The following is a 53195-nucleotide window of genomic DNA, read 5'->3' on the forward strand; positions in this document are numbered from 1 at the left end:
GGATCGTGGTCGTACGAATGTCATCCAGCGTGGCCGGCGGCGCAGTCCCGGCGATGCTGCCGTAGATCAGTTGGTGCCAGCGTTCCTGAGTGCGGGCCCGTGCCTCGGTGGTCGGCTCGGTCACACGTGGGCTCCCGGATCGTGAGCTTCTCGCTGGGCGGCCAGGTGTTCCGCCAGTGCATCGGGCCCGATCTTGCCCAGGGCCCACAGGCTGCTGGATCGGCGAGCCCACCGCCAGAGTGGGTCATCCACAGGAGTGTGGAAGGGCAGCACGGGAATGCCGTGGGCGTCGAAGGGGCTGGCGTCGAGGTAACGCAGACCACCAGTGCCGCACAGATAGTGGGTACTGCCGGTGGCGGCCGCAAGGTCGACGAGGCGTTCGGAGCGGCCTTGCCGGGTCGGGATCTCACTGCTGTCCCGCACCTTCCCCGCCCAACCGACAACCCTGAGCAGGGCGACCGTCGATGCCCTCGCAAGGTCGGCCACACGGTCCGAGTCGTCGAGCGCGTCCACGACCTCGGACACAGCACCCCAGTAAGGGCTGCGGCCGTAGTACTGGCGGACAAGCAGCCGGATCGTCCGGCGTGAGCGACGCGGATCAACGAGCCGCGCCTGGCTTATCAGCGTCGGGCGCCCGTGGGGAAGGTGCGTCGGGAGCGTGAGCCACTGCTGCCGGGCGGGATCGTCCAAGGCGGCGAGACGGGCACGGTGCTGGTAGTCGCGCCGCGCGAACTGCACGTCGTCCAGGACGATCCACTGGTCGGCGGAGAACAGCTTGGCCAGGGTGGACAGCCGGGGGAACAGGTTCGGTTGGTGGATCGCGCACAGCCCACCCGACGCATCGGCGCTGGGCGGATCAACTACTGATGAGGCGGCTGTCGAAGCCTGCGCCCAAGAGGCGCTCGTAAGCGTCATGCACATCCCCCGGTACGTCCTGCTCGACGGCGAAGCCGAGCTTCGGGTACTCGATCACCCGCTGCAGATCCCCGACGAGCATGTCGACGACGAGCTTCTCGTCGCCGATCGACTTGATGTAGTCGTCCAACTCCAGCGGCTCCGATGCACAGACGACGTCCGCCTCGGGCCACAGCTTGCGGCAGGTGGCATAGGAGCGACGCTCCATGTACGGCTTGGAGATCAGCAGCAGCGACTCGACCGCGATGCCGGCCTCGGACAGCAACTCCCTTGAGAACGTGATGTTCTGGCCGGTGTTCGCGGCCTTCGGTTCCACGAGGATCGCCTTGTCCGGGACACCCAGGCTCAGCGCATGCTCGCGGTAGTGAACGGCCTCGCCTCGTGGGAAGCGGGCGCGGGTGGTGGGGCTGTTGCCGCCGCTGAACACCACGACCGGGAAAAGGCCGGCACTGTAGAGGTCAGCCGCTGCTGTAGCGACGCCCAGATCGTGGCTGCCCAGACCGATCGCCGCGGAGCAGGGCCGCCGCTCGTGGCCCATCTGGTGGTAGTTCCAGATCAACGTCGCGTCGTGGAACTGCTCGTCGGTGATCTGGCGCTGCTGGTGCTGCGGCACTGGCACTCCCTGGTTCATCCTTGCTGGCCCTTTCGGATGCCCTCGATGCTGCGCAGCTGGTGGCTCAGCCCGTACTGGCGGGCCACCTGTGCCGCCTGGTCGAGGACGGACAGCCCATCATTCCGGGTCGCCGCATCCGACAGAAGGATGTGCCCGTACGCGGTGTCCAACCGCACTCGCTGCATGGGGGAGTCGACCGTGCCGGTGGTGCGTGCGATGTCGATGTAGTGCAGAGCCTGGTCCAGGTGGCCGGCACCCCGGTGAGCCAGGGCCAGCTTCTGGTGCGCGACCGACCAGTCCTCCGGCTCGCCCAGCGTCTCGAACTCGCGGGTGGCGGCGGCCATGACTTCGGTGGCGTACGTGTTGTTGCCCTCCTTGCTGAGCGCCGTGCCCACCCAAAGGCGGGCACGGGCGCGATCCCGAGGGCTCAACCGCTCGTCGGTAGCGAGTAGTTCGTAGCTGTGAGCGGAGGCTTCGAGCTGGCCGGACATCTCTTGGACGACGGCGAGGGACAGCTCGATCTGCGCCACCCGGCGCGGGATGTCCAGTTCGGAGAACATGCCGCGCGCGGTCAGGTACGACTGGCGGGCGGAGAGCGGGCCGAGGATCGCCCCCTGATCCCGTTGGACATCGCCGAGTAGGACAAGCGAACGCCCGTACAGATACAGGCCCTTGTCGTCCAGGCGGTGCGGGTCGTGGCCGACCAGCCGACGGTTCAACAGCGTCGAGGCGAAGGAGAAATCCTGGCGACTGACGCAGACCACGGCGCGCTCGATGTCCTCGGTCCAGGTCTCGTAGTCCGCCGGTCGCCCGCTCTTACGGTCAGGGAACAACACCGCCTCGAACCGAGCATGCGCGGCGGAGTCGGCACGGGCGAGCGCGGTGTCCAGGATGGCCTGGGTGTCGGGACGGGGCTGGGTCTCGGCACCGAGGCTTTCCCACTTGGCCACCGTGCGCAGGGCGACCCCCAGGTGCTCGGCGAAGGCGCGGGTGCTCATGCGCAGCGCGGCGCGCAGGGCGCTCGCCTCCCGGCCCGTCCACTGCTGCACGCTGACCATTGCTGACCTCCCTCCGTCATGTATGGAAGCACCCTCCGTGACCACGAGGGGCGGGAAGTGCAACGGAAGTACAACAGCAGGTCATTTCGAGGCCGTTGGCGCAGCCCGACGCTGTGGACATGGACGACGAACTCATCACGGAACGACGCCCGGTGACCGGCCCGCATGTCTTCGGCTACCTGCGCCACGTCACCGGGGGGCTGGCCCGCCACGCGGCGCTCGTCGACTGCCTGACCGAGTACTGCCGACAGCACGAACTGACGCTGTGTGGCGTCTTCACCGACCGCGAGCCGACCGTGGCCATCCGCTCCCCCGCCTTCGTCGGGCTGGTCGACGCTCTCGGACTTCCCGACACCTATGGCGCCCTGATCCCCACCCTCAGTCACCTCGGTCCCAAAGGCATCGGCACCGAACGCAGGCGGCAGATAACAACGACGGGCGCCCGCCTGATCGTGGTCCGATCCTTCAGGCCGACGGCGGCTTCCGCACCTCCTCTCGGCACGAGCCTCGGCCTCCAGCCGCAAGGAGACACGTGATGTCCGTCCGTGACGCGCTGCGCAGCGCACCCATGGTCAACGACGTGTCCGGCCTGCGCATGCTGAAGGTCGGCGACGGCTGGGACCTCGTGCGAACCCCGGCCGAGACCGGCCTCCTGGCTCTGGCCTATCTGCGGGCAATCGGCGCGATGGTCGGGCCGGTGCTCTACGACGGCCCCAACGGGCGCCTCTATTACGCCGTCCGCCCCGGCACCGCCGGATGCTGGGACGACCTGCCGGTTCGCCTCCGGCACCTGGCTCATCGCGCCCGGTCTGGAGCAGATCGACAGCTGGTTCGGCGGCTGGTGCGAGCTGCCCGACGACGACACACTCACCGACGCCGACACGCTCCGCGCCGCGCTCCAGCACCCGTACGTCACCGCCGCCAAGGAGACAGCGGGCTCCGACGCCTGCAGTTAGCCCCGAGACAACCGGCAGCGCCTCCCATCCTTCCGACCCCACGCAAGGGGACATCCGTGGCGACCCATCTCGTCTCACCGAACACCGTCCTGGCCAACGCCCTCCACCGCGCCGAAGACGTCCTGACCCCACGCATCCTGTCCACCCCACCCGAGCGGATCGTGCTGGTCGTCGGCACCCAGATCAACGGCGCCCCGCACATCGGCACCTCCCTCGTGCAGTCCCTCGCCTTCGCCATGGCCGCCCGCCTGCGCGACCGCTTCGGCATCCCCACCGAGGTCCTCTTCAGCGCCCTCGACAACGCCCCGTACGAACTCGCCACCGACCCCGCAAGTGGTCACCGCTACCAACGCGCCTACGCCCAGGCCCTCGGCGACCAGTCCCTGACTGACCTCGTCTCTGCCCTGTACCAACCCCTGTTCACGGCCCTGTCCCGACGCCTGGGCATCCCGTACCGCGTCGAGACCTACACCCAGCAGCAGGCCGGCGAACGCTTCCGCCGCACCTGGTTGCGGCTCCTGCCCCGCATCGACGCCGCCCGCTGGTGGCTCGCCCCCTCGACCGGCACCCCACACCTCCGCACCCCCTGCCCACGCCCAGGCTGCGGCTGGGCCGAGAAACACGCCGAACGCACCCGCGTCCACCTCACCAACCGGGAAACCGCTGAGGTCGCCGCCGTCTGCCTCCACCATGGCCCCTACCGCACCACCGTCACACCCGCCACCGGCGCCTACCTCGACCTGGCCACCCTCTACCGCAACCTCGTCAAGGAACTCGCCCTCACCAGAACGCCGACCGACGGAACCCTGCACGTCATGGTCAAGGGCGGCGACTGGGTCTTCGGCTCCCTGCTCGTCGACGAGGCCCTTCAAGCCGTCGGCCTCACCCGGACCCAGCTGCCCGCCCGCCTGTTCTGTCCGCAGGTCGTCACCGAAACCGGCGCGAAGCTCTCCAAGTCCCTCATCCGCGAAGGCCACACCCCCTTGCCCGAGGGGGCCGCCGACTGGATGCTCGACGTCCGACAATGGCCCGGCAGCGTCACCGACTACGCCGACCAACTGCTGGCCGCAGCCAAGACCCTGCTGTCGGATCCCCGGCACTTCTTCCGCTCGTACTCCGCGGCCGAGATCGGCCGCCTGATCACCGCACCGGCACCCAGGAGCGTCCCCGCCCCATGAACGACAACTCCACCCGCGTCCGCGAACTCAACCTGTACCGCCGGTACTTCGACCTCGTCACCGCGGGCACCAAGACCATCGAGGTGCGGGTCAAGTACCCGCACCTCGCCGACCTCGCCGCCGGCGACACCATCCGCTTCCGGGTCAAAGGCACGGACGAGACCTGCGAGGTCAGGGTCAAGCGGGTCACCGAGTACACCGACTTCGAGGCCCTGCTCGACGGCGAGGGACCGTCCAACGTCAACCCCACCGCGACCCTCGACGAGCAGCTCGCCAACATCCGGGCCATCTACCCACCCGAGAAGGAAGCCCTCGGCGCCCTGGCCATCCATATGGAGCTCTGCTCCTGACCCCACACACGGGGAGCGTGTGGCAAACCCCAGTGGGCAGAGAGGTCACAACACCCGTCGGAAACCCAGTAGACGGCGCAGTCCGGCCGCCAGCAGGAAGGCTGCCGGCACCACGAGCACGCTGACCACCGCCCACGCGCCGACCGCGGACAAGCCTCGGTCGGCCAGGTAGTACTGCGCGATCACCACCAGGGGCAGGTGGACGATGTACACGCCGTACGAATCCGCCGCCAGCTCGGTGGACAGGCGGCTCGTTCGGGTCACCGCCTCCCGGAAGAGCGTGAGCAGCCCGACGCACAGGGACACGCACAGCGCGCTGTCGTACGCCGCCCACAGTGCGGCGGGGCCGTTGAAGCCGCCCGAGCCGAAGCAGTCGGCATCCGCGCCGATCGCGAACAGCAGTGCCACACCGGCGAGACCGCCGCTGAGCCAGGTCCATCCGGTGCGGGCGTCGAAGCGCTGCAACCAGTCGTGACGGTGGGCGAGTATGCCGAGGGTGAAGAAGGCGGCGTACTGCGGGAGTCGGGCGGGCTCGATCTGGAGGAAGTCGAGGAAGGGGACCCACTTGTCCAGGGGGTAACGCAGCCGTACGAGGAAGGTGGCGGCTGCGATTCCCACGGTCAGCCACAGCAGCGCGCGGTGCCCGGGCGCCGGCCGCACGCGGCGGATTCGGGCACCGTTGCGGCGCCGCAGGAGACGGCCTGCCTGGCGGCAGGCGACGTACAGGACGCTGTAGGCGAGCAGGTTCTGGATGAACCACAGGTGGGCGAACTGCAGGTCCGGCCAGGACGGGCCGGTCCAGTCCGCGGGCTTGTCCCCCAGCCCGAGGTAGACGTCGGTGAAGTAGCGGGGAAAGGAGATCGGCGGGTAGCCGCGGTAGTGGACGTAATACGCGTACAGCAGGCCCGGAACGATGGTCAGCGCCCCGGCCACGACCGGGATGCCCAGCCGGATCAACCGGCCCTTCACGAACGGCCAGGCGCCGCGCCTGTCGTAGGAACCTGGCACGAAGACCGCGGAGGCGAAGAAGAACAGGCTCATGAAGAACGTCCCGTCGACCGCCGACAGCGTGGCCAGGGCACCGGTCCGCGGCTGGCCCTGGACGTACCACCAGTCGGCGGGTCCGTACGGCTGCGCGGCGTGGTGCAGCACGACCAGGACGGTCAGGGCGATGCGGAGGTTGTCCAACCAGGCGAGACGGTGCGCGGTGCGGCCGGGTGCCCGCGGCGGGGAGGACAGCGAGGAAGTATCCATGTGTTCATTCTTGTAAACACATGCACACCCCGCACTGGGGCTAGCCTCCGTCCGCGCCCTCCAGGTGACCGTAGTACCCCCGCAGCAGGAGCTGCTGGTTGGCTGTGCTGCGGCGGGCCAGCACAGCGGGCGCGAACATCGGCTGGTCGAGTTGAGGTTGCATCACACGCTCCAGCAGCAGCGGGCCGAGAATCAGGCACAGCATCTGGAAGGGAGCCCACTGCTCGTCCGGGCCCTCGTTCCCGTACGACGCAGACAGCCGTTCCACTTCCGCGCGGGCACCGGACAGCAGGCGTCCGAACAGTTCGGCGCTCGCCTCGCTGTCCTCAAGGAGCACGTGCCGCAGGTAGCCGCGCAGCACCGGGTCCGAACCGAACACCCGGGCGGAGATCTCGCCCAGCGAGGCCATCAGCCCCTTGTCCGCATCGAGTTCGCGCAGCTGTTCCGTGATGCGATCCAGAACGTGTTCGTCCACCGCCGCGCGCAGCCCCTCCTTGGAACCGAAGTGCCGGGTGACCAGCGCCGGCGAGAGTCCCGCCGCGGCCGCCACCGCCCGGGTGGAGGTCGCCTCGAAACCGCGCTCGGCGAACAACTCCAGCGCCGCCTCACGCAACCTGGCCCGCCCCGTCAGATCGCTCTTCGCCACTGCCCTCATGCCCGCAGCGTAACTGCGGCGTCGTCGGTCACTCGGCCGCGCACAGCGTGGCCGGCCGCTCGCCGCGCCCCATTGCCCCGATTAACGGAACAGGACTGCCAGGCCCGCGATCAAGCCCATGATCAGCAGGCTCAGGATCGCGGTCGAGTATGTCACCGTGAGCCAGCCGCCCATGATGGAACCGCTCGCGTAGACCACGTTGGCGACAGCTGCGCACGCACTGACGAAGGCGGGCTTGTTACGGGTCTCGTCGGCCGTGCCAGGTGAAGCACTCATGATCGGAACGATATCGGCGCCTCGGGATTGTCCGCGGGGCCGGCGGGCGGCTGCGTTGTGCGGACGAGGTCGCGTTCGAGTTCGTCCAGGGCCTGGCGGGCTGCTCCGATGCGGGCGAGCAGCAGGCGGCGGCCCTCCGGTTCGAGAGCCGGGTCCGGGTCCTGCGCTTCCTCCTCCTTTTCCATCTCCCGGGCCTCGTCGAGGGACGTGATGACCACTCCGATGAGGACGTTGACGAGGACGAAGGAGGCCAGCAGGACGTAGGAGGCGTAGTAGACGAGGCTCCAGCGGGAGATCTCCAGGCCCGCGTGGACAGCGTCGCCTATGCCGTCGAGGGTCATCAGGAGGAAGAGCGTCAGGACGGCTCGGCCGATGGAACCGTAGTGCCCGGGATCTCGCTGGCCGAAGAAGACCCAGCCCACCATCGCGTACACGTACAGCAGCAGGGCGCCCACGAGCAGGAAGCTCAGCGTGCCGGGCAGGCTGCGGGCAACAGCGGCCAGCACGATCCTCAGCTGCGGCAGGAAGCGGGCCGTGCGCAGCACACGGGCGAGGCGCAACAGCCGTAGCACCGTGGTGTTCTCGCGGACCACCGGCAGGAAAGCGCACAGGACCACGGCCAGATCAAAGAGGTTCCAAGGATCCTTGAAGAAGCCCGAAGGGCGGTCGGCGTGTGCGCCCAGGCGCAGAAGGATCTCGACGGTGAACACCGCCAGGCAGCCGTGTTCGGCGAGCCGTAACCAGACGTGCCATTCCTCGACCAGCCCGGAGTACGTCTCTACGCCCAGCAATGCCGCGTTGAGCAGAATCACGGCGAAGACCGTGAGGGCGAACCATCGGGCGTCCGTGATGTCACTGCACCGGTGGGCCAGTTGCATACGGGCGGACCGCGCATCGCCGGCATCCGCCTGGTCGTACTGCTCCAGCATGCTGCTGTCTCGGCTCCTTGTCGCTGTGACACCTTCCGGCCAACCCGGCTGGAAGAACGGCTTGTTGGGCGATCAATCTCCAGGAGAGACTTCTACAGCACTGTAGATTGCAAACGAAGGGCGGACCTGATGTTCGGCTTGAGTGAGCTGGCCTTGATCCTGTTGGTGGTCGTGGTCGTCCTGGGGGTCAAGAAGCTGCCCGAGCTGACGCGGTCGGCGGGCAAGGCCACCCGGATCTTCAAGAGCGAGGCCAAGGCGCTCAAGGCGCAGGACTCGTCGGGCGGGGCGCCCCGCTCCTGAAAGAACTGGGGTGCGCATTCCATGCTCGTGGATGCGCACTGCCGACCGCACCGAAGCTCGTGATCGGACCGGCACGCACCCGACGAGCGCCCCGAACAGGCCAGGGCGCTCGACTGCGTTGTTGCCGCTACGCCGCCTGGGGTTGCATGAAGCGGGACAGCAGGTCGTCCAAGGTCACCATGCCGGTCAGCCGACCGGTGGCGTCGCGTACGACGGCGAGCGAGGCGCGACGCCCACGGAGGACGTCGATCGCGTCGGCGACCGTGGTGTCCTCGTTCAACTCCGGTACCGGGCGTGCCAGTTCGCGGGCACCTATGGCGCGGCCGCGGGCACGGGCGACCATGGCGTCGCGGGCGTGCACCGAGCCGAGCACTGTCTCACCGTCGCGGACCAGCAGGCGGGTACGGTCGTTGTCGGCCGCCACGCGCAGGACCTCGTCGAGGCCGGCGGCGCCGTCGACCGAGGTGATCTGCTCCGCGGGGACCTGCAGGTCACGCACCGGCGTCTCGGGCTCGGTCAGCGAGCGGGTGAGCAGCTCCGAGTCGGTCTCGCTGATCAGGCCCAGCCGCTCCGACTCCTCGACGAGGTGGGTGAGCTGCTCGCGGTTGTGAACCGAGGCCAGCTCGTCGCGTGGAGTGACCCGGCACAGCCGTACGAGTGCGTTGCTGATGGCGTTGAGCAGCGAGAGCAGCGGGCGTACGGCCTTCACCACCGCCCGGAAGGGCGGCGAGAGCAGCATCGCCGAGCGCTCCGGGTGGGCGATGGCCCAGGACTTGGGGGCCATCTCGCCGACCACCATGTGCAGGAACACCACGACGATCATCGCGACGGCGAACGCGATGCCGTAGCTGAGCGCGCTGGGCAGGCCCAAGTCGTGCAGCAACGGGTCGAGTTCGTGGGAGATCGCAGGCTTGGACACCGAGCCCAGGCCCAGGGTGCAGATGGTGATGCCCAGTTGGGCGCCGGCCAGCATCAGGGACAGCTCGCGCATGCCGGCCAGGGCCGCCCTCGCGCCGCGCTGCCCGTCGGCCGCCGCCTTCTCCATACGGTGCCGCTTGGCGGCGACCAGGGCGAACTCGGCGGCCACGAAGAAGCCACTGCCGACCAGCAGCAGCACGGTGACGAAGAGCGCCATCGGGAAACTCATGCCTGCTCCTCCTCACGTGCGGCTTCAGAGGCGGCTTCCAGCTCGGGTGATTTCTCCAGACGGACCCGTTCGGGCACGTGGCGGTCGAGGGCAAGTACGTCCATGGTGGCTCGTCCGCCGTCGGACAGTTCGACGGTGAGACGGTCGCCGATGGCGGGGAAGCGGCCGAGCCGGTCCACGATCAGGCCGGCCACCGTGTCGTAGTCGTCCTCCTCGGGCAGCTCGATTCCCGTGGCCTCGGCGACCTCGTCGAGGCGGCGCCCGGCGTCGACCAGCCAGCCGCCGTCCTCGTCCGCGACGGCCAGTTCGGTGACCGTGTCCGACTCGTCGGCGATGTCGCCCACCAGCTCCTCGGCGATGTCCTCGTAGGTGACGATGCCGGCGACCCCACCGTGCTCGTCCAGAACGACCGCGAACTCGTCGTCCCGCTCCCGCATCTGCTCGACCGCCTCCGGCAGCGGCAGGGTGTCGGGCAGCAGCAGCGGGCGCCGGGCGAGCGCGCACGCGGTAGCAGCGGTGAGCTGGGCGGCGGGCAAACGCATCAGCTCGCGCACGCCCAGCACGCCGGTGACGTCGTCCGGGTGGTCGCCGAGCACGGGGTAGTTGGAGTGACCGTGCTTGCCGATCAGGTCGACCGCTTCGGCGGCGGAAGCGTCCTTGCGGACGAAGACGGCGTCCGCGCGCGGCACCATCACCTCGTCCAGGGTGCGCTCGGAGAACTCCAGCGCATGGTCCAGCAGCGCGGCCGTGTCCTTGGGCAGCTCACCCTGCTCATGGGACTCGCCGATGAGCGTGCTCAGTTCTTCCAGGGTGGCGCCGTGGTGCAGTTCCTCGACGGGTTCGATGCCGACCTTGCGCAGCAGCGTGTTCGCCGCGCCGTCGAAGATGTGCACCACCGGGCCGACGACCTTCAGATACGCCAGCGTGGAGCCGGCCAGCGCCTTGGCCAGCCGCTCCGGCACGGCGATCGCGAGGTTCTTCGGGGCGAGCTCGCCCAGCACCATCTGCACCACCGTGGCGCCCACGAACGCGAGCACCACGGAGATGCCGGTGACCGCCGCATCCGGAATGCCGACGCCCGACAGCGCGGGCTTCAGCAGCGCCGACACGGACGGCTCGGCGATGAAACCGACGACCAGACCGGTCACCGTGATGCCCAGCTGGGCACCGGACAGCATGAACGACAACCGCTCCAGCACCTTCAGCGCACGCGCGGCCCTGCGGTCACCGCCCTCCGCCTCACGGGCCAGCGCAAGGCGGTCGGCGGAGACGTAGGCGAACTCCTGGGCGACGAAATAGCCGGTGCCCGCGGTCAGCACGAACACGGCCAGCAGGCCCAGGACTGCGCTCGCGGCACTCATCGAACACCACCCCGCCGTGTGCCGCGATCATGTCTGCTGTGGCGGGATGGTCGGGGACTGTGCCCCGAGGGGTCCGTCGATCTGGCGGACAAAGCTGGTACTCCTCTGGTAGCTCTGGGATCAGAGAAACGATTCTGGACACTTACGCGTTCCCGACGCCTCCGGGCCCATCTTCCATTCATGAATAGCCCGGGGCTACTCGAGCCCGTGGCGGTGTCGGCGTCGGGACGGGGGACGGGTGGATCGGACGGGGCTGGCATTCCTCACTGTTTTCGGCCTGGTGTGGTGGCTGGCGGGTGCGAGCGCGCTCGGCGGAGGGCTGTGGCCGGTGGCTGCTGTGGCCGGATGCGCGGTCGCGGCAGGCGTATGGCGTAGCGGACGCGACGTACGTACGGCGGCTCGAACACCGCTTCCCGGCGACATGCGCCGCCGCTTCGGCCGGATCAACGCACTGCAGTGGCTGGGCATCGGCCTGGTCGTCGCAGCCGCGCTGGCGGGCCGTGTGCCCGAGCTGATTCCCGGTCTGGTGGCCGTCGTCGTCGGCCTCCACTTCCTGCCGCTGGCCGCACTCTTCCAACAGCCACGGTTTCATCTGACCGGGGCCTTGATGATCAGCGTCGGCGCGGCGGGCTGCGCCGTCAGCGCCGCCGGAGGTCCGGCGAACGCCGCCCGGATGGCCGTGGGTTTGGGCGCGGCTGCCGTCCTTTGGGGTACGGCGTGCCTGGCCAGGCACGCGCCGACCGGCCCAGGAACCGAGGGGCACACCCAGACGACGTGACCTTCCACGCACCTTCGCCCGCCCCTCACGTGCGTGCAGCGACGGGGTCGCGCGCCGCCTCGGCCACTTCCCGTCTGAAGGCCCACGCCACCTTCGGCTCCATGGCGCACCTGAAGGCCCGGCGGACTGGTGGGGTGCACAGCACGGTCACGATCACGGCGGCGACGAGCGTGACCGTGATCTCGCCGAGCGGTCCGTGGATCCACGCGAGGTCGTACCAGCCCCAGAACTTGGAGCCCTGCGCGACGAAGCCGTGCAGCAGGTAGCCGTAGAGCGTGCCCGCGCCCAGCGCGGTGAACCACATCCGGCGCCCGGGCACCCAGGCCAGGAAGCAGACGGCCAGGACCGTCGAGCAGCCGAAGAGGGCCAGGGTCATGACGGGCCCGGACCAGTCGGGTGCGCCGAGGGCCTCGGCGCTGTCGTCGTGGAAGAGCCAGGCGTAGTTCATCCGCGGGACCGCCCAGTACGCCATGGCGAGTGCGCAGACGAACACCGGCACGGCCAGGATCCTCACCTTCCAGCGGCGTATCAGCCGGAAGTGCTCCGGCCGCAGGCACAGACCGAGCACGAAGTAGGGCAGGAACTGCAGGACGCGCTGCAGGTCGAGGTCGGTGCCTATGGACGGGGAGAGGGTCGCCAGCATCGCGACGGCGATTGCGAGCGGCAGCGGCCAACGCACGCCCTTCCAGATGGGGGTGGTCAGCCGCCAGATGAACAGCGCCGCCAGGAACCACGTCAGGTACAGCGGGTCCAGCAGGCTGATCGGGCGGTCCGGGACCTGGTCCGTCCACCGGGTGTAGAAGGTGTACGCCGTCTCGAAGACGACGTACGGGACGGCCACGCCGGTGACCAGTCGCTTGATCCGCTGCGGGCTCGCGTCGAAACTGCGGGACATGTAGCCGGAGATGACGATGAATGCCGGCATGTGTAAGGCGTAGACGAACATGTAGAGCGCGGTGACGGTGCGGCTGCCCTCGCGCAGCGGCTCCCATGCGTGGCCCATCGCCACCAGCACGATCGCCAGATACTTGGCGTTGTCGAAAAAGGCGTCGCGTTGCTTGGCGGGTCTCGCCCGACGAGCAGCCGGTGGGGCGGCGGTCTCGTCGGCGCTGGCGGAGCCGGTGGCCGGCTGTGGCGGATGTGCTGGGCGGTTTTAGTGCAGCGTTTCGTGCACGGTTCCTTCCTCAGGAAACCCGGGCAGAGCAAGCAGGGTCTTGCCGGGCTTCCGCGTGTGGGGGGATGCGAAGGACCCCAGGCACCGTAGTCATCGCCCGCCAGTCGCGTAAGCCCGCATCGTCGGCGGGGTTGCAGGCGTCACGGAAGGCAGACCTCGGCTCTGCCTCGACGTGCTGTGGAAGCCCGCCGCCCGCACGCGGGGCGACAGGTCTCCCAGGCGGGCGACGGGTGTTGGGGGCGTGCCGTCAGACGTTGACGCCGAAGTCGGAGGCGATACCGGCCAGCCCGGAGGCATAACCCTGGCCAACCGCGCGGAACTTCCACTCGCCGCCGTGCCGGTACAGCTCGCCGAAGACCATCGCGGTCTCGGTGGAGGCGTCCTCGGACAGGTCGTAGCGGGCGATCTCCTGGCTGTTCGCCTGGTTCACCACCCGGATGAATGCGTTGCGCACCTGGCCGAAGCTCTGGCCGCGGGCGTCCGCGTCATGGATGGACACCGGGAAGACGATCTTGTCGATATCGGCGGGTACAGCGGCGAGGTTCACCTTGATGCTCTCGTCGTCCCCCTCGCCCTCGCCGGTGAGGTTGTCGCCGGTGTGCTCCACCGAACCGTCCGGGCTGCGCAGGTTGTTGTAGAAGACGAAATGCTGGTCGGAGACGACCTTGCCGGATGCGTTGAGCAGCAGCGCGGAGGCGTCGAGGTCGTAGTCCGCGCCGGTGGTGGTGCGTACGTCCCATCCGAGACCTACAAGGACCGCGGTCAGCCCCGGTGCCTCCTTGTTCAGCGACACGTTGCCGCCCTTGCCCAGGGAAACTCCCACGGCTCTTCCTCCCGGTTGCGGGTTGTCTTTACGGTCAGTGGGTTTCAACGCAGAACCTACCGCCATGGTTCCCATGCTTGCGCAACAACTAAAGTATCGGCATCACAGGTTCCGCACCGGGCGAGCCGGCACCAACAAGGCGAGGGATGGCAGATGTTCTCCGACGTAGGCCCACTCGAACTCGTCACCCTGGTCATCCTCGCAGTGCTGCTCTTCGGCCCCGACAAACTGCCGGAGATCATCCAGAACGTGGCGGAGTTCCTGCGCAAGGTGCGGGCGTTCTCCGACAGCGCCAAAGAGGAGATCCGCTCCGAACTGGGGCCGGAGTTCAAGGACTTCGAGTTCGAGGACCTGCACCCGAAGACCTTCGTACGCAAACATGTCCTGGACGGCGAGGAACTGGGGCTCGGGTCCGGACTCGGGCTCGACGAGATCCGCGGTGCACTGGACCCCAGGAAGGAACTGACGGAAGCCGCCGATGCCGTGCGCGAGGCGGCGGAGATCAGCTCATCACAGGGCTCCGCGACGCGCCCCGTAACCCTGACAAAGCCCGAACACGCCGAGGCGGCGGCGCCTCCGGTATTCGACAAAGACGCCACCTGAGCAGCCGGGACTCCTCACGCGCCTCGCGATTCGATTTAACAGTTGCGCAATACTTAAACTGTTGCCGTGGAGACGAGGCCAGTGACGGGGCAGGAAGCGGCTGTTCTCAGCGGAGGACCCGCGGACGGGTTGCGCATGCGGGTCACGGACCGGCCGTGGGTGATCCAGGTGACCTACCTCTGCGAGGTGGAAGGCCGGCCGGACGGGGTGCGCGCGGAGGCGCTGTACATCTACCGGCGTGACGCCGGCGTGAAGAGCGAGCCACTGCTCTACGGCTTCGACATCGCGAGCCCCTGACCGTCGCACCCCGCGGGACGTCAGCGGGCGGCGGTGTCCTCGGAGACCGTGCGGGCCGAGGTCGCATCCCCGGGCGCGGACTGGATGACCTTCGCGGCCGACGGCTCGGGCGTCCCGTCGGACGAGGCGGCAGCCGTCGGGGCGCCGTCGTCCTTCATGGCCTTGGCCTCGCTCTTGAGGATGCGCATCGACTTGCCCAGCCCACGGGCGGCCTCCGGCAGCTTCTTCGAACCGAACAGCACGATGATGACGATCGCGACGATCAGCAGGTGCCAGGGTTCCAGTCCGTTGCGGAGCATCCCGCCCACCCTTCTCTACGCCGAAAAGCAGTGCGCGCCGGGCAGGCCGCACCCTCTGCCATGATTGCTACCTTGCGCAACTGTACAACCCTGGGGTCGGGCCGGTCGCCCCCTCCGGACGAGTCACCTGCGGCGCACTCGCACCGGGCGCCGATCCCCTCGGCTGATTCCCGCAGTCCACCGGGCAGCAGCCCGGGGTGGCTGCACGGAGGGGCGCGCGCCTGTCCGTGACGGGGCACACGACGCCCGGTACCGACAGCTTGTCGACCGCACCGGTTCACCAGCGGTCGGCTGTGCCGCCGTCCTCAAGGCCCAAGCTGCGGGCAATTCCCAACAGCTCGAGAGTGCCGCGGGCCTGAGTGCCGACGTGCGTAACGATCAACCGGGTGCGGCGCAGACGCACTGCGTGCAGCGCCATGAGGAAGGCCCTGCCGCCGCCGCTGTCGAGACGAGAGACCCGTCGGAGATCGATCTCCAATACCTGCGGATCCGAGGCGACGGCTTTCCGTAATTTCTCACCGACTAGCTCTGCGTTCGCCGCCGTGATCTCTCCACTGATCCGCACGACGACGCGGTCCGCGTCACCGGAGGTACGAACCGTGCGCCGCAACGAACGCAGCACCCGGCCGCAGACCTTCCGAATTCCATCCGCTGCCGGCGGCGAACCGGGGGGCGAGGAATCCGTCATTGGAGTCTCCCTACCAGCGTCGGTGGAGTTGACGCCTCCCTCCCGACCTGGCGCTCGCTACGTGACGTCGCGGGCCGAAGAGACGTTGCACGATGGCGGGATCGCGCAGGGGCTCGGCGTCCCCCTCATCATTCCATCGTTGCGCGACTCATAATGTGTCGGCCGGAGACCCGCCCGATTGCCCACGCTGCCCGCTCGCTTCGGAGCGCTGTTCACCTGGCCCCGATCACGCAGAGAACGACTCGCTTCACGCGTCGGAATCGGGCTTGCTGCTCGCCGCCGCGTACGCCTGTGCCGGGGTCATGGCGACGCCGTTGAGGCTGACGGTCTTGTAAGAGCTCACCTTCGCGCAGGACTTGGACTCGTCGGCGGTGGAGGCGTGGGCGTTGGAGACGGCGGCCTTCGCGTCGGCGGGTGCCGGTGAGGACGAGGTGCCCGGGTAGGTGGTGCCGCTCGGCCAGTCGCTGCCGATCACCAGAGTCAGGCCGGTGCCGGTGCCCTGCTCAAGGTGTGCGGAGGACAGCCCCAGCGCCTCGGCCGCGGTCTGCGCCTCGGCCTTCTGGTCCGTGCCGTAGGTCAGGGTGGTCGTGGTCGCCGGACTCGGGGCGTTGGCCGTGGTCGTGGCGGAGCTGAAGCCCTGTTCGGTCAGGGCGGTGGCGACGGCGGAGGCGCGGCCGGTGATGTCGGTGCCGTTCTCGACCGTCACGGCGATCTGCGACGCGGGCACCGCCGAGGCGGTCGCGGTCGCGGAGGCCGCCGCGGACTTCTTGCCGGAACCGGTGGTCAGCGACTGGTCGCCGGCGATGGTGGCGAAGAGGGACTTGGCGCCCGCGCCCACCACCACGCGGTTGTCGTCGGTCGGGTCGGGGGCGGTCTGCATGGTGGTGAAGGTGATCCGCTTGGTGGGGACCTTGTCCAGGTCGGTGGCGAGGCCGATGAGCTTTTTGACGCTGCCCAGGCCGTCGTCGACGGTCAGGGCCTTGGTGGCCGCGTCGGCGAGGTCGTAGACGGCGGTGGGGTCGGTCAGGGTGCCTGCGCTCTTGAACTTGCGGATCATCGAGCTGAGGAAGATGTGCTGGGAGACGGTACGGCCGAGGTCGCTGCCGTCGCCGAAGCCGTGCCGCGAGCGGACGAACTCCAGCGCCGCCTCGCCCTTGAGGGTGTGGGTGCCCTTGGACAGCTTCAGGTGCGAGTAGGTGTCGTAGACGTTGTCGCTGACGCACACCGAGACACCGCCGACCGCGTCCGACATCTTGACCACACCCGAGAAGTCGAGCTTGACGAAGTGGTCGATGGGGATGCCGGTGAGCTGGTGGATCGTGGCCACCTGGCAGGCCGGGCCGTACTGCAGCGCGCTGTTGATCTGGCCGTGGTAGCCAGCCGTAGACGTGCCGTTCTCGCCGTCCTTGCAGGCCGGGACGTCGGTGATGGTGTCGCGGGGGATGCTCATCACGGTGGCGTTGGACCGGTCGGCGGCGATGTGCACCACCATCTGGACGTCCGCGTTGCCGTTGCCGGTCTGCACGCCGGTCTTCGAACAGCCGCCGCCGAGCTTGCAGTCGGCCTTGCTGGTACGGCCGTCCGAGCCCATGACCAGGATGTTAATCGGGGTGCGGCCGAAGGCGTCGGCCTTCTCGGTGCCGCCTTTGCCGTCGAGCGAGATGCTGTTGATGTTGCCGTTCAGGTGCTCGTAGAACCACCAGCCGGCACCGGCGGTGGCCAGGATCAGGACGGACAGACAGATCGCGGCGATCTTCAGGATCCGCCTGCCGCGCCGCACTGGTCGGACTCGGCGGCGCGACCGCGTGCCGCCGCGTTCGCGCGAGGCCGCCCGTACCGCCGCCCGGCCACCGGGTGGGCGGGCGCCGTCGGACTCGGTCGCGCGCTGTCCGGGCACCCGCGCGCTACGGCTGCGCGTCGCCTGCCCGACCGGGCCGTCCCACGGGTCGCTCATCCACCACTCCCATGAAACGGTCGGGCTCGCTTGCGTGATTGCGCAATCTAACAAACGAATCACATGTACAGCACAGTTCCCGCCGCAATTCACAGGTGAGGGATGTCATGGAACCCGCAACCTCACTGCCCCGTCGGCCCGTACCGGGCGATGATCCACGCGGCACCGCGCTCGGCCAGCACCCGTCGCCGCCCCCGCCGCGAACGCCGTAATCGCGCCTGCGGAGACGGAACTTCGGGCGGCCTGTCCGCCAAAACGGCGAGACGGCCGGCGGCACGCGCCAGCTCTGCCTGCAGCCCCCTGCGGCGCTCCGAAGAACCCGCCCTCAGTAGCGCCGAGTAGAGCCCTTCGACTTCGGCCACGGCGGCGCCCAGCCGCAGATTCGCATCACGCACTCGCTGTCTGTCCCCGCGCGGCATAGCTGCCCGCCCTCCCCCGAAACCGGGGCCGCCCCGGCGAATTCAATTATTGCGCAAGGCGGCAATTGGATTCAGCGTGTGCCGACGGCCCCTCCCGCCTTGGCCCAGTTCGCGTGCAACTTGTTCAGGTACGACTGGGCCTGACTGCCGGGGGTCGCGCCACGGGCGAAGGCGAGCATGTTGCCCGCGCCGGCGTTGTAGCCAAGGGCCAGCAGCTCGTTCTTCGTGTAGGAAGCGGGCCAGGTTGCGGGCAGTTGCTTCGTGAGGTCGTGCAGGTACCAGGCTTCGGCCTCGATGGCGAGGTCCCGGTCGTCGGGCAGTTCCTCCCAGCGACGGTCAGCGAAGTCCCGGCCCTTCTTGACCCCGTCGAAGGTGGCACGGTGCATGTTCGCGATACCGAAGGCGGCGTCCGGCTTGTACTTCTGCCAGGCCCGCTCGAAAGCCGGGCTTTGGGGTTTGTACGCCTCGTTGTAGAGGATCGCCATCAGCAACTGGGCGCTGACGCCGCTCTGTTTGGCACGGGTGCGGATCAGGGAGGCGTAGTCGGCGGGGTCGTACGACGAGGCGGTCGTCGCAGAAGCGGAGGGAGCGGCGGAGCCGCCTGACGCCGACCGTGTCGAGGAGGCTGCCCCTGCCGGATGTTTCGTTTCGCCCTGCGAGGTGTCGGCCGCGCGCACGATGACGTACAACGCCAGGACGAAGACCGCCACAGCGAGCCACCGCTTCGGTGCCCGGGACTCGGACATGTCTGGCCCCCTCTCGCACCCGCACTCGGCAAGCATCCTTGTACCGCAGGCCGACTAAGACCCGCGTGAGGCGGCGCCGCGTAGCCGCCCCGCCCGTCGGTCATTCCGCCCGGCGTCGCTCGTAGCGTGCCCTGGCCGCCAGGAGGCCGGCGGCGTAGAGGACGAGAACGGCGGCGAGCAGCAGGTAGTACACGATCGGCAGCGCGGTGAGGCCGAGCATGGGCCCGAGTGGCGAGGGCGGCAGCAGCACTCCGACGGCGGCCAGCGTCGCCGCGGCCCAGGTGACGGGACCCGGCATGCGCCCCTCTGCACCGCGCCGTGCCGCGCGCATGAGCAGCATCACCAGGGCCTGGGTGAGCAGGTTCTCGGTGAACCAGCCGGAATGGAACACCGCCTCGTCGTCCCCGGTCCCCGGCCCGTGCAGGGCGAGGGCCAGGACACCGAACGTCGCCAGGTCGGCGACGGCGTTGAGAACACCGAACCCGGTGATGAATCGCAGAAGGTCGCGTGGACGCAGCACGGTCGGCCGACGCAGCACCGACGGGTGCGGGTGATCGTGGGCGAAGGCCAGCTGTGCGGCGTCGAAGCACAGGTTCTGGACCAGGACCTGTGCCGGCAGCATCGGCAGGAACGGCAGGAGCAGGCCCGCGGAGAGCATCGCGATCACGTTGCCGAGATTCGAGGACAACGTGATGCGCAGGTACGTGGCGATGTTGCCGCCCGCATGCCGGCCCGCGGTGATGGCGTGGGCGATGGCAGTGAGGTCCTTCTCGGCGAGCACCAGATCCGCGCCCTCGCGGGCGACGTCGGCGGCTTCGCGAGGGGCGATACCGACGTCCGCCGTGCGCAGGGCGGGCAGGTCGTTGACGCCGTCGCCGAGAAAGCCGACGGCGTGCCCGGAGGTCCGCAGTGCGTGAGTGATCCGGGCCTTGTCGTCGGGCGCGCAGCGGGCGAAGACCGTCGTACGGCGGGCGAGACAGGCGAGTTCGGCGTCGCCGAGGCCGCCGATCCGGTCGGCGGTGAGCACGGCGTCCGCGGCGAGGGGAAGGCCGAGGTCGCGGCAGACGCGGGCGGCGGTTCCCGGATGGTCGCCGGTGAGGATCTTGACCGTGACCCCCTGGTCGGTGAGGACCTTCAGCGCGTCGGCGGCGGTGGGAGCGAGCGCATCCCTGAGGGTGATCAGCCCGCGGAAAGCGAGGTCGCGTTCGTCCGCGGGGGTGTAGTCGCGGGCACGTGCCGGGCGTTCGGCGGTGGCGACCGCCAGGACACGCAGGCCGCCGTCCGCCTGCTGGGCGGCGAGGCCACGCAGCCGCTCCCGCTCCTCTTCCGCGAGGGTGCAGCAGCCGAGGACGGCCTCCACATCCCCCTTGACGACCAGGGTATGCCGGCCGAACCGGCCCGGAGTGCGGATGACGGCGGTGGCGATCCTGCGCACCGAGTCGAAGGGGATGGCCGCCATCCCTTCGTACGCCATGAGTTCGTCCTCGCCGGCCGCGTCCAGGATCGTTTCGTCGAGGGCGTCGGGAGTGGGCAGGTCGGCGAGTTGCAGGGTCCACCAGGCATTGACGGCGGCCCAGTGCAGGACGTCCGGGTCGTCCCGCCCGTCCGGTCCGAGGGCCCGGTCGAGGACCGGCCGGTCCTGGGTGAGCGTGCCGGTCTTGTCCAGGCACAGCACATCCACGGCCCCGACGTCGTGCAGCGCGGGCAGGCGTTTGACGATCACCCCGTGGGAGCGGGCCAGCAGCGCTGCACCGCGCGCCAGGCACATGGTGACGAGGACCGGCAGCATCTCCGGCGTCAGCCCGACCGCCACCGCGACCGCGAACGGCAGCGTCTCCAGGCCGCGGTCGCGCAGCGCCGCGTTCGCCATCAGCACCAGCGGCGGGGTGAGCAGCATGAACCGGATCAGGATCCACGAGATGCCGTGCACGGACCGGTCGAAGGCGCTCGCGTCCTGCCGCCCGGACGGACGGCCGTGCGCGTCGGCGAACCGGGTGTGTGCGCCGGTCGCGGTGACGACTGCGGTGGCGCTGCCGGAGGCGACGCTGCTGCCCTGGAAGCACAGCTGGGGCTGGCCGAAGGGCCCGCGGTCAGGCTCGGAAGGGATGTCGTCCGCGTGCTTCGCCACGGGCGCCGACTCTCCCGTCAGCGCGGCCTGGTGCACTGTCAGACCGCTTGACCGCAGCAGTCGTACATCCGCCGGAACCAGGTCACCCGGCCCGAGCCGGATCACATCGCCGGGGACCAGGTCGTACACCGGAATCTCGCGGGCCGCCGACGCCACGTCCATGTCGTGGTCATCGGTTCGCCGCAGCACGGTTGCGGTGGTGGCGACCAGCTCACGCAGCGCCGCCGTGGACCCGTTGGCCCGGTACTCGCCCGTCGCCCGCAGCACACAGCTCACCACGACCAGCAGGAGGATCACCGAGGCGGTGCCCCAGGCGAAGACGGCCGCGGACACCAGCCCGAGGCTTCCCAGCACCGCCGTGAACGGGTCGCGCAGACTGCGGACGAACAGCCGCAGCCACGAGGTTTCGCTCCGTTCCGGAAGCGTGTTCTGACCCCACCTGGCCAGGCGCTCCTCGGCCTGCGCCTCCGTCAGACCCCGCGGACCACTGTCGAGGCGGCGCAGCACTTCCAGCACGGTCGGCGCGGCAGGGACCGAAGAGGATCCCTCACTCCCAAGTGCCGAGACTGCCGATACGGCCCCGGGAGCAGGGAGTTCGGCGTCCTGCCCCGAGGCTGCGGTGGTCTCAGCCACCGGTCCCGTGCAGTCGGCGTACCGTCGCGGCGGCCGGCTGCAGGCGGGCCGTCAGCTGTCCGACCATCACGCGCACCACGGTCACGACGTCGGGGTCGTCGACGTAGTAGACCTGGCGGCGGCCCTCACGACGGGAGCGGACGAGCCCGGCGAGCTTCAGCTTCGCCAGGTGCTGGCTTACCGCGGGAAGCGCGCCGCCGACGCGGTCGGCGAGATGAGTGACGTCGATCTCGCCCTGGGACAGGGCCCACATGATGTGCAGCCGGGCGGGCGACGCGAGCAGCCCGAACGCGGCAGCCGCCTCCGTCAGAAGCTCGGCGGACGGGTCCTCGAAGCCACCGCCGATCTTCGCCACAGCCTTCTCCCGTCCCGCCGTCATCACAGTCGCCGCACAAGCGCCCACCCAGTGTAGGGGCGGCGGGCACGGCCCTTGACCGATGAGTCCTCTCAGTCCTCGTAGTAGTTGTTCACCACGACTTCCGGTTCGTCGTCGTCGAACGCCTCGTTCAGCAGCGCGCCGCCGACCAGACCGGCCGCACCGGCGCCGATCAGCGCGCCGGCGCCGAAGCGGCGCCCGCCGTCCTGCTGCTGGTGGTGGTCGTGGTGGTCGCCGTACGGCTGCCCGTAGCCGCCCTGTTGCGGATAGCCCTGCGGCGCGGGCTGCGGATACCCCTGCTGGGGCGGCGTGTAGAACGGCGGAGGTGTGGTCTGCACTCGCTGTGCGCAGCCTCCGCACGCTTGGATCGACCGGGAGACACCCCACTGCGGGGACCAGTTCACCGTCGTCGTGCCAGGACCGTGGTTGGGGTCGAAGAAGCACGTCATGGAGGGGCTCCCTGTGGGTTGCGGCGGTGCAGTGAAGGTCGGAGCAGGGGAGGACACGACGGTCGGTGTCGGCGCGGCGGGCGCGGGCGGCGGGTACGTACTCGTGCTGACAAGCGGCGAAACAGCGGGGGCCGGGCTCGGCGCCTCCTCGCGCAGGACGCTAACGCCGTAGTCGGTGGCGATGCCCGCGAGCCCGGAGGCGTAGCCCTGGCCGATCGCGCGGAACTTCCATTCCGCGCCGTGTCGGTACAACTCGCCGAAGACCAGCGCGGTCTCGCTCGTCATGCCGCCGACGGCTAGGTCGTAGCGGGCCAGTTCGCTCCCGCTGTCCTGGTCGAGTACGCGGATGTGGGCGCGGTGCACCTGCCCGAAGGACTGTCCGCGGGCCGCGCCCTCGTGGAGGGAGACCGGGAAGGCGATCTTCGCGATGTGCGCCGGGACCCGGGCGAGGTCGATGTGGATCTGCTGATTGTCGCCTCCCACGGGGGCGCCGCTACCGGTGTGGCGGACCGAACCGTCCGGGCTGCTCAGGTTGTTGAAGAAGACGAAGTGCTCGTCGGACGGCACCCTGCCCGATTCGGCACACAGCAGGGCGCTGGCGTCCAGTTCGTAGCCTGCGTTTGCCTCCCAGCCCAGTCCGATCGTCACCGCAGTCAAGCCTGGGGCCTGCTTGCTCAGCGACACGTTGCCGCCCTTGGCCAGGGACACTGCCACGTCCTCCTCCATTTCGTGACTTGCGCAATATCTTAATCAAGTGACAGTACGTCAACGGCCAGGTCGCAGCTGCCTGTGAGCCCTCGTCACAGCGTTCAGGTCACCCGTAGGCTTGCGCAAACGAGCAATCCTTACTCCTGGAGGACAACACCGTGGGCATCATCAGCTGGATCATCCTCGGCCTGCTCGCCGGAGCGATCGCCAAGATCCTGCTGCCCGGCCGCGACCCCGGGGGCCTGATCGGCACCACCCTCATCGGCATCGCGGGCGCCTTCGTCGGCGGCTGGCTCTCCGCGCGCTTCCTCGACCGCCCGGTGGAGAAGCAGTTCTTCGACCTCTACACCTGGGGCGCGGCGATCGGCGGCTCACTGGTCCTGCTCATCGGTTACCGGCTGCTGTTCGGCAACTCGCGCGACTGACCCCCGTGTCGGCCGCCCAGGTCACAGGTGACCGGCGATGGCGGGCAGCAGGTCCTGGAAGGTGCGGCCGGCGGCGGGCTCGCCGATGGCCGTCAACTGCCAGCCGCCGCCCGCCCGGTGGAACTTGGCCATGATCTGGGCGGTGTGGGCGCCGCCGCCGCTGAGGGTGTATCGGGCGAGTTCCTGACCGGTGATCTCGTCGACCAGGCGGCAGAAGGCGTTCTGCACCTGGGCGAAGGTCTGCCCGGTGAACGAGTTGACCGTGAAGACGATCTGGTCGACATGGGCGGGCACACGACCGAGGTCGACGAGGATGACCTCGTCATCACCGCCGACGCCGGCGCCTCCGGTGAGGTTGTCCCCGAGGTGCCGTACGGAGCCGTCGTCACTGGTCAGGTGCTGGAAGAAAGCGACGTCGGCCAGCTGCCCGGCGGAGAAGAGCAGCGCCGAGGCGTCCAGGTCGATGTCGCGGGGGCCGGTCAGTTTGGCCAGGAAGCCCTTGGCGGGCGCGGCCTGCCAGCCGAGTCCCATGCGTACGGAACTCAGGGCGCTGCCGTCGGACTTGCTCAGGCTGATCTGCTGGCCCTTGCTCAGATTGACCGACACGGGGCATCTCGCTTTCTGTCGCTGGATTGTCCAGGGGGAGGAGAGCTACGGGGTGAGGGCTTCGGGCAGGTGGCGGCGCAGGTAGGGCCGTATGCCCCGCTCCAGGAGGGCTTGCTGCCAGTGCTCACGGGCCTGGTTCAGGGAAGTCCCGGTGCGCTGGTTCAGGGCAGTGCGCAGCAGAGCCCAGAGGCTGAAGCCGGCGGTGACCACCGCGACGAGGGCGAGCAGCCATCCCGCCTTCACCACTGACGAAGCCGGCCTCGTGGCCGTGTCGGCGAGACGAAGCGCGTACCCGGTGAGCAGGAGAATGACCGCCGCCGCAGCCGACACAAGAGGCACGAGTACCGCCAGGGCAGCCCACAGGGTGTTGCCGGCCGCGGGAATCCTCCTGCTCGCTGCCGCTTCCGGGTTCGTTGCGGCATCCCGGGCAGCGAGAAAGGCGAGGTATTCGTCACCGGCCGCGGCCGCTATCGCCTCTGCATCCCCCAAGGCCCGATCACGCAGACGCACGGTGGCTCTTCCGGTGGGATCGTCGCGGAGCGCCGAGCGGATGTCGTCTGCTCCGAGCGCCAGGCTCAACGCCCGCTCAAAGTCCGCTCGGTCCTCCGGGCGGAGGTCGGGCGCGCTGGTCACGGGTACGGCGGACGCGCCGTCAGACGTTGACGCCGAAGTCGGCGGCGATGCCGGCCAGCCCGGAGGCGTAACCCTGGCCGACGGCACGGAACTTCCACTCGGCACCACTGCGGTACAGCTCACCGAATACCATCGCGGTCTCGGTCGACGCGTCCTCCGACAGGTCGTAGCGGGCGAGCTCGGTGCCGCCGGCCTGGTTGACGACGCGGATGAAGGAGGCGTTGCGGACCTGCCCGAAGCTCTGCCCGCGCGCCTCCGCGTCATGAATCGACACCGGGAACACGATCCGGTCGACCTCGGTGGGCACGGCGGCGAGGTTCACCTTGACGCTCTCGTCGTCACCCTCGCCCTCACCGGTGAGGTTGTCGCCGGTGTGCTCGACCGAACCGTCCGGGCTGGTGAGGTTGTTGTAGAAGACGAAGTGCCGGTCGGAGACGACCTTGCCCGACGCGTTCAGCAACAGCGCGGAGGCGTCCAGGTCGAAGTCGGCCCCGGTGGTGCTCCGCACGTCCCAGCCCAGACCGACCACGACGGCGCTCAGGCCCGGTGCCTCCTTGCTCAGCGAGACGTTGCCGCCCTTGGCCAGGGAAACACCCATGCTTCATCCCTCCACGCAATGCTGTCGGTCGGGGCCGTGCCGCGGACCCGATCTAGAATCTACATCACTGTAGAAATATTCGTGGAGGCGACGCGGGCGGGCAGTACCAAATGCGCCATGCGCCACCCCCGTGAGGTTGTGCACCTAGGGAGCCGTTGAAGCCCGCTCTATACGATGTGACGCTCCCGGGCACGAGCAGCCAAGTGGGTAAGGGAGGAGACCAGGGTGGCAAAGCCGGACTCGCATCGTCAGCGAAGGGCGCACGGAGCGTTGGAGACGCAGGTGCTCGCGGCGCTGAACGAGGCCGACGGCCCGGTGACCGCCGGGTGGGTGCAGGAGCACCTGGCCGCCGATCTGGCGTACACGACCGTAATGACGGTGCTGGCCCGTCTGTTGGCGAAGAATGCCGTCACGCGCAGACGGGAAGGCCGGTCGTTCGCCTGGATGCCCGCCGCGGACGAGGCGGGGCTGGCCGCATGGAAGATGCACCGGGTGCTGAACAGCGAGCAGGACCGCAGGGCGGTACTGGCCAGCTTCGTCACCGCACTGCCGGAGGGCGACGAGCAGCTGCTGCGCGAGCTGCTGGACCAGGCCGGCGACAAAGACTGAGGACGGACGAGGACCGAGGATCGAGGACAAGGGCTGACAGCGATGGGCGTCTTCGTCTTTCTGCCACTGGTACTGCCGTTGACGGCCTGGCCGATAGCGCGCCTGGCCACACAGCGCCTGCACCCCCGCACCGCCACGCTGCTGCTGACCGGCGTCTCCTGCGTCATGGCCCTGTGCAGCACGGTGTGCCTGGCCCTGCTGATGGTGGTCGGCACCGCTCAACTGCCCGGCAATCCGCTGCCCGACGGCTGGTCGGACCCCGAAGTGCGCGAGAGCGTGCCCCACGACGAGATCGCCGGGAAGGCCGCGATCCCCGCACTGATCACGGTCGTCACCAGCTGCGGCCGGGCGCTTCTTCATCACTTCCGTTTCCGGTGGCGCGCCCACCAGGCGCTGGCGGACCTGCCGTCCACCCAGGTGGCCGTGCTCCCGGACCCACAGCCCTACGCCTATGCCCTGCCCGGCGGTCCACGCGACCGGATCGTGGTGTCCACCGCGATGATCGACTGCCTCGGCTCACGGGAACGCCGCGCCCTGTTCGCCCACGAGCGCACGCATCTCGCCGCCGGCCACCATCGCCACCTGCTGCTCGTCCAACTGGCCGCGTGCGCCAACCCGTTCCTACGACCGCTGCGCACGGCTGTGGGCTACACGGCGGAGCGGTGGGCGGACGAAGAGGCCGCTCAGGCCGTCGGCAGCCGCAAGACGGTGGCCCGCGCCATCGGCAAGGCAGCCCTCGTCTCGCGCGGAACCCCTGTGCCCACGCTCGCCTCTCTCGCCGCGCCGGGCCCGTTGCCGCGACGGATCGCGGCTCTGCTCGGGCCGCCCGCCGTACGTACCTGGCCACCGGTCTTCACGGCGGCCGGCCTGGCCTTGTGGACCGCCGCCAGCGGAGCGCTTCTGTCGGCGACGCTCTCGGCCAACTCGGCCTTCACCCTGCTGCTCCTGCTGCACGCGGCCACACCGCTCTGACCCCGAACACTGGGCCGGCGCCGACAAGTTGTCGCTCCTGTCGACCCCGGCGACGCACCACGGCAAACAGTTCGGTCACAGGTCGAACTCGTGCGGCGGCAACTCCAGCGCGAAGCAGGCATCCCGCACCACGGCGCGCTCCGTGGCGTCGAAGTCACCGTCGGCACCGCCGATCACGATGCCGATCTGGATCACGGCACGCGCCTCGGCCGGCTTCTTCTTCGCCTTGGCGATCTCCTGCAGCACACCCACCTTGCCGAAGTCGAAGTCGGCGGTCAGCTTGTTGAGGTTGTCGTCGAAGCGGCGCTGGAGGTCGTCGGCGGGGAAGTTCTGCAGCACCTCGTTGCTGAAGATCAGTTGCGCGACGCGCTGACGCTCGGACGGGTCGATCTTCCCGTCGGCAGCGGCTACCAGGGCGCACATCGCCATGCTCGCGTCCCGGAACGCCCCACTCTTCAGATCGTTCTTCTTCGCCACCAGCTGCGTCTGCATCTGCGACGCCGAGTCCTTGATGCGGTCCCACAGGGCCATGTCCACTCCCCATACTCCAGCAGACTTCTACATTCATGTAGAAGATAGCAGGGCGAGCACATCCGCCTCACCCATCCACAGGACTAACGCGCGGCGCGATCACCTCGTTCCTCCTGGTCCGCCTCCTCGATGCAGTCGAGCAGAAACGGCACCATCCCCCGTTCCATCAGGGCCAGTTCCCATGCCTTCCGCGCCCTCGCCACCTCCCGGCCGACGTCACCGGCGCCCATGGAACGAGTGCGCGCCTTCGTCACCGACAGCCAGATCAGGTCACCGACCAGCGCACCGACTGCGACCGCGCACAGGAGCAGTCCCGCGGTGATCAGACCGTCGCCGACGTAGGGCCGCCCGCCGAAGACGCGCAGCCCGCACCCGGGCAGAAGGAAGAGAAGCCCCGCGACGGCCGGCAGCCCCGGGAAGAGCACCGCCGGCGAACGCAGCGACCACCTGCCCGCACCACGAGCCGTCGATGCTTCACCGTCGGGAGACAGACTGGAATCCATAGCCAGCGCTTCGAGGTAGGCGCGGTACTCGGCGTCCACCGATGCCGCGATCGCCGTCCTCGCGCCGAGCGCCTTCGCCCGCAGACCCTCCCGGCTGACGGCGCCTCCACAACGGTCGATCGCCTCCGCGATCGGCCCGAGGCTCATGGCCTCGTCCAGCGTCCGCTCCAAGGCTGCACTGCACTCCGGCCTCAATGGTTCGGCAACCGTCATACGTCCCCCGATGGTTCAAGGCGGAGCCGCGAGTCTAATAGTCGTGGAGTTGCGCAATCTTCAAACCGTGGGAGTGTGCGCTTCTTCACCGGGAACCCGCGGAGCATGGAGATTTCAGGCGTCATCAGCGCGATCGTCATCGGCATCGTGATCGGTGTCCTCGGACGACTGGTCGTTCCTGGTCGCCAGCGCATCGGCGTCCTGTGGACGATCGCGATCGGCATCGTCGCCGCGTTCATCGGCACGGGCATCGCATCCGGCCTCGGCGTCGCCGACACCAAGGGTGTCGACTGGATCGAGTGGATCATCCAGATCGCCCTCGCGGCCTTCGGAGTGGCTGCGCTCAACAAGGTGAAGCTGCGCCGCTGACGCACTCCTGCCCATCACCCCGGTCTCGCGCGCCGACCCACCCGGCCCGTCGTCCTCCTCCAAGCCTGTGGCCAAGGCCGCCGACCGAGCCTGAGTTACGGTGATCGCCATGCGTTGGGGGGATCATTCAGCCTGGGTCCGGTGTGGGGCGGCTGTGTACGTCATCGGATTCCTGGAAGGAACAGGCGCGCACGCGTACTTTCTGACGACGGGCGGGCTGAACGCCTACAGCTACGCACCGATGCCCGTCCAACTGCTCTTTCATGCGCTTCTGCTGCTGGATCTGCTGGTCGCTCTGCTGATATTGCGAGGCCACCCGGGCGCTCCTCTGCTCGCTGCCGCGGTCATGCTCGCGGATCTGGTCGCGAACTGGGACATCCAATGGGACGCCGTTGTGGCGCACCCGGTGGCCTACCTCCGTCCCGTCGGACTACTGCCCATCACCCTCTTCGGCATCTTCGTCGTGTTCACCGCCATCCCGTTGCGCCGGGGCCTGGCGGCCCGTGCCGGCCATGGCTGACAGGCCGCCCCGATGACCGGAGCGGAGATGAACTACTTACTGACGGCAAAACGCATCAGGGCATGCTCGTCACCCTGCTTGATCTTGCCAGTCACGTTGATCACCTCGAGCTTCCAACTGCCGCCGACCCGCATCGCCTTGGCCACGGCACAGCCGTTGTCCTGCGTGAGCAGGCTCGGCCAGATGTCGGCGACCTGCTGCGAGCTGCCCCCGGTCGCGTCGTAGACCTTGAAGCTGATGTTGCGCGCCTTCTGGAAGGAGCTGCCCTTCTTGTAGGCGGCGGCCACGAACACGATCGAAGTGATGTTGGGCGGGATCCGGTCGAGCTCGACCGTCACCGTCTCGTCGTCCCCGTCCCCGTGCCCGGTCTGGTTGTCGCCGCTGTGCACCAACGAGCCGTTGCCCAAAGGGTCGAGTGAGTCGAGACCGGCAAGGCGCACCGGGTCCGCGCCCTGCATGGCGATGGCGATCAGGTCGAGGTCAGTACCGGTCTTGCGGCGCAGCTTGCCCAACACCCCGCCGCTGCTGCCGGCGGTGGGATCCCAGGAAACCCCGATGGACAGATGAGTCACTCCGTCCAGGTCTGCCGGGCCGTCTTCCTTGGAGAGCGTGATCATGTATGGGTCCTCACTTATGTCAGATATCAGGGGAGCTACAACACGCAGAGTGTGCCTGGCCCCCTCGCCGTTCCAGGTGACGGGCCCCCACGAACCCGCCGGCATGGTTGACGACGCGGACGAAGGCGCCCCGGACCTGACCGAAGATCTGCCCACGGTTCTCGGGGTAGGGAATGCGTGCATCCGTTGCATGCGTCCGTCACGCGGAACAACCGGCGAGCCCCGGATGTTTTCCACAAGACCGACACGCTTTGCTTGTCCTTTACCATTGGCGTGAGGGCGTTGTGCGCGCCCTCCCTGCCCGACGTACCGAAAAGGAGCCGGAGTCCCGCAATGGGTGAGCCTCCCAGTACCAGCCGTGCCACGCCCCGCCCAGGTCACAAACATGAGGACCCGGGGGTGGCACGGTGACCGAGATCCTGCTGCTCCTGCTGGCCCTCCTGCTCACGTTGGCCTGCGCTCTGTTCGTCGCCGCAGAGTTCTCCCTGACCACCGTCGAGCGCGGTGAACTCGAGCGGGCCGCCGCGGCGGGCGAGCGCGGCGCCGAAGGCGCGCTGAAGGCCGTACGACGACTGACTGTCCAGCTCTCCGGCGCACAGCTCGGCATCACGGTCACCTCCCTGGTGATCGGCATGCTCGCCGAGCCGTCGCTGGCGGCGCTGCTGCGCGGCCCGCTGGAGGCGGCCGGCCTCGGCGGCGCAGCCTCCTCAGCGGCGACCGTGCTGGGGGTGGCCGTGTCGACCGTGGTGCTGATGGTGGTCGGTGAGCTGGTGCCCAAGAACTGGGCGATCTCCCGCCCGTTGGCCGTCGCCAAGGTGGTGGCGGGTCCGCAACGCGGCTTCACGGCCGCCTTCGGCCCCTTCATCCGCCACCTGAACAACACCGCGAACCGGTTCGTACGGCGCTTCGGCCTGGAACCCGCCGAGGAACTGGCCTCAGCCCGCAGCCCCGAGGAACTGGTTGCGCTCGCCGAGCACTCCGCCGCCGAGGGAACGCTGGAAGCGGACTCCGCCGAACTGTTCGTACGCACACTGCACCTCGGCGAGCTGACCGCCGAGAACGTGATGACCCCGAGGGTCGATGTGAAGGCCCTGGAGGCGCACGCGACGGCCGCCGATGCCGCGAACCTCACCCACGCCACCGGCCTGTCACGCTTCCCGGTCTACCGCGACAGCCTGGACGAGGTCATCGGCACCGTCCACATCCGCGATGTACTCGCGCTGGCTCCGGACAAGCGCGCGGTCACCCCGGTCACCGAGCTGGCCACCGCGCCCCTGCTGGTCCCCGACAGCCTCACCGCCGACCGGCTGCTGGAGCGACTGCGCACCACCCGCACCATGGCCGTGATCATCGACGAGTACGGCGGCACGGCGGGCGTCGCGACGATGGAGGACATTGTCGAGGAGGTCGTCGGCGAGGTCCGCGATGAGCACGACCCCGTCGAGGTACCGGACCTGCAGTCCGCAGCGGCCGCGGCCGACGGCCTCGCGGCGTGGGAGGCAGACGGCTCCGTCCGCCTCGACCAGCTCACCGCGATAGGGCTGACGGCACCGGACGGCCCGTACGAGACCGTTGCCGGGCTGGTCGCCACCCGCCTCGCACGCATCCCTGCCAAGGGGGACGTCCTGGATCTTGACGACGGCTGGCGCCTGGACGTGCTCGACGTCGACCACCACCGGGCCGACCGGGTCCGTATCACCGAACCGCCCCGGGTGCCGACCCAAGTGGGTGAGGAGTCCCGATGACCGTTCTGCAGCTCGCCATCGGTGCCCTGACCCTGCTGACCAACGCCTTCTTCGTCGGCGCGGAGTTCGCCCTGATCTCCGTGCGCCGCAGCCAGATCGAACCGCGGGCGAAGGAGGGCAACTCACGGGCCCGGATGACCATGTGGGCGCTGGAGCACCTCTCCGCGATGATGGCCACCGCCCAACTCGGCATCACCGTCTCCTCACTGGTGCTGGGCGCCGTCGCCGAACCGGCCATCGCGCACCTGCTGGAACCCGGCTTCGAGGCGGCCCACATCCCGCACGGCCTGGTGCACCCGATCTCGTTCGTCATCGCGCTGACCGTGGCGACGTATCTGCACATGCTCATCGGCGAGATGGTCCCGAAGAACATCGCGCTGGCTGCGCCGGTCGGGACGGCCCTGCTGCTCGGCCCTCCGCTGGTGGCCCTCACCCGCGCGCTGCGCCCGGTCGTCTTCGGCATCAACGCCTTCGCGAACATCCTGCTCAAGCTGCTACGGGTGGAGCCGAAGGACGAGGTGGAGTCGGTCTTCACCGACGACCAGCTCGCCCGCATGGTCGTCGACTCCAGCGCGGCCGGACTGCTCTCGCCCGCCGACGGCGAACGGCTGCGCGACGCCCTGGAACTGGGTACCCGCCCGGTCGGCGAGATCCTCGTCCCCGTGCAGCAGATGCGCACCGTCGTCCACACCATCACGCCCGCCGAGCTCGAACGGACAGCAGCCGACGCGGGCTACTCCCGCTTCCCGGTCACCGGCCCGAACAGCACCCTGCTGGGCTACCTGCACATCAAGGACACCCTCGGCATCATCGACCGTGACCAGCCCTTCCCGCGCGACGCCCCGCACCCGGTCACCCGGGTTCGCATCGACACCCCGCTGGACGACACCCTCACCGCCCTGCGTGCCGATGGCAGCCACCTGGCGGCGGTGACCGGCGAGGCAGGCGCGGTACTGGGCTTCGTGACCATGGAGGACGTCCTGTCGGAGCTGGTCGGCCCGGCGCCTGCGACCGCCTGAGCACGGGTGGTGGCGTTCACCCCGCCATCCCGGCATCCCGGCATCCCGGCAGGGTCACGGGCCGGTCAACGCGCCGCGGCGGCAACCGGCTCCAACCGACGTACGCGGAACCGGTCGCGTCGCAGCAAGGGCCGCTCGACGAGAACGTACGAGACGAGGGCCGCGGCGGTCGTCGCCGCAACGCCGGCGGGGAGCAGCCGGCCGCCGTCCACACCGAGGTCGGAGAGCAGTCGGATGGCGGGGTAGTGCCACAGGTACATCCCGTAGCTGAGGTTTCGGCCGGCCCACGCCAGGGCGGGCACCGACAAGAGACGGGAGGGCCACGCCCGCGGGCACAGGTCCAGCGCGGCCACAACCACGGCCGACAGAACGGCAGCGGCCAGCATTCCGACCGTGTACCACACGGGATTCCACCCGCTCGGTTCGGTGATCGGAACCTGCCAGGCGATCAGCCCCAGCAACGCAAGTGCGGGCCAGCACAGCCGCTGCGACCATCGGCGCAGCAGCGCCAGCCGGGGATCGTCGGCGCGCAGCCGGGCCAGCACGAGGGCCAGCAGAGCCCCGACGAGGAGCTGGTCGGCGCGGGTGTCGGGGCCGTTGTAGATACGGTGCGCCGCTGTGGGGTCCCACAGCGCCATCCGCCACAGCACCGGCAGGACGCACAGTGCCGCGGCCCAGCCCAGCACCGCCCGTGCTGTCGTGTGCCGCAGCAGGACCAGCAGCAGGAGCGGCCAGGCGAGATAGAACTGCTCCTCGACTCCCAGGGACCAGGTGTGGCTGAGCGGAGCGGTGAGGTCGGAGTACGGCCCGGACTCCCCGGCCCGTACGAGATTGACCACCGAGGCCGCTGTCAGTGCCGCCGCCACCCACGCCCCGTCGAACAGCGGTAGCGGCAGCGCCACGGACAGCAACGCGGTGACCGCACACATCACGAGCAGGGCAGGCCCCAGCCGCAGCCACCGCCGCCGGTAGAACGACAACAGGCCGATGTGGCCGGTCCGGGCGTACTCGGTGACCAGCAGCCGGGTGATGACGAAGCCGCTGATCGTGAAGAAGACGTCCACCGCCACCGAGCCTCCGGGCACGGCTTCCGGCTCCAGGTGATAAACGATCACCAACATCACCGCGACCGTCCGCAATCCGTCCAGCCCCGCCACCCGCCCACCACGCAGTGCCGACGAAAAGCCCCGCCCGTCCCCTCTTCGCCGCTCCGCCGACGAGGGGACGGGCGGCGCCGCCTGCACGCCCACGCTCTGCTTCGTGCTCATAACGGCGGCGCCTGCCCAGCCGGTCAAAGATCACGCACTTTCCTATGCTCCTCACAGGGATCAGCGAGGGGGCAGCGTCCGGTCCCGAGGTGGCGTCGGCGAGACTTGCATGGTGGCAAGCACAGACGAGACCGGTCAGGCCGCCCCGCACGCATCTGCACCCGACACCCCACCGAGCCCCCGGCCCTCGCCCGCGCAGGCCACGGAGTCGGATGCGCGCATGCCGCGCTGGTTGCCACGCGCCGTGGTGCTCGCGCTCGCCCTCATCGGTGTTTTCCAGCTGGGGAGTTGGGCCTTCCAGCAACTCCTCGGCCTGCTGATCAACATCCTCATCGCGTTCTTCCTGGCCCTGGCCATCGAGCCGGCGGTGAGCCGGATGTCCGCACGGGGCATGCGCAGAGGTTTGGCCACCTTCCTCGTCTTCCTGAGCCTCCTGATCGCGACCATCGGCTTCGTCACACTGCTCGGCTCCATGCTCGCCGAGCAGCTCATCAAGATCGTCGAGGACTTCCCGGCCTACCTCGACTCCGTCATCAACTGGATCAACACCCACTTCCACACCGATCTGAAGCGGGTGGACGTCCAGGAGGACTTGCTCCGCTCCGACTGGCTGCGCAACTACGTCCAGAACGGCGCCACCGGCGTCCTCGACGTGTCCGCCCAGGTCCTCGGCGGGCTCTTCCGGCTGCTGACGATCACACTGTTCTCGTTCTACTTCGCCGCGGACGGCCCGCGGCTGCGCCGCGCAGTCTGCTCCGTACTGCCACCCGCCAAGCAGGCCGAGGTACTGCGCGCATGGGAGATCGCCGTCAACAAGACCGGCGGCTACATGTACTCACGCGGCCTGATGGCGCTCATATCCGCCATAGCGCACTACGTACTTCTGGAAGGGTTGGGCGTTCCCTACGCGCCCGTGCTCGCCATCTGGGTGGGCCTGGTCTCCCAGTTCATCCCCACCGTCGGCACCTACCTGGCAGGCGCCCTGCCGATGCTGATCGCCTTCACCGTCGATCCCATGTACGCGCTGTGGGTGCTGCTCTTCGTCGTGATCTACCAGCAGTTCGAGAACTACCTGCTGCAGCCCAAGCTGACCGCCAGGACCGTCGACGTCCACCCCGCGGTGGCCTTCGGCTCCGTCATCGCCGGCACCGCCCTCCTGGGCGCCGTGGGCGCGCTGATCGCCATCCCGGCGGTCGCCACGTTCCAGGCGTTCCTCGCGGCATACGTGAAGCGCTACGACGTCACCGACGACCCACGCGTCCACGGGCGCCGGGGCAGAAACTCCGGCTCCGACCTCGTTGCGCGCGTCCGCCGGTTGAGGGGGCAGAGACTCGGGGAGAGGGCAACGGCAGAGCCCGCAGAGGACTCTTCCCCGGCGGACGACGGGAAGGTCGAACCGTCCCGCCGCCCGACCGCTTCAGGCCGTACGTAGGCGGAGTGTGCATTTGCAAGCCAGCATGTGGTCGGCCTCTCACACGCTCAAGACCGACGCGCCAACAGCCCCGTCGAGTCTCCATGAGGCACCCTCTTGCAGGTCCGTGCCCAAAGCGTGCCCGTAAGACCGGACAACCACGGTCAACAGCGGTGCCATCCCGCACTCCCGACCGATACGCCAGAGCACAGACGACCAGGTCAGAGGCTATCCCGCCTCGGAAGCGCCGTCGCTTCCCAAGCTGAGAGCGCGAGTTCGATTCTCGTCACCCGCTCCACTACGAACCCCCAGGTCATCGACCCGGGGGTTGTTTGTTGTCCAGACCGGTGGGCGGGGTCCGCACCACGGGCGGCCAGTTCGGCGGCGGCGCGGCTGTCGTAGTCGGCGGAGAAGCCGCAGCGCGGGGCCGTGCAGGCGGCGGTGTGCGTCTGGCGGCCTCGGCCGTCGTACGAGGTGCCGACCTGGACGGGGCCGATGCGGGTGACGCTGCAGAAGCGGCGGTTGGCGGTCACGCGGGTCTCTCCTTTCAGAGCTGGGCGGCGATGGCGTCGGCCATGGGCGCCGGAACGCCGAGGCGGGCGCGGAGGGTTGGGGTGTCGATCGGGGTGCCTGTGCGGGTGTGGTGGTCGGCGGCGACCTTGCGGGCGTGGTCGATCAGGGCGGCGGGGACCGGGACGGGGGAGGGACCCACCTATGGGACGAACGCCCACACCGTCGTCAGCGAGTACGCGCCTGTCTGCGCGGGCGCGACCTATAAACGGATCGTGTTTCGGTTGTCCCGATGCTTCTGTTAGCGTTGCCGTGGCAGAAGCGGAACATGCTCCGTTTTGGGTTCCCCGGAAGGGGAGGCGGTGAAGGACAATCCCATGACTGAGCACAACACCATGCGTACGGTGCGCTATCACGAGTACGGCGAACCGGTGGACGTCCTGCGACTGGAGACCGTGCCGGTACCGGAGGCACAAGCCGGTCGCGTCCGTATCGCCGTACACGCGTGCGGGTTGGCCCCGGCGGACTGGGCGTATTGTCGGGGCCTGGCGGCCGGACGGCTGCCCCGAGGCATCGGACTTGAGGTGTCCGGAACCGTCGAGGCGATCGGCGAAGGGGTCACGGACGTCGCCGTCGGCGATCGCGTGTTCGGCATGGTCGACTGGGCGGAGCAGACCAGCGCGGGTGCCGCCGATTACGCGATCATGGAGCACTGGTTCCCCGTCCCCGACGGCCTCGAACTGACTCAGGCCGCGTCGCTGACCATGGCGTTCAGCGCGGCTCACTTGTTCCTCACGCCACTGGACGTGTCTCCCGGGAGCACGATCCTCGTCAACGGCGCCGGCACCACGACGGGCTACGCGGCCGTGCAGATCGCACTCCACCGCGGCGCAAGAGTGATCGCGACCTGCGGCACCACCTACGCCCGACAGCTGCAGGCTCTCGGGGCGGTGGTCACGCACTACGGAGAGGGCCTGGTCGACCGAGTCAGCGCGCTGGCGGAGGGGCCCGTCGATGGCGTCTTCGACACCGCCCCCGACAGCAGCGTGCTGCCCCACCTCGTCCAGGTGGCAGGCGGGGATGCCAACCGGGTCATCACCGCGTCCAATCCCGCCGAAGGCGCCAAGCTCGGTCTCCTCTCCGCACTGGATCACCTCCCGCCGCCGGAACAGCGCTACGCCGCCATCCCGGAGTACGCGCGACTCGCAGCCGAGGGCAGGTTCACCGTGCCGATCGCTGCGACCTTCCGCCTGGGGGACTGGCGTACCGCCCTCGACCTCAGCCTCAGCGGGCACGCGCACGGGAAGCCTCTGCTTCTGCCGGCCGACGGCTGAGTGCCGCCGTCGGCAGACGGAGAGGCCCCTTCGCCAAGGACCGCGCGGATCCCCGTGAACCTGTCCTTGCAGCCCATGTACGCGCCATCGGATCGAGTGGCGTGGACGCTGCTCCACCTCATCGAGACTGGCCCCAACCCGGTCCTCCTAGAACAGCCGGCCCCGGACGCGAACGAGTGGCACGTTCGTCTGTGGAGGTGAGCGGACAACTCCGGGCTCTACCCGGCCAATTAGAGGCCAGACCAGGAGTCAGAGACGGGCCGGGATCGGTCCAGCGGCATGCGCCTGTCAGCGTGTGGAGAAGGCTGAAGTGCGGCCGGAGCCCGGGTGATAGACAGCCGCCATGGCGCAGTTCTTGGTACTGACTGACAGCGAGGCTCGTGGATGGAGAGTCGACGTCGACGCGTTGACGACGGCGATGCGGGCTCGATGGGTGCCCGTTGAGATCGACTCGACGCACCGAAGTGAGGCGCAGAGCTTCGGCTGGTTCTTCGAGGCGGAGAACGGTCCAGGCGAGGCATACCTGCACGAGGACGGTACCTGTCTGTACCTGAACGTCTGGTTGGAGGACGCTGCGTGGCTTGCGGTCGTGTTCCGCAGACTCGCTCCGGCGCACCTGGACGTGGTGTTCTGCGACGAGGGCTACAACTTCCACGTTCGCCTGCGGCCGGAGGCCACTGACGCTGAGCTGACTGACCTGATGATGCAGTCTGACCCAGCGGCGGAGTCCACGCGCACCACAAGCGCACCAGATCGAGCGGGGAACAGCGGGGATGGCGGGGACCAAGCCGGCGGTGAGAGTTAGAGAAGGTCCCGCCAGAAAGAGGCCGTCGCTCGGGGGCTCCAGGTCTCGTCGACCTCGCCCCGCGCCTCGTCGAACTCCTGGTGCATGTAGTCGGCCAGGTCCAGGCCGTAATAGATGATGTCGGTCTGCCACATCGAGAGCACCGGATGGCCGAAGCTTCCCCTGCCGGCGGGCAGGTATCGGTGGCCATACACGGGCACCAGCACGGGCACTTCTGCCAGATGCCGCCGCGCCGTGGCCAGTGCCGTCGCCCCCTCGGCTGAACGCTCGCCCCAACCCTCGTACCAGAACTCGTTGTGCTCGACGTCGAGCAGGACACCCTCGACCGGCCAGTCGAGCTGTCGACGCAAGCTGTCCAGATCGCCGCCGCGCCACTCCGGCCACGGCCTGGACCAGGTCTGTCCGTCCTCTGGAGGGACGTTGACCGGGAGCCCTGCCGCGAGAAATGCTCGGTGGTCGTCCGCGAACTCGAAGCCGTACTCGCGCTCGATGCGCATGAACTCGGCGTCCGTCAGTCCCGGCTCGAACTCATAGCGACCCGTCTGTGCCAGGCGACGTGCGGCCTCCGCACCCAGGCGTACTCCCTCATGGCTGATCATCGCCGCACGCTAGCGCCGACCGTAACCAACCGTCACCCGAGTTATGCGCGGGCTCCCTCTGTCCGCAGCCTCCCAAGCTGATCGCGCGCGTACGGGCCCGCTGTTCACGGGTGATGGCGGGCGCTCATTCTGCATGTTCTTCGTTGCGGGCGGCGTTCAAAGCCCCTTGGGGGTCAGGCACTTGACCGCCGAGGGTTCTGCGTCAGAGCGGGAGGTCGTCGGGAAGTATCCGGAACGCTTTGTAGCGGCCCAACGGGCGTACGGCCCGGAAGTCCCGTCGGTCGAGAGTGAGGATCGCGTCCGTGTCGTAGTCGGCAGCGAGCGCCACGTTCACCACGTCGGCGAGGTCGAGGTCCAGCGCACGGTGGCGGACTCGGACGGACTGGGCGGCGCCCAGGTGATCCCCCGTGATCTCCGGCATGACGACACGGCCCCGGCTCTTCAGCGTGGGCAGTGGCGGCGTCAGGGATGTCGACCGGGCTCGACCCCTGCTCTCGAGTCCTGGTGGCGAACTCTGCACCCTGCAGTACACATCACGAGAGATATAATCTATGCCGACGAGTATATCCAAGGGGTGCAGACGATGAGCCGGACTGTGATCGATCTCGACGACCAGTTGGTCGCGGAGGTGGCCAAGGCCCTCGGAACCAGTACCAAGAAGGAGACGGTGAACACGGCGCTGCGCGAGGTGCTGGAGAACCGGCGGCGGGCTCTGGCGCTCACCCGCCTGCGAGCGTCGGCGGAAGAGGGCGCCTTCGACCTCGGCCTCTTCGAGGACAAGGGGAACTACCGCCGGTGAACGCCGCGCAATACCTGATCGATACCAGCGCGCTGGCCCGACTGCTTCGCGGCGACGCCGAGCAGTACGGATGGGACCAGGCGGCGGCTGCCGGGCTCATCGCCACCTGCCCCATCACCGAGCTGAAGTTCTTCTACAGTGCGCGTTCCCCTGCCGACCGCGCACAAGGCATCGAGGACATGCGCCTGCTCTTCGGCTGGGTGCCGGTCGACGACCGCGCCTACGACCGCGCCTGGAGGGTCCAGGAGCTTCTCACCGAGCGCGGGCAGCACCGTAGCGCTGGTGCCGTCGATCTGGTGGTGGCCGCCACGGCCGAGTTGCAGGGGCTCACTCTCCTGCACCGCGACCGTGACTTCGAGTGCATCGCCGCCGTCACTGGTCAGGCACTCCAGTGGTACGGCCCTGACGCCGGCAAGTGAGCCAGGTGCAGGCGGGCGTTCCTGATTTCCCGTGGTGGATAGTGTGGATAGTTACGGCCGTCCGTAACCGCTGGACACGGGCCGACTGACTACCGGCGGTCACACCGCGCCTGGTTGTCGAACAGTGTTGGGCGGCTGCATCAGCGAAAGCGCAGAGCAGACCGATGAACTCGCGGTAGCTGTCGGGGGTTTCGCGCTTCTTGCTGGGCGGTCCGTCGATCCACTGCTGCCAAAGCCCGTTCGTGGCAAGGAAGCAGGCTGCGTGGTCAGTACCGAGCCTGGCGTCGAGCAACAGGAGCGCGCCGAGGGCGGCTTCCTGGTCGTAGTAGAGGTCAGGGCGACGCAAGTAGCGGTCGAGGTAGGCGACCAAGGGGGCGCCGTCGGCAGATCTGCCGAAGGTCGCCAGCGCGACGCAGTACGCCTGCCCCGCGTAGGGCCCCTCACTGGCGAGCAGGAGTTCACCGAGACGTTGCCGGAACTCGGTCCTGCCGGCGACGGCGACCAGCCAGGCTGCCGTCTTGCGCTCGCGCCATCCTCCGTCGAACAGCATGCCCAGTTCGCGAGGGCTGATCTCGTCGGCAGCCTCGCCGAGGTTCCTCAAAAACTTGGCTCGTTCGCGTTGCCTCATGCCTACGAGGGCGCCACCGACTCTGAGGTACCGCCGGTCGGGCGTGACGTAGCGGCGGATCAACTCGAGCCGCTCAGCCTCGTCGTCGTCGGCAGCGTGCATGGCAGCATCCTCGTACGGACGAAGCCGTCGGACCAGCGATCTGGTCGGCCGGCGGCCCGTCTCCGTGCCGATCAGTACGGCGCAGCGGAGAACCACGGTGGAAGCGGCCCGAAGCAATTTGACCTGGCGCCGGTCGAACTCCCAGCTCAGCAGCGTCATTTACGCCAGATGACCGCAGCTTTCCAAGCTGACGTCCTCGTCCGGCTGCGCTCAGTCGAGCCAGACGAGGATTGCGTCATCCGCGGCGGCGGCAGCCTGGAAGTAGTGCGCCAGGCCCTCGTACCGGTCGCGTCCCCAGTCAAGCGATCGAGGCTCGTACCAGCCCAGGGGATACACCTCCGCCCTGGTCAATTCGGAGGGATCGACGTCACTGATGAGCTGGTCGTACGTGGTGGTGCGAAGTGCCTGTGCCGCGAGTCGTACCCGTTCGGGGCGCAAGTAGCTCGGAGGTCCGTATCCCCAGTCGTCGTCCTCGGCGAATGGCTCCTCGCCGTGGATCACGTTCACGGGGAACTCTGCGCGCGCCAGTAGGAAGCGGAGCAAGTCCCATGTCTTGTACGTACTGAAGTGGCGTGCCTCGGCCGGCGTGGGCTCCGACTGCTCTTCCGCGTCCTGGACCTCCTCGACGAGGTCCAGAGCCCAGTCAGGGTCCTGGATCGCTCGCTCGAGCTCGGCGGCCGTCACGCGCAGGTACTCACCGATCATGCTCATGGCCGGAGGCTAGAGGCAGCCACTGACAGTCGACGTTCGGGCAGACCAGACGCCGCGAAGTCAGCGCGGCCGCGGGCCCCTCAGGTCGTCGTCAGTGCCGCCAGGGCGTGGTCCATTGCGGTGTTGAACTCTTCCGGTGTCAGCGGTAGCCGGGACTTGACGTCTCGGCTCCACTGGTCGGCGAGGACTTCGGCGGAGCCCGCCTCGACACCGTCGAGGGCCGCGTCGGCCAGATCCGAGGGGGCGATCTTGTCCACGGGCCAGCCTGCGGCCATGTCGGTGTCGGCCAGGCCGAGGTGCACTGCCGTCACGAGCGTGCCCTGTTCGGCGAGTTCGAGGCGGACGCCGTTGGTCATGGCCCACGCGGCCGCCTTGGTCAGGTGGTAGGCGCCCGCGCCCCTGCCACCGAACCACGACATGGCGGAGAGGATGTTGACGATCGCGCCCCCGCCGTTCCTGGCGAGCGTCGGTGCGAACTCCCGGATCATTTGCAGGTGGCCGAACACGTTGGTCTCCAGCTCCTGCCGCACCGCGGCCGGCGAACCGGTCACCAGGTCGGTGCCCGTCTGGATCCCCGCGTTGTTGACGAGCAGCGAGACGTCCGGGGCTGCCTCGGCGGCGGCCCGCACGGATGCGGGGTCGGTGATGTCGAGGGGCAGCACCTCGACGCCGGGCAGGTCCACGGACTCCGGGCGGCGGGCCGTCGCATAGACCTTGCGGGCGCCCCGTTCGAGCAGGCGCTGGGCGAAGGCGCGGCCCAGGCCGCGATTGGCGCCGGTGACAAGGGCGACTGAGTTGTTGATGTCCATGCCCGGTACGCTAAAACCTGACGTTAACGTCAAAGGCAAGTGCTGGTCGTCAGGACCGGGGTGAGGGGCGTCACCATGACCGTCACGGAGACCGCGGCCGATCGGCTGATCCGCATCGGCGAGGTGGCGCGGGCCGCCGGCGTCTCGGCACGCGCCGTGCGCTACTACGAGCAGCAGGGGCTGCTCATCTCGGAGCGCAGCCCGTCCGGCCAGCGCCTCTACCGGCAGGACGCCGTCACCCTGGTGCGCTTCTTCCAGCAGATGTACGCCGCCGGACTGACCAGCCGAAGGATCGCGGAACTCCTTCCGTGCTGGGACTCCGGGCACACCGACGCCGAGCAGCGCGCCATGTTGCGCGCCGAGCGCGACCGCATCCAGGCCAAGGTCGACGACCTGCAGGCCGCCCTGGACCGCCTCGACGAGGTCATCGCGATCACGGACTCGCATCCGTAGGCGGCGAGGGCGGTCGGACGTCGCACCAGTCGTCGCACGAGTCGTCGCGCCATTCGCGGCAGGACCCCCGCCCCGGGTTGGTCAAAGGGGCACCGTCACCCGCAGCCGGACGTAGTCACGACCGAGCGGCCCCAGGCGGCGGGAGCCGTCCGGGCGCCAGCCGTGACTGGCGTAGAAGGCCTGCGCCCGCGCGTTGGGCTCCCAGCACTCCAGCACTCCGTCGGTGATCCCGTCCGCGTGCAGTCGGCGCACGAACGCCTCGTGCAGCAGCCTGCCGATGCCGTGTCCCCAGCTGTTCGGTTCGACTCCGATCTGCTGCAGCTCCCGTACCGACGTGGCGTCGATGTCGTCGAACTTCGGCGGGCCGGTCATGAGGAACCCGACCACACGGTCATCGAGTGTGGCGGCCACCTGTGCGCGCCCCTCAGCGACCGCACGCTCCCAGTAGGCGCTGATCTGTTCCGCGCCGGCAAGCTCCTTCGCCGGCAGGCCGCCCGCCGTGTAGTACGCCGTGCGTGTGCGGGTGTGGAGCACCGCCAGAGCTGCGGCCTCCCCGCCACGGGCCGAACGGATACTGATCCGGGTAGCAGTCATGCGGGCGAAGACGCCTCGGTCCGTGGTCCAGTTCCGATCGCAGCGGGAGCTGACAAAAACGCCTCAATGTCCGTCCCTTCGGCGGCGGTCGGGACCATCGCCCCGGCCGCCGCGGCCAACCGTTGCTCAGGACCCCACGAAAGCCAGAATGTCCGGGTTCAAGATCTCCGGGTGGGTGGACAGCATGCCGTGGGGGAGGCCTTCGTAGGTTTTCAGGGTGGCGTTTTTGAGGTGTTGGGCTGTGAGGGGGGCCGAGTCGTCGTAGGGGACGATCTGGTCGTCGGTGCCGTGGGCTACGAGGACGGGGACGTCGATGTGGTGGAGGTCCTCGGTGAAGTCGGTTTCGGAGAAGGCCTTGATGCATTCGTAGTGGGCGTTGGCCGCGCCCATCATGCCCTGGCGCCACCAGTTGTCGATCAGGCCCTGGGAGACCTTCGCGCCGGGGCGGTTGAAGCCGTAGAAGGGGCCTGAGGGCAGGTCGATGTAGAACTGTGCGCGGTTGGCGGCGAGGGCCTCGCGCAGGCCGTCGAAGGTTTCGATGGGCAGGCCGCCCGGGTTGGTGTCCGACTTGACCATGACGGGCGGTACGGCGCCCACGAGCACCGCCTTCGCCACCCGGCCGGGCTTGGCGCGGGCGACGTAGCGGGCGACCTCTCCGCCGCCCGTGGAGTGGCCGATGTGGACGGCGTCCCGGAGGTCCAGTGCGTCCGTGAGGGCCATGACGTCGGCGCTGTAGGTGTCCATCTCGTGGCCGGTGGGGCTCTGGTCGGAACGTCCGTGGCCCCGGCGGTCATGGGCGATGACGCGGTAGCCACGCGCGAGGAAGAACAACATCTGGTTGTCCCAGTCGTCGGCGCTCAGTGGCCATCCGTGGTGGAAGACGATCGGCCGGCCGTCCCGTGGACCCCAGTCCTTGTAGAAGATGGTGGTGCCGTCGTCGGTGGTGACTGTACCCATCGCTCGTCCTCCGCTCGTTCGGGCGTGCCACGGCGGCGCGGAGTCCGGGGGCACGCGGAACCGACGAATTCGCATGAATGCGGTCAGGAAGTACGCGGCCCACCTTACGCGCGGACCGTATACGCCACACTGCCAACCGGTTGCCCGCACCTGACCGTCCCGCCGGGGACGGCGCTCCGCCTCAGGCCGCCACGACCGCCACTCCCGTCCTGCCTCCGTCCACGTCCACGACCGTTCCGTGGACAAAGGCCGCCTCGTCGCCGGCCAGCCAGACGACGGCGTGGGCGATGGCGTCCGGGGTGCCGACCCGGCCGGCCGGGGTGCCCTTCATCATCACTTCGCCCGGGTGGGGCTCGGCGCCCTCCGGGGACGGGGGCAAGATCACGCCGGGCGAGACGGCGTTCACGCGTACGCCGAGCGGGCCGAACTCCGCGGCCCAGGCGCGGGTGAGGGTCTCCATGGCCCCCTTGGTGGAGCTGTAGAGCGCGCCGAGCGGGACGCCCAGGCGCGCGATCCAGGAGCCGAGGTTGACGACCGCTCCGCCGCCCGCCTCCGCCATGATCGGGGCGACGGCGGCGGTGAGGAAGAACGGTGCCTTGACGTTGACGCCGTAGACCTGGTCGAAGGTCTTCTCGTCGGTGTCCGCGGTGCCGGGGGCCGGGTAGATGCCCGCGTTGTTGACCAGGATGTCGATACGCCCGCCCAGCGTGTGCCGGGCCCGCTCGGCCAGGTCTCGGGACGCCTCCGCGCTGCCGTCGAGGTCCGCCACCAGGAAGTCGGCCCGGCCGCCGGAGGTGCGGATGCCCTCGACGACCCGCTCGCCGCGTTCGCGGTTGCGGCCCGAGACGACGACATGCGCCCCCTCGGACGCGAGGGCCTCGGCGATCGCCTGCCCGATGTTGCTGGTCGACCCGGTGACCAGGGCCGTCTTGTCCCGCAGTCGTTCCGTCATGACGCACTCTCCTTCTGCCTCGCGGTGTGCGGACCACTGTGCGTCGTGGAAAATGGACCGGCAAGTCCAGACTGAGGAGGCCGGATGGCTGACGCACGCACCGCGAGGAGCCGCGCCGCGAAGGGCCGCGCCGCGAAGGACCCTGCCGCGCAGGCCCCCACAGCGAAGGGCCGCGCCACGCGGGCCCGCATCGTCGAGGGGGCGGCCGAGGTGCTACGCGAACAGGGGGTCGCCTTCACCACGCTCGACGACATCCGCAGCCGCACCGGTACCAGCAAGAGCCAGCTCTTCCACTACTTCCCCGCCGGCAAGGACGAACTGCTGCTGGCCGTAGCCCAGTTCGAGGCCGACCGCGTCCTCGCGGACCAGCAGCCGCACCTGGGGCAGCTGGACACCTGGGAGTGCTGGCAGCAGTGGCGGGACTTGGTCGTGGAGCGCTACGAACGCCAGGGCGACCACTGCCCGTTGGGCTCGCTGTTCTTGCAGGTCGGCCGGTCCAGCCCGGGCGCCCGGGCGATCGTCACGGAGCTGATGCGGCAGTGGCAGGAACACATCGCCCGCGGTATTCGCACCCTGTGTGCCAACGGCCTGGTCTCACCGGCCCTCGACGCCGACCGGACGGCCGCCGCCCTGCTGGCCGGCATCCAGGGAGGCGTCACCATCATGATGTCCACGGGCGACTCCACCCACCTCAAGGCGGCGCTGGACACGGGGATCGAGCATCTCCGCCGGACGGCGGTGGCGTAGGACGACGCGGTACGCGACTGACTCGTCCGGAGCGCGGAGCTCCTGCGAACCGCCGGCCCGCCAGGACCCCGCGCCACGCGACCGACCCGCCCGAACCCCCGGACTCCCGCAACCGGTCGCCCCGTCAGCACCCCACAACACGCGACTGACCCGCCCGAACCCCCGGAACCCCGCCAACGACCGCCCCGTCAGGCCCCGTTCAGCCCGTTCACCGGCTCGCCCCGCTCGCTGCCGCGTCGAGGAGAGGGGCGAGTTCCCGGGCCACGGTCGTCAGGGCTCGGACGTCCTGTTCGGCTCGGGCGATGAGGATCGCGCCCTCCAGGGAGCTGATCATGAGGGTGGCGAGGGGTTCGGTGCGCTCGGGGGGTACGCCCATGGCGGCCAGGGCGTGCGCCACCGGGGCGGTCCAGGCGGTGAAGGCGGCGGCTACGGCCTGCCGGGTGGACTCGGTGGACTCCGCGCAGTCCACCGTCGCGGCGGCCACGGGGCAGCCGGCCGCGAAGCCGGACGACTCGTACTCGTCGGTCCACTGGCGGACCATCTCGGCGAACAGTCCGCTCGGTGTCGGCTCAGGCAGGGCGGTGAGGAAGCGGGCGACGCGGTTGCCCGCGTACCGGCCCGCCCAGCCCACCGCCTCGTTGACCAGCTGTTCCTTGCCGCCCGGGAAGTAGTGCTGGAGCGAGCCGCGTGGTGCCCGCGCATGCACCGCGACGTCGCGCATGCCGGTGGCGGCGACCCCGCCGCGGCGGATCAGCTGCGCCGCGCTGAAGACCATGCGCTCGCGGGGGCCGTGTGCGGGGGGCTCGTCGGGCCTGCTTACGGGCAGCTCGTCGAGGGTGTGTTCCGCCGACATCTCGATCCACCTCCGGGGACGCTTCGAGGTCTGCGCAGAGCACCCTATGACCGCTGTCATAGCGACGGCTACTATGACAGCGGTCATAGGCGGTGTGGGTGGCGGTGGCGGCTCGGCCTCCGGTGCAGGTCCGGGCGGGAACGGCGGTGCGGCATGTCCCTGGGTTTCATCGGTCTCGGCGTCATGGGGCAGCCCATGGCCCTCAACCTCGTGCGCGCCGGGACACCCCTCGTCGTGTGGAACCGCACCCCGCAGCGATGCGCACCTCTGCGTGCCGCCGGAGCGGAGGTCGCGGCGGGTCCGGCCGAGGTGTTCGAACGGGCCGGCACCGTGATCCTCATGCTGGCCGACGAGAACGCGGTCGACGCGGTGCTGGGCCGTGGCACCCCGGACTTCGGCGCGCTCGTCGCGGGACGCACCGTCGTGCACATGGGGACGACGGCTCCGGAGTACTCGCGCGGGCTCCACGACGCCGTCCGGGGTGCGGGCGGGCGGTATGTCGAGGCGCCGGTGTCCGGCTCCCGGATCCCCGCGGAACAGGGGGAGTTGGTGGCGATGCTGGCCGGTGACGACGACGCCGTGGCAGCCGTACGGCCGCTGCTCGCGCCGATGTGCCGGGAGGCGTTCCGCTGCGGGCCCGTACCGGACGCGCTGGTGATGAAGCTCGCCGTGAACCTGTTTCTGATCACGCAGGTCACCGGACTGACCGAGGCGTTCCACTTCGCCGGCCGGCACGGACTGGACCAGGGGCTGCTACGGGACGTTCTGGACGCGGGCCCGATGGCCAGCGCCGTCTCCCGCATGAAGGCACCCAAGCTGCTGACACGCGACTTCACCGTCCAGGCGGCCGCCGCGGACGTCCTCAAGAACAACCGCCTGATAGCCGACGCCGCCCGCAAGGCAGGCCTCGCCTCCCCCCTGCTCGACGTCTGCCACACCCTGTTCACCGAAACCGTGGCGCAGGGTCACGGGCACGAGGACATGGTGGCGGTACTGCACGCACTGGAGACGCGAACGGAGGACGGGGCTGCGCCCGGCTGCTCAGGGAAGACAACACCCCGGACCCGGAAAGCCGAGCCGACGACCCGGACCCGGTGAACCCGCCCCCGGCGCCTCAACTCCCTCCGCCGTCCCTCTCACGCGCCCGCCGCCACAGCGCCTCCGCCTCCCGTGCCGCACCCGGTGCTGCCAGGAGCAACGGCTCGCCGTAAGCAGGCAGTTCGGGTAGGGCGACTGCGCCCGCCTCCCTCGCGATCAGCAGGGCGGGGAGGCCGTCGACGTGGTGGAAGGAGCCGATGGCGGCGGCGGTGGCGCGGCCTGCGGCCACCTGGGCGAGGGACAGGGCCGTGGAGCCCATGACGCGGACCGTGCAGTGCCGGTCGGCGAGGTCGGTGAGGAGGGTGTCCAGGCCGGGCCAGTGTGCGTGTGCCGCCCACTCGGTCATGAAGACGTGGCCGGCGAGGGTGGTGTGGTCGGCCGCCCGGACGGGGGAGCCGTTGAGATACGCCCCCCTGCCGCGCACCGCCGTGAACGTCTCGCCCCGCCACGGGTCGGCGACCAGACCCAGCAGCGGCGTGCCGTCGGGGGCGGCGAGCCCGAGCGAGAAGGAGCACCAGCCGATGCCGTGGGCGTAGTTGGTCGTACCGTCGACCGGGTCGATCACCCAGTGCGGGGCGCCCGGGGCACCCTCCGTCCTGCCGTACTCCTCGCCCACGATCCCGTGCCCGGGAAAGGCGCGGAGAAGCGTCTCGCGGACGTGCGCCTCCACGGCCTCGTCCGTGTCGGTGACGATGTCCGCCGGGCCGTCCTTCTGCCGTACGTCGGTCGCGGTGGCCGGGGTCCGCGGACGCCGGATCGCCTCCGACGCCCAGGCCGCCAGCCCGGTCGCCACCTCCAGCGCCCGGTCCAGGTCCGGGCCCGGGTTCAGATCCTCATGCTCCGGCACTGCTCCTCACCGCACCCTTCCGCGTCGTGGCCGATTCCCACGATCGTGTCAGGGCCGGGTGAACGCCAGGCGCAATGCACGGACTACGGCGCGGGGTTGAGCGGATCGTCGACGACACCGGCCAGGCGCCCCGCCTCGCCGGCCGGGTCGAGGCCGAGGTCGAGGGTGTCGGCGGCCGCGGTCAGGGCCTTGAGCGCGGGGACGAGGGCGGTGCGCTGCCGCGCGGGCAGGCGCCCGACGAGGGCGCGGATCTCCGAACGCCGGTGCGTGAGCACGGTCTCGACCAGTTCCTCGCCCGCCGGCGTCAGCCGCAGCACGACCTCGCGCCGGTTGCCGGGGTTGACCCGGCGGTCGATGAGGGTCAGGGCCTCCAGCCGTTCGGCCATGCGCAGGGCCGTGGAGGGGCTGACGCCGAGGGTGGCGGCCATGGCGGCGAGCTTGATCGGGCCGCAGGAGTGCAGGGCGACCAGGGAACGCAGCTGGGGCAGTGTCAGCGGTACGTCGACCGCGGCCAGGGCGCGGGCGGAGAGGGCGACGATCAGCCGGGACGCGGCCATCACGGCGAGGGTCACGTCCTCCGCCTCGCGATCCAGCACGGCGTCGTCCGGCACCGGGCCGTCGTCCGGCACCTGGTCCTGCTGGTTCATGGGCTCCTCGTTCTGCCGTTGCACACTCGACGGCCCGGGTTCTCCCCGTCACCCGGGGTGACCATTGCAGAGTGCAATGATAGATTGGTCGTGACAGACCGGGGCCGTGCGGGCGCGAGGACCCCGGCACCAAAGGTGATGACCATGAAATCCGAACCGATACACGAAGCCTATTCCTTCGCGTGCCTGCGCTGCGGGCACGTCTGGGAGGGCGCGTACGAGATCCGGCATGTCCGCGACGGCGCGGGACGCCTCAGGGTCGAGTACCGCCTCAGGGACGGTCTGAAGGTGCCGTCCCCGCTCACGGACAACACCTGCCGGGTGTGCGCGGGGCGCACGATCCGCATCCTGCGCTCCGGCCGCGTCCGCTCGGCCCGCCCCGCGCCCATGTGACGCCGCTGGCTCCGTGACGCCCCTGTCTGTCTGACACCCCTGTCTGTCTGACACCCCTGTCTCTCTGCCGCCCCTGCCTCGCTGACCTGCGACGGACGCGCGACGATGCGCGTCCGTCCGTTCCGTGTGCGCGGGCCCGATCCCCCACACCCCCACACCCTCCCCTGCCCGCCTCCGCACCCTCCGGAGCACCATGCCCTCCCCCCTGTCCGCAAGATCCCGTACGCATGCCCACGACCGCACCGGCGCCCACGCCCACGCCACCGACCACCCACCCGCACCCGCACCCCCCACGCGACCCGAGCAGACCGCCCACCACCTGGGCCCCGTGAAGATCCCCCGCCTCGGCGACTTCCACGTCCCCCCACGCGTCGTGGCCATCAGCCTGCTCGCCGTTCCCATCGGGGCCGTAGCCGCCGTGGTGGCCGCGGGGCTGCTCAAGCTGATCGCGCTGATCACCAACCTCTCCTTCCAGGGGCGCTTCGGGTTCGGTGCGTCCGCGCCCGCCGACACCGCGCACCGCTGGCTGCTGCTGGTGATGCCGGTGGTGGGCGGCCTCGTCATCGGCCTCATGGCCCGCTACGGCTCCGAGAAGATCCGCGGCCACGGCATGCCCGAGGCCATCGAGTCGATCCTGGTCGGCGGCAGCCGGGTGCAGCCGCGCGTGGCCGTGCTGAAGCCGGCGTCGGCCGCGATATCCATCGGCACCGGCGGGCCGTTCGGCGCGGAGGGGCCGATCATCATGACCGGCGGCGCCGTCGGCTCCCTGATCGCCCAGTTCCTGCGGGTGACCACCGACGAACGCAAGGCCCTGCTGGTCGCCGGTTCCGCCGCCGGCATGGCCGCGACCTTCAACGCCCCGCTCGCCTCGATCCTGCTCGCCGTCGAGCTGCTGCTCTTCGAGTGGCGGCCCCGCTCCTATCTCCCGGTGGCCGTCGCCGCCGTGACCGCCACCCTGGTGCGCGGCCCGCTGCTCGGCACCGACCCGCTCTTCGGCGGCGCGCACGTGCCGGCCCGGATCGACTTCTCCGCCTACGGCCTGTGCATCGTCGCCGGCGCCGCGGCCGGACTGCTCGCCCTCGGCGCCACCGCCCTCGTCTACTTCTCCGAGGACCTCTTCTCCCGGCTGCGTGTCCACTGGATGTGGTGGCCGGCCATCGGCGGCGCGATCATCGGCGTCGGCGGACTGGTCGAACCGCGCACGCTCGGTGTCGGCTACGACGTCATCGACGCCCTCCTCACCGGCCACGCCACGGTCGGCCTGATCGTCGGCGTGCTCGTCGTGAAGACCCTCATCTGGGGACTGTCGCTCGGCTCGGGCACCTCCGGCGGCGTCCTCGCCCCGATGTTCATGGTCGGCGGTGCGCTCGGCGCGGCCGAGGCCCTGGTCTTCCCGCACGTCAGCCCGGGTTTCTGGGCCCTGGTCTCGCTCGCGGGCGTCCTCGGCGGAGTGATGCGCTCCCCGCTCACCGGCATCGTCTTCTGCCTGGAGCTGACGCACGAGATCAACGCCATGATCCCGATGGTGATCACCGCGTCCGCCGCGTATCTGCTGTCGGTGATCCTCCTCAAGCGCTCGGTGCTGACCGAGAAGCTGGCGCGCCGGGGTCTGCATCTGACCCGGGAGTACTCCGTCGACCCGCTCGAGGTCCATCTCGTACGGCAGTTGGAGACCCCCGTCGGCGTCACCTTCCGCGCCGACCGTCCGGCAGGCGAGATCACCGCGCTGCTGCGGGCCGCGCACGACGGCGGCGACGCCGACCGGCTGCTCGCCCAGCGGCTGTATCCCGTGCTCGACGCCGACGGCGGCCTCGCGGGGGTCGTGACCCGCGGCGCCCTCGTGCACGCCGACCCCGCCGACCGCACCCCGCTCGGCGAGCTGGCCTGCGCCCCCGTCGTCGCGCATCCCGACGAGACCCTGCGGGCACTGGCCAACCGCATGGCCCACCACGAGGTGACCCGGCTGCTCGTCGTCACCCGGGGCGAACACCCGCGGGTGGAGGGCATCATCGGCCTCCGGGACCTGTTGACCGCACGGCGGATCGACCACCACGAGGAGCACTACGCCGAGCGCGTCCTCACCCTGCGTCCCCGCGGTGCAAACCGCGTGCCGGGCACCACGGTCGCGCAGGCCGAGAAGGTCTCCGTATAGAAAGATCCGCCCGCCGGCGGTGCGGGGGCCGCCGGCGCCCGGACGCGAGCAGGTCCCGCTACTCCAGCCCGATCGCCGCGCAGTCGTCCGCGTACTTCGGGGTGCAGATGTCCTCGACGCTGTAGACGCCGTCCTTGATCACGGTGGACTCGATGTTGTCCTTGGTGAGGGCGACCACCGGGACCAGCTGCGCCGGGATCGACTTCTCGGTGGGGCTGTCGACCGAGCTCTGGGCCAGGGCGTCGAACTCGATCGCCTTGCCCTGCACCTTGGCCACCGCGAGCTCCGCGGCGCCGGTCGCCTCCAGCAGGAACGACTTGTACACGCTCATCCGCTGCTCGCCCGCCACGACCCGCTGGACCGCGGCCAGATCCGCGTCCTGCCCGGTCACCGGCGGCATCTTGGCGACGCCCGCGCTCTTGAGCGCGTCGATGACGGCGCCCGCCATGCCGTCGTTGGCCGAGTAGACCGCGGCGATGTTGTCGAGCCCGACGGACCGGATGGCCTTCTTCATGTTGGCCTCGGCCTCCGAGGGCAGCCATTCCTTGGTGTAGTACGACTTGGCGATCACCACCCGGCCCTTCAGCTCGCTGAGGGCGCCCTGCCGGAAGCGGGCCGTGTTGGGGTCGGTGACCGAGCCGTTCATCATGACGATCTTGCTGGTGTCGGCCTTGTCGCCGAGCGCGTCGACGATCGCCCGGCCCTGCACCTCGCCGACGAGTTCGTTGTCGTGCGAGACGTAGCCGTCGATCGGGCCCTCGGCGAGCCGGTCGTAGGCGATGACGGGGATCCCGGCGTCCTTGGCCTTCTGGACCTGCGGCGCGATGGACTTGGAGTCCACCGCGTCCACCAGGATCACATCCGCCCTGTCGGAGATCATCTGCGCGAACTGCCTGGCCTGTCTGGTCGCGCTCGACCCGGCGTTGGCGTAGCTGACCCTGCCCTTGTCGTGGGTGAGGGAGGCGACGCGCTTCTTGATGAGGGGGTAGTCGAACTTCTCGAAGCGCGCCGTGTCCGTGTCGGGCAGCAGCAGCCCCACCGTGATGTCGTCCCCCTTCTTCGGACTCGCGGAGCTGTCGCCGCCGCTCACTGCGTCGATGGCGCCGCATGCGGAGAGCAGCAGGGCCGAGGTTGCGGCGAGGAGGGGGGTGCCGAAACGGCGCAGGCCGATTCCGCGGGGGGTGCGTGCATTCACTTGCTGGTGCCTTCCGGGCATGGGGGGACGCGGGCCACCGGATGAACGAGAAGCCAACGGGCCCGTGGAGACGGGGTCAAGACATACGGATGTTCTTCCGCCGTCCCCCCACCGAATCTCCCCAGCCGATCCCAGCGCCCGGTGCATTCACCCCGAAGCCCCAAGCTCTTCCGGCCTCGCCCCGCCTCGCCCTGCCCCGCCTCGCCCCGGACACGCGAGACGCCCGGAGCGGAAGCCGTCACACTTCGCGCTCCGGGCGTCTCGCCCAGGGGACAGGGGGGAAGGTCAGTGGGGCCGCCGTCAGGTGCCCGGTCGGCGGTGGCCGCGTTCGTCGGTCTCCTCGACCTCGATGCGCTCCTTGCGGACCTCTCCGGTGACGGTCTCCTCCTCGGTGACCTCGTTGGTGGTCAGACGGAACCGCTCCTTGGGTACGGCCCTGGTCTCCACCACCGGCTCCTCACGGTGGAGGGTGATCTCGATCTCCT

Annotated in this window: 62 protein-coding genes and 3 pseudogenes (2 of these 65 running past the window's edge); 24 read left to right on the forward strand and 41 right to left on the reverse strand. The window is 69.5% G+C overall.

Annotated elements, in window-relative coordinates:
• The 4 genes in view from MQN93_RS12790 to MQN93_RS12805 are tightly spaced (each overlapping or abutting the next) and all read right to left on the reverse strand, a layout consistent with a single transcriptional unit that may run on beyond the window.
• Window positions 1-124, reverse strand: partial view of a hypothetical protein gene (locus MQN93_RS12790; RefSeq protein ID WP_242709568.1) — the 5' end (the start) only. 215 nt of this gene lie to the left of the window's left edge; the window shows 124 of its 339 coding nt (coding positions 1-124); it begins with the start codon at window positions 122-124; its stop codon lies off the left edge, out of view.
• The gene (locus MQN93_RS12795; RefSeq protein WP_308404297.1) at window positions 121-915 is read right to left on the reverse strand and encodes a WbqC family protein; all 795 of its coding nucleotides are present in this window, start codon (window positions 913-915) and stop codon (window positions 121-123) included. Before MQN93_RS12795 ends, MQN93_RS12790 begins: the two co-directional genes overlap by 4 nt.
• On the reverse strand, window positions 857-1546 hold the full coding sequence (locus MQN93_RS12800) for a YdcF family protein (protein WP_242709569.1): 690 nt from the start codon (window positions 1544-1546) through the stop codon (window positions 857-859). The genes MQN93_RS12795 and MQN93_RS12800 overlap by 59 nt, the downstream gene beginning before the upstream one ends.
• Window positions 1543-2586: a helix-turn-helix domain-containing protein gene (locus MQN93_RS12805; RefSeq protein ID WP_242709570.1), complete on the reverse strand. Its 1044-nt coding sequence runs from the start codon at window positions 2584-2586 to the stop codon at window positions 1543-1545. Before MQN93_RS12805 ends, MQN93_RS12800 begins: the two co-directional genes overlap by 4 nt.
• 119 nt (window positions 2587-2705) lie before the next feature.
• Between MQN93_RS12805 and MQN93_RS12810 the strand changes: the two genes are divergently transcribed.
• The 3 genes from MQN93_RS12810 (at window position 2706) to MQN93_RS12820 (ending at window position 5070) form a co-directional block, all read left to right on the forward strand.
• Entirely contained in the window at window positions 2706-3122 is a 417-nt protein-coding gene (locus MQN93_RS12810) for a hypothetical protein (RefSeq protein ID WP_242709571.1), read from the forward strand.
• A 476-nt stretch (window positions 3123-3598) separates the two neighbouring features.
• Entirely contained in the window at window positions 3599-4720 is a 1122-nt protein-coding gene (locus MQN93_RS12815; RefSeq protein ID WP_242709572.1) for a hypothetical protein, read from the forward strand.
• Entirely contained in the window at window positions 4717-5070 is a 354-nt protein-coding gene (locus tag MQN93_RS12820; protein ID WP_242709573.1) for an ASCH domain-containing protein, read from the forward strand. The genes MQN93_RS12815 and MQN93_RS12820 overlap by 4 nt, the downstream gene beginning before the upstream one ends.
• Before the next feature lie 45 nt (window positions 5071-5115).
• Here the strand turns inward: MQN93_RS12820 and MQN93_RS12825 are convergent, their stop codons facing one another.
• From MQN93_RS12825 to MQN93_RS12840, 4 genes are all read right to left on the reverse strand, one after another.
• On the reverse strand, window positions 5116-6324 hold the full coding sequence (locus MQN93_RS12825; protein ID WP_242709574.1) for an acyltransferase family protein: 1209 nt from the start codon (window positions 6322-6324) through the stop codon (window positions 5116-5118).
• A 40-nt stretch (window positions 6325-6364) separates the two neighbouring features.
• Window positions 6365-6979 carry a TetR/AcrR family transcriptional regulator gene (locus MQN93_RS12830; protein ID WP_242709575.1) on the reverse strand — a complete coding sequence of 205 codons (615 nt, stop codon included), beginning with the start codon at window positions 6977-6979 and terminating at the stop codon, window positions 6365-6367.
• Between the two features lie 81 nt (window positions 6980-7060).
• Window positions 7061-7255: a hypothetical protein gene (locus MQN93_RS12835; protein WP_242709576.1), complete on the reverse strand. Its 195-nt coding sequence runs from the start codon at window positions 7253-7255 to the stop codon at window positions 7061-7063.
• Complete coding sequence (locus MQN93_RS12840) at window positions 7252-8184, reverse strand: ion transporter (RefSeq protein ID WP_242709577.1); 933 nt, start codon at window positions 8182-8184, stop codon at window positions 7252-7254. Before MQN93_RS12840 ends, MQN93_RS12835 begins: the two co-directional genes overlap by 4 nt.
• A 129-nt stretch (window positions 8185-8313) precedes the next feature.
• On the opposite strand from MQN93_RS12840, the gene MQN93_RS12845 reads away from it, so the two are divergent.
• Entirely contained in the window at window positions 8314-8484 is a 171-nt protein-coding gene (locus MQN93_RS12845) for a twin-arginine translocase TatA/TatE family subunit (RefSeq protein ID WP_242709578.1), read from the forward strand.
• A gap of 127 nt (window positions 8485-8611) precedes the next feature.
• On the opposite strand, the gene MQN93_RS12850 is transcribed toward MQN93_RS12845, so the two are convergent.
• Both MQN93_RS12850 and MQN93_RS12855 read right to left on the reverse strand, forming a co-directional pair.
• Window positions 8612-9631, reverse strand: coding sequence for a hemolysin family protein (locus MQN93_RS12850; RefSeq protein ID WP_242709579.1), 1020 nt, complete (start codon window positions 9629-9631; stop codon window positions 8612-8614).
• Window positions 9628-10992: a hemolysin family protein gene (locus tag MQN93_RS12855; RefSeq protein WP_242709580.1), complete on the reverse strand. Its 1365-nt coding sequence runs from the start codon at window positions 10990-10992 to the stop codon at window positions 9628-9630. Before MQN93_RS12855 ends, MQN93_RS12850 begins: the two co-directional genes overlap by 4 nt.
• Before the next feature lie 238 nt (window positions 10993-11230).
• On the opposite strand from MQN93_RS12855, the gene MQN93_RS12860 reads away from it, so the two are divergent.
• The gene (locus MQN93_RS12860) at window positions 11231-11770 is read left to right on the forward strand and encodes a hypothetical protein (RefSeq protein WP_242709581.1); all 540 of its coding nucleotides are present in this window, start codon (window positions 11231-11233) and stop codon (window positions 11768-11770) included.
• Between the two features lie 25 nt (window positions 11771-11795).
• Here MQN93_RS12860 and MQN93_RS12865 read toward each other — a convergent pair whose 3' ends face one another.
• Together MQN93_RS12865 and MQN93_RS12870 are read right to left on the reverse strand one after the other, a co-directional pair.
• The gene (locus tag MQN93_RS12865) at window positions 11796-12773 is read right to left on the reverse strand and encodes an acyltransferase family protein (RefSeq protein ID WP_372504346.1); all 978 of its coding nucleotides are present in this window, start codon (window positions 12771-12773) and stop codon (window positions 11796-11798) included.
• Window positions 12774-13191: 418 nt separating this feature from the next.
• Window positions 13192-13767 carry a TerD family protein gene (locus tag MQN93_RS12870; RefSeq protein WP_242709582.1) on the reverse strand — a complete coding sequence of 192 codons (576 nt, stop codon included), beginning with the start codon at window positions 13765-13767 and terminating at the stop codon, window positions 13192-13194.
• Between the two features lie 153 nt (window positions 13768-13920).
• On the opposite strand from MQN93_RS12870, the gene MQN93_RS12875 reads away from it, so the two are divergent.
• Both MQN93_RS12875 and MQN93_RS12880 read left to right on the forward strand, forming a co-directional pair.
• Complete coding sequence (locus MQN93_RS12875; protein WP_242709583.1) at window positions 13921-14370, forward strand: sec-independent translocase; 450 nt, start codon at window positions 13921-13923, stop codon at window positions 14368-14370.
• Window positions 14371-14436: 66 nt separating this feature from the next.
• Window positions 14437-14667 (forward strand): hypothetical protein, encoded by a 231-nt coding sequence (locus tag MQN93_RS12880; RefSeq protein WP_242709584.1) that lies wholly within the window; start codon window positions 14437-14439, stop codon window positions 14665-14667.
• Window positions 14668-14687: 20 nt separating this feature from the next.
• Here the strand turns inward: MQN93_RS12880 and tatA are convergent, their stop codons facing one another.
• From tatA to MQN93_RS44210, 7 genes and pseudogenes are all read right to left on the reverse strand, one after another.
• The gene (gene tatA / locus MQN93_RS12885; protein ID WP_242709585.1) at window positions 14688-14966 is read right to left on the reverse strand and encodes a Sec-independent protein translocase subunit TatA; all 279 of its coding nucleotides are present in this window, start codon (window positions 14964-14966) and stop codon (window positions 14688-14690) included.
• A gap of 277 nt (window positions 14967-15243) precedes the next feature.
• Window positions 15244-15654, reverse strand: coding sequence for an STAS domain-containing protein (locus MQN93_RS12890; protein WP_242709586.1), 411 nt, complete (start codon window positions 15652-15654; stop codon window positions 15244-15246).
• Window positions 15655-15901: 247 nt separating this feature from the next.
• A complete protein-coding gene (locus tag MQN93_RS12895; RefSeq protein ID WP_242709587.1) occupies window positions 15902-17608 on the reverse strand; it encodes an LCP family protein in 1707 nt (568 codons plus the stop codon).
• A 490-nt stretch (window positions 17609-18098) separates the two neighbouring features.
• Window positions 18099-18773 carry a transglycosylase SLT domain-containing protein gene (locus tag MQN93_RS12900; RefSeq protein WP_242709588.1) on the reverse strand — a complete coding sequence of 225 codons (675 nt, stop codon included), beginning with the start codon at window positions 18771-18773 and terminating at the stop codon, window positions 18099-18101.
• Between the two features lie 100 nt (window positions 18774-18873).
• Window positions 18874-21534, reverse strand: a complete 2661-nt coding sequence (mgtA, locus tag MQN93_RS12905; protein WP_242709589.1) for a magnesium-translocating P-type ATPase — start codon at window positions 21532-21534, stop codon at window positions 18874-18876.
• Window positions 21527-21889 carry an ArsR/SmtB family transcription factor gene (locus tag MQN93_RS12910; RefSeq protein WP_242709590.1) on the reverse strand — a complete coding sequence of 121 codons (363 nt, stop codon included), beginning with the start codon at window positions 21887-21889 and terminating at the stop codon, window positions 21527-21529. The genes mgtA and MQN93_RS12910 overlap by 8 nt, the downstream gene beginning before the upstream one ends.
• Window positions 21890-22515: 626 nt before the next feature.
• A pseudogene (locus MQN93_RS44210) lies at window positions 22516-23073 on the reverse strand (TerD family protein); the annotation flags it as partial.
• Between the two features lie 152 nt (window positions 23074-23225).
• Between MQN93_RS44210 and MQN93_RS12920 the strand changes: the two are divergent.
• A complete protein-coding gene (locus tag MQN93_RS12920; RefSeq protein WP_242709591.1) occupies window positions 23226-23492 on the forward strand; it encodes a GlsB/YeaQ/YmgE family stress response membrane protein in 267 nt (88 codons plus the stop codon).
• A 21-nt stretch (window positions 23493-23513) separates the two neighbouring features.
• Here the strand turns inward: MQN93_RS12920 and MQN93_RS12925 are convergent, their stop codons facing one another.
• The 3 genes from MQN93_RS12925 to MQN93_RS12935 are packed head-to-tail and all read right to left on the reverse strand — an operon-like array spanning window position 23514 to window position 25329.
• Complete coding sequence (locus MQN93_RS12925) at window positions 23514-24098, reverse strand: TerD family protein (protein ID WP_242709592.1); 585 nt, start codon at window positions 24096-24098, stop codon at window positions 23514-23516.
• A 45-nt stretch (window positions 24099-24143) separates the two neighbouring features.
• Window positions 24144-24731, reverse strand: coding sequence for a hypothetical protein (locus tag MQN93_RS12930; RefSeq protein WP_242709593.1), 588 nt, complete (start codon window positions 24729-24731; stop codon window positions 24144-24146).
• Between the two features lie 19 nt (window positions 24732-24750).
• Window positions 24751-25329, reverse strand: a complete 579-nt coding sequence (locus tag MQN93_RS12935) for a TerD family protein (protein WP_242709594.1) — start codon at window positions 25327-25329, stop codon at window positions 24751-24753.
• 225 nt (window positions 25330-25554) lie between these two features.
• Between MQN93_RS12935 and MQN93_RS12940 the strand changes: the two genes are divergently transcribed.
• Window positions 25555-25938, forward strand: a complete 384-nt coding sequence (locus MQN93_RS12940) for a BlaI/MecI/CopY family transcriptional regulator (RefSeq protein ID WP_308404298.1) — start codon at window positions 25555-25557, stop codon at window positions 25936-25938.
• 42 nt (window positions 25939-25980) lie between these two features.
• Window positions 25981-26910 carry a M56 family metallopeptidase gene (locus tag MQN93_RS12945; RefSeq protein ID WP_242709596.1) on the forward strand — a complete coding sequence of 310 codons (930 nt, stop codon included), beginning with the start codon at window positions 25981-25983 and terminating at the stop codon, window positions 26908-26910.
• A gap of 75 nt (window positions 26911-26985) precedes the next feature.
• Here the strand turns inward: MQN93_RS12945 and MQN93_RS12950 are convergent, their stop codons facing one another.
• Entirely contained in the window at window positions 26986-27441 is a 456-nt protein-coding gene (locus MQN93_RS12950; RefSeq protein WP_242709597.1) for a tellurite resistance TerB family protein, read from the reverse strand.
• A gap of 83 nt (window positions 27442-27524) precedes the next feature.
• Window positions 27525-28115: a hypothetical protein gene (locus tag MQN93_RS12955; protein ID WP_242709598.1), complete on the reverse strand. Its 591-nt coding sequence runs from the start codon at window positions 28113-28115 to the stop codon at window positions 27525-27527.
• Window positions 28116-28262: 147 nt separating this feature from the next.
• Between MQN93_RS12955 and MQN93_RS12960 the strand changes: the two genes are divergently transcribed.
• Together MQN93_RS12960 and MQN93_RS12965 are read left to right on the forward strand one after the other, a co-directional pair.
• On the forward strand, window positions 28263-28526 hold the full coding sequence (locus MQN93_RS12960; protein WP_242709599.1) for a GlsB/YeaQ/YmgE family stress response membrane protein: 264 nt from the start codon (window positions 28263-28265) through the stop codon (window positions 28524-28526).
• Window positions 28527-28680: 154 nt separating this feature from the next.
• Window positions 28681-29046 (forward strand): hypothetical protein, encoded by a 366-nt coding sequence (locus MQN93_RS12965; protein WP_242709600.1) that lies wholly within the window; start codon window positions 28681-28683, stop codon window positions 29044-29046.
• Window positions 29047-29078: 32 nt separating this feature from the next.
• Here MQN93_RS12965 and MQN93_RS12970 read toward each other — a convergent pair whose 3' ends face one another.
• Complete coding sequence (locus MQN93_RS12970) at window positions 29079-29663, reverse strand: TerD family protein (protein WP_242709601.1); 585 nt, start codon at window positions 29661-29663, stop codon at window positions 29079-29081.
• 407 nt (window positions 29664-30070) lie between these two features.
• On the opposite strand from MQN93_RS12970, the gene MQN93_RS12980 reads away from it, so the two are divergent.
• Together MQN93_RS12980 and MQN93_RS12985 are read left to right on the forward strand one after the other, a co-directional pair.
• Window positions 30071-31408 (forward strand): hemolysin family protein, encoded by a 1338-nt coding sequence (locus MQN93_RS12980; protein WP_242709602.1) that lies wholly within the window; start codon window positions 30071-30073, stop codon window positions 31406-31408.
• Window positions 31405-32427, forward strand: a complete 1023-nt coding sequence (locus MQN93_RS12985) for a hemolysin family protein (RefSeq protein WP_242709603.1) — start codon at window positions 31405-31407, stop codon at window positions 32425-32427. The genes MQN93_RS12980 and MQN93_RS12985 overlap by 4 nt, the downstream gene beginning before the upstream one ends.
• 65 nt (window positions 32428-32492) lie before the next feature.
• Here the strand turns inward: MQN93_RS12985 and MQN93_RS12990 are convergent, their stop codons facing one another.
• A complete protein-coding gene (locus tag MQN93_RS12990) occupies window positions 32493-33695 on the reverse strand; it encodes an acyltransferase family protein (protein ID WP_242709604.1) in 1203 nt (400 codons plus the stop codon).
• Between the two features lie 112 nt (window positions 33696-33807).
• On the opposite strand from MQN93_RS12990, the gene MQN93_RS12995 reads away from it, so the two are divergent.
• Window positions 33808-35127, forward strand: coding sequence for an AI-2E family transporter (locus MQN93_RS12995; RefSeq protein ID WP_242709801.1), 1320 nt, complete (start codon window positions 33808-33810; stop codon window positions 35125-35127).
• Window positions 35128-35471: 344 nt separating this feature from the next.
• Here the strand turns inward: MQN93_RS12995 and MQN93_RS13000 are convergent.
• Window positions 35472-35639 (reverse strand): annotated as a pseudogene (locus tag MQN93_RS13000) (mobile element transfer protein); the annotation flags it as partial.
• 14 nt (window positions 35640-35653) lie between these two features.
• Complete coding sequence (locus MQN93_RS13005; RefSeq protein ID WP_016437197.1) at window positions 35654-35818, reverse strand: hypothetical protein; 165 nt, start codon at window positions 35816-35818, stop codon at window positions 35654-35656.
• A gap of 175 nt (window positions 35819-35993) precedes the next feature.
• Between MQN93_RS13005 and MQN93_RS13010 the strand changes: the two genes are divergently transcribed.
• Together MQN93_RS13010 and MQN93_RS13015 are read left to right on the forward strand one after the other, a co-directional pair.
• The gene (locus tag MQN93_RS13010) at window positions 35994-36950 is read left to right on the forward strand and encodes an NADP-dependent oxidoreductase (RefSeq protein WP_242709605.1); all 957 of its coding nucleotides are present in this window, start codon (window positions 35994-35996) and stop codon (window positions 36948-36950) included.
• Between the two features lie 343 nt (window positions 36951-37293).
• Complete coding sequence (locus MQN93_RS13015) at window positions 37294-37755, forward strand: hypothetical protein (RefSeq protein ID WP_016437195.1); 462 nt, start codon at window positions 37294-37296, stop codon at window positions 37753-37755.
• Here MQN93_RS13015 and MQN93_RS13020 read toward each other — a convergent pair.
• Together MQN93_RS13020 and MQN93_RS13025 are read right to left on the reverse strand one after the other, a co-directional pair.
• On the reverse strand, window positions 37752-38354 hold the full coding sequence (locus MQN93_RS13020; protein ID WP_242709606.1) for a hypothetical protein: 603 nt from the start codon (window positions 38352-38354) through the stop codon (window positions 37752-37754). The two genes, MQN93_RS13015 and MQN93_RS13020, sit on opposite strands and share 4 nt — an antisense overlap.
• 202 nt (window positions 38355-38556) lie before the next feature.
• Window positions 38557-38799: pseudogene (locus MQN93_RS13025) on the reverse strand (PIN domain-containing protein); the annotation flags it as partial.
• A 138-nt stretch (window positions 38800-38937) separates the two neighbouring features.
• Between MQN93_RS13025 and MQN93_RS13030 the strand changes: the two are divergent.
• Both MQN93_RS13030 and MQN93_RS13035 read left to right on the forward strand, forming a co-directional pair.
• On the forward strand, window positions 38938-39153 hold the full coding sequence (locus tag MQN93_RS13030; RefSeq protein ID WP_016437191.1) for a type II toxin-antitoxin system VapB family antitoxin: 216 nt from the start codon (window positions 38938-38940) through the stop codon (window positions 39151-39153).
• The gene (locus tag MQN93_RS13035) at window positions 39150-39572 is read left to right on the forward strand and encodes a PIN domain nuclease (protein WP_242709607.1); all 423 of its coding nucleotides are present in this window, start codon (window positions 39150-39152) and stop codon (window positions 39570-39572) included. Before MQN93_RS13030 ends, MQN93_RS13035 begins: the two co-directional genes overlap by 4 nt.
• On the opposite strand, the gene MQN93_RS13040 is transcribed toward MQN93_RS13035, so the two are convergent.
• The 3 genes from MQN93_RS13040 to MQN93_RS13050 all read right to left on the reverse strand — a co-directional run bounded on the left by MQN93_RS13040 (window position 39526) and on the right by MQN93_RS13050 (window position 41822).
• On the reverse strand, window positions 39526-40461 hold the full coding sequence (locus tag MQN93_RS13040; protein WP_242709608.1) for a DUF6000 family protein: 936 nt from the start codon (window positions 40459-40461) through the stop codon (window positions 39526-39528). The genes MQN93_RS13035 and MQN93_RS13040 overlap by 47 nt on opposite strands.
• Before the next feature lie 51 nt (window positions 40462-40512).
• Window positions 40513-41013, reverse strand: a complete 501-nt coding sequence (locus tag MQN93_RS13045) for a YfbM family protein (RefSeq protein ID WP_242709609.1) — start codon at window positions 41011-41013, stop codon at window positions 40513-40515.
• 80 nt (window positions 41014-41093) lie between these two features.
• A complete protein-coding gene (locus MQN93_RS13050; RefSeq protein WP_242709610.1) occupies window positions 41094-41822 on the reverse strand; it encodes an SDR family oxidoreductase in 729 nt (242 codons plus the stop codon).
• A 75-nt stretch (window positions 41823-41897) separates the two neighbouring features.
• Between MQN93_RS13050 and MQN93_RS13055 the strand changes: the two genes are divergently transcribed.
• Window positions 41898-42275 carry a MerR family transcriptional regulator gene (locus tag MQN93_RS13055; protein ID WP_242709611.1) on the forward strand — a complete coding sequence of 126 codons (378 nt, stop codon included), beginning with the start codon at window positions 41898-41900 and terminating at the stop codon, window positions 42273-42275.
• A gap of 81 nt (window positions 42276-42356) precedes the next feature.
• Here MQN93_RS13055 and MQN93_RS13060 read toward each other — a convergent pair whose 3' ends face one another.
• The 3 genes from MQN93_RS13060 to MQN93_RS13070 all read right to left on the reverse strand — a co-directional run bounded on the left by MQN93_RS13060 (window position 42357) and on the right by MQN93_RS13070 (window position 44778).
• Window positions 42357-42869 (reverse strand): GNAT family N-acetyltransferase, encoded by a 513-nt coding sequence (locus MQN93_RS13060; protein ID WP_242709612.1) that lies wholly within the window; start codon window positions 42867-42869, stop codon window positions 42357-42359.
• Window positions 42870-42995: 126 nt separating this feature from the next.
• Window positions 42996-43826 (reverse strand): alpha/beta fold hydrolase, encoded by an 831-nt coding sequence (locus MQN93_RS13065; protein WP_242709613.1) that lies wholly within the window; start codon window positions 43824-43826, stop codon window positions 42996-42998.
• Between the two features lie 181 nt (window positions 43827-44007).
• Window positions 44008-44778, reverse strand: coding sequence for an SDR family NAD(P)-dependent oxidoreductase (locus tag MQN93_RS13070; protein WP_242709614.1), 771 nt, complete (start codon window positions 44776-44778; stop codon window positions 44008-44010).
• An 84-nt stretch (window positions 44779-44862) separates the two neighbouring features.
• Here MQN93_RS13070 and MQN93_RS13075 point away from each other — a divergent pair, with 84 nt between their 5' ends.
• Window positions 44863-45525, forward strand: a complete 663-nt coding sequence (locus tag MQN93_RS13075) for a TetR/AcrR family transcriptional regulator (RefSeq protein WP_242709615.1) — start codon at window positions 44863-44865, stop codon at window positions 45523-45525.
• Window positions 45526-45733: 208 nt separating this feature from the next.
• Here the strand turns inward: MQN93_RS13075 and MQN93_RS13080 are convergent, their stop codons facing one another.
• Window positions 45734-46378: a TetR/AcrR family transcriptional regulator gene (locus MQN93_RS13080; RefSeq protein WP_443744611.1), complete on the reverse strand. Its 645-nt coding sequence runs from the start codon at window positions 46376-46378 to the stop codon at window positions 45734-45736.
• A gap of 153 nt (window positions 46379-46531) precedes the next feature.
• Here MQN93_RS13080 and MQN93_RS13085 point away from each other — a divergent pair, with 153 nt between their 5' ends.
• Complete coding sequence (locus tag MQN93_RS13085; RefSeq protein ID WP_242709616.1) at window positions 46532-47476, forward strand: NAD(P)-dependent oxidoreductase; 945 nt, start codon at window positions 46532-46534, stop codon at window positions 47474-47476.
• Between the two features lie 16 nt (window positions 47477-47492).
• Here MQN93_RS13085 and MQN93_RS13090 read toward each other — a convergent pair whose 3' ends face one another.
• Window positions 47493-48323: an inositol monophosphatase family protein gene (locus MQN93_RS13090; protein ID WP_242709617.1), complete on the reverse strand. Its 831-nt coding sequence runs from the start codon at window positions 48321-48323 to the stop codon at window positions 47493-47495.
• Window positions 48324-48406: 83 nt separating this feature from the next.
• Window positions 48407-48970, reverse strand: coding sequence for a MarR family winged helix-turn-helix transcriptional regulator (locus MQN93_RS13095; protein ID WP_242709618.1), 564 nt, complete (start codon window positions 48968-48970; stop codon window positions 48407-48409).
• A gap of 144 nt (window positions 48971-49114) precedes the next feature.
• On the opposite strand from MQN93_RS13095, the gene MQN93_RS13100 reads away from it, so the two are divergent.
• A complete protein-coding gene (locus MQN93_RS13100; protein WP_016437175.1) occupies window positions 49115-49363 on the forward strand; it encodes a hypothetical protein in 249 nt (82 codons plus the stop codon).
• A gap of 193 nt (window positions 49364-49556) precedes the next feature.
• Window positions 49557-51515, forward strand: a complete 1959-nt coding sequence (locus tag MQN93_RS13105) for a chloride channel protein (protein ID WP_242709619.1) — start codon at window positions 49557-49559, stop codon at window positions 51513-51515.
• A gap of 58 nt (window positions 51516-51573) precedes the next feature.
• On the opposite strand, the gene MQN93_RS13110 is transcribed toward MQN93_RS13105, so the two are convergent.
• Window positions 51574-52710, reverse strand: a complete 1137-nt coding sequence (locus MQN93_RS13110; RefSeq protein ID WP_242709620.1) for a sugar ABC transporter substrate-binding protein — start codon at window positions 52708-52710, stop codon at window positions 51574-51576.
• A gap of 300 nt (window positions 52711-53010) precedes the next feature.
• A protein-coding gene (locus tag MQN93_RS13115) for a DUF2382 domain-containing protein (RefSeq protein ID WP_242709621.1) crosses the window boundary here: on the reverse strand, window positions 53011-53195 show its end. 883 nt of this gene lie beyond the right edge of the window; only the last 185 of its 1068 coding nucleotides appear in the window; its start codon lies beyond the right edge, outside the window; its stop codon occupies window positions 53011-53013.

Origin of the sequence: Streptomyces spinosisporus, from assembly GCF_022698145.1 — a bacterium.
GTDB lineage: Bacteria > Actinomycetota > Actinomycetes > Streptomycetales > Streptomycetaceae > Streptomyces > Streptomyces spinosisporus.

What these genes read in the sequence shown, in the direction of transcription:
- MQN93_RS12795 (WP_308404297.1), bottom strand. Translation starts at nt 915, where the DNA reads ATGACGCTTACGAGCGCCTCTTGGGCGCAGGCTTCGACAGCCGCCTCA.
- MQN93_RS12800 (WP_242709569.1), bottom strand. Translation starts at nt 1,546, where the DNA reads ATGAACCAGGGAGTGCCAGTGCCGCAGCACCAGCAGCGCCAGATCACC.
- MQN93_RS12805 (WP_242709570.1), bottom strand. Translation starts at nt 2,586, where the DNA reads ATGGTCAGCGTGCAGCAGTGGACGGGCCGGGAGGCGAGCGCCCTGCGC.
- MQN93_RS12810 (WP_242709571.1), top strand. Translation starts at nt 2,706, where the DNA reads ATGGACGACGAACTCATCACGGAACGACGCCCGGTGACCGGCCCGCAT.
- MQN93_RS12820 (WP_242709573.1), top strand. Translation starts at nt 4,717, where the DNA reads ATGAACGACAACTCCACCCGCGTCCGCGAACTCAACCTGTACCGCCGG.
- MQN93_RS12825 (WP_242709574.1), bottom strand. Translation starts at nt 6,324, where the DNA reads ATGGATACTTCCTCGCTGTCCTCCCCGCCGCGGGCACCCGGCCGCACC.
- MQN93_RS12830 (WP_242709575.1), bottom strand. Translation starts at nt 6,979, where the DNA reads ATGAGGGCAGTGGCGAAGAGCGATCTGACGGGGCGGGCCAGGTTGCGT.
- MQN93_RS12835 (WP_242709576.1), bottom strand. Translation starts at nt 7,255, where the DNA reads ATGAGTGCTTCACCTGGCACGGCCGACGAGACCCGTAACAAGCCCGCC.
- MQN93_RS12840 (WP_242709577.1), bottom strand. Translation starts at nt 8,184, where the DNA reads ATGCTGGAGCAGTACGACCAGGCGGATGCCGGCGATGCGCGGTCCGCC.
- MQN93_RS12845 (WP_242709578.1), top strand. Translation starts at nt 8,314, where the DNA reads ATGTTCGGCTTGAGTGAGCTGGCCTTGATCCTGTTGGTGGTCGTGGTC.
- MQN93_RS12850 (WP_242709579.1), bottom strand. Translation starts at nt 9,631, where the DNA reads ATGAGTTTCCCGATGGCGCTCTTCGTCACCGTGCTGCTGCTGGTCGGC.
- MQN93_RS12855 (WP_242709580.1), bottom strand. Translation starts at nt 10,992, where the DNA reads ATGAGTGCCGCGAGCGCAGTCCTGGGCCTGCTGGCCGTGTTCGTGCTG.
- MQN93_RS12865 (WP_372504346.1), bottom strand. Translation starts at nt 12,773, where the DNA reads ATGGGCCACGCATGGGAGCCGCTGCGCGAGGGCAGCCGCACCGTCACC.
- MQN93_RS12875 (WP_242709583.1), top strand. Translation starts at nt 13,921, where the DNA reads ATGTTCTCCGACGTAGGCCCACTCGAACTCGTCACCCTGGTCATCCTC.
- tatA (WP_242709585.1), bottom strand. Translation starts at nt 14,966, where the DNA reads ATGCTCCGCAACGGACTGGAACCCTGGCACCTGCTGATCGTCGCGATC.
- MQN93_RS12890 (WP_242709586.1), bottom strand. Translation starts at nt 15,654, where the DNA reads ATGACGGATTCCTCGCCCCCCGGTTCGCCGCCGGCAGCGGATGGAATT.
- MQN93_RS12895 (WP_242709587.1), bottom strand. Translation starts at nt 17,608, where the DNA reads ATGAGCGACCCGTGGGACGGCCCGGTCGGGCAGGCGACGCGCAGCCGT.
- MQN93_RS12900 (WP_242709588.1), bottom strand. Translation starts at nt 18,773, where the DNA reads ATGTCCGAGTCCCGGGCACCGAAGCGGTGGCTCGCTGTGGCGGTCTTC.
- MQN93_RS12935 (WP_242709594.1), bottom strand. Translation starts at nt 25,329, where the DNA reads ATGGGTGTTTCCCTGGCCAAGGGCGGCAACGTCTCGCTGAGCAAGGAG.
- MQN93_RS12945 (WP_242709596.1), top strand. Translation starts at nt 25,981, where the DNA reads ATGGGCGTCTTCGTCTTTCTGCCACTGGTACTGCCGTTGACGGCCTGG.
- MQN93_RS12950 (WP_242709597.1), bottom strand. Translation starts at nt 27,441, where the DNA reads ATGGCCCTGTGGGACCGCATCAAGGACTCGGCGTCGCAGATGCAGACG.
- MQN93_RS12960 (WP_242709599.1), top strand. Translation starts at nt 28,263, where the DNA reads ATGGAGATTTCAGGCGTCATCAGCGCGATCGTCATCGGCATCGTGATC.
- MQN93_RS12970 (WP_242709601.1), bottom strand. Translation starts at nt 29,663, where the DNA reads ATGATCACGCTCTCCAAGGAAGACGGCCCGGCAGACCTGGACGGAGTG.
- MQN93_RS12985 (WP_242709603.1), top strand. Translation starts at nt 31,405, where the DNA reads ATGACCGTTCTGCAGCTCGCCATCGGTGCCCTGACCCTGCTGACCAAC.
- MQN93_RS12990 (WP_242709604.1), bottom strand. Translation starts at nt 33,695, where the DNA reads ATGAGCACGAAGCAGAGCGTGGGCGTGCAGGCGGCGCCGCCCGTCCCC.
- MQN93_RS13010 (WP_242709605.1), top strand. Translation starts at nt 35,994, where the DNA reads ATGACTGAGCACAACACCATGCGTACGGTGCGCTATCACGAGTACGGC.
- MQN93_RS13015 (WP_016437195.1), top strand. Translation starts at nt 37,294, where the DNA reads ATGGCGCAGTTCTTGGTACTGACTGACAGCGAGGCTCGTGGATGGAGA.
- MQN93_RS13020 (WP_242709606.1), bottom strand. Translation starts at nt 38,354, where the DNA reads ATGATCAGCCATGAGGGAGTACGCCTGGGTGCGGAGGCCGCACGTCGC.
- MQN93_RS13030 (WP_016437191.1), top strand. Translation starts at nt 38,938, where the DNA reads ATGAGCCGGACTGTGATCGATCTCGACGACCAGTTGGTCGCGGAGGTG.
- MQN93_RS13040 (WP_242709608.1), bottom strand. Translation starts at nt 40,461, where the DNA reads ATGACGCTGCTGAGCTGGGAGTTCGACCGGCGCCAGGTCAAATTGCTT.
- MQN93_RS13045 (WP_242709609.1), bottom strand. Translation starts at nt 41,013, where the DNA reads ATGAGCATGATCGGTGAGTACCTGCGCGTGACGGCCGCCGAGCTCGAG.
- MQN93_RS13050 (WP_242709610.1), bottom strand. Translation starts at nt 41,822, where the DNA reads ATGGACATCAACAACTCAGTCGCCCTTGTCACCGGCGCCAATCGCGGC.
- MQN93_RS13055 (WP_242709611.1), top strand. Translation starts at nt 41,898, where the DNA reads ATGACCGTCACGGAGACCGCGGCCGATCGGCTGATCCGCATCGGCGAG.
- MQN93_RS13060 (WP_242709612.1), bottom strand. Translation starts at nt 42,869, where the DNA reads ATGACTGCTACCCGGATCAGTATCCGTTCGGCCCGTGGCGGGGAGGCC.
- MQN93_RS13065 (WP_242709613.1), bottom strand. Translation starts at nt 43,826, where the DNA reads ATGGGTACAGTCACCACCGACGACGGCACCACCATCTTCTACAAGGAC.
- MQN93_RS13070 (WP_242709614.1), bottom strand. Translation starts at nt 44,778, where the DNA reads ATGACGGAACGACTGCGGGACAAGACGGCCCTGGTCACCGGGTCGACC.
- MQN93_RS13075 (WP_242709615.1), top strand. Translation starts at nt 44,863, where the DNA reads ATGGCTGACGCACGCACCGCGAGGAGCCGCGCCGCGAAGGGCCGCGCC.
- MQN93_RS13080 (WP_443744611.1), bottom strand. Translation starts at nt 46,378, where the DNA reads ATGTCGGCGGAACACACCCTCGACGAGCTGCCCGTAAGCAGGCCCGAC.
- MQN93_RS13085 (WP_242709616.1), top strand. Translation starts at nt 46,532, where the DNA reads ATGTCCCTGGGTTTCATCGGTCTCGGCGTCATGGGGCAGCCCATGGCC.
- MQN93_RS13095 (WP_242709618.1), bottom strand. Translation starts at nt 48,970, where the DNA reads ATGAACCAGCAGGACCAGGTGCCGGACGACGGCCCGGTGCCGGACGAC.
- MQN93_RS13100 (WP_016437175.1), top strand. Translation starts at nt 49,115, where the DNA reads ATGAAATCCGAACCGATACACGAAGCCTATTCCTTCGCGTGCCTGCGC.
- MQN93_RS13105 (WP_242709619.1), top strand. Translation starts at nt 49,557, where the DNA reads ATGCCCTCCCCCCTGTCCGCAAGATCCCGTACGCATGCCCACGACCGC.